50 protein-coding genes are annotated in these 51611 nt (G+C 44.9%); 8 read left to right on the top strand and 42 right to left on the bottom strand.

Translation table 11 applies throughout. The features are described from left to right. Positions 1–66 precede the first annotated feature (66 nt). From DWZ61_RS15955 to DWZ61_RS16045, 20 genes are all read right to left on the bottom strand, one after another. On the bottom strand, positions 67–1437 hold the full coding sequence (locus DWZ61_RS15955; protein WP_118539627.1) for a GHKL domain-containing protein: 1371 nt from the start codon (positions 1435–1437) through the stop codon (positions 67–69). After that, positions 1434–2147 carry a LytTR family DNA-binding domain-containing protein gene (locus DWZ61_RS15960; RefSeq protein WP_055193281.1) on the bottom strand — a complete coding sequence of 238 codons (714 nt, stop codon included), beginning with the start codon at positions 2145–2147 and terminating at the stop codon, positions 1434–1436. The genes DWZ61_RS15955 and DWZ61_RS15960 overlap by 4 nt, the downstream gene beginning before the upstream one ends. Before the next feature lie 346 nt (positions 2148–2493). Beyond that, entirely contained in the window at positions 2494–3135 is a 642-nt protein-coding gene (locus DWZ61_RS15965) for a hypothetical protein (RefSeq protein ID WP_227061398.1), read from the bottom strand. A gap of 47 nt (positions 3136–3182) precedes the next feature. Beyond that, positions 3183–3929 (bottom strand): DUF6033 family protein, encoded by a 747-nt coding sequence (locus DWZ61_RS15970; protein WP_172594765.1) that lies wholly within the window; start codon positions 3927–3929, stop codon positions 3183–3185. A gap of 180 nt (positions 3930–4109) precedes the next feature. After that, entirely contained in the window at positions 4110–4259 is a 150-nt protein-coding gene (locus tag DWZ61_RS20295) for a hypothetical protein (RefSeq protein WP_172594766.1), read from the bottom strand. A 3-nt stretch (positions 4260–4262) separates the two neighbouring features. Beyond that, positions 4263–4775, bottom strand: coding sequence for a hypothetical protein (locus DWZ61_RS15975; protein ID WP_118539629.1), 513 nt, complete (start codon positions 4773–4775; stop codon positions 4263–4265). Beyond that, entirely contained in the window at positions 4775–5851 is a 1077-nt protein-coding gene (locus DWZ61_RS15980) for a hypothetical protein (RefSeq protein WP_117466569.1), read from the bottom strand. The genes DWZ61_RS15975 and DWZ61_RS15980 overlap by 1 nt, the downstream gene beginning before the upstream one ends. Positions 5852–5870: 19 nt before the next feature. Next, the gene (locus DWZ61_RS15985) at positions 5871–6383 is read right to left on the bottom strand and encodes a hypothetical protein (protein WP_118539631.1); all 513 of its coding nucleotides are present in this window, start codon (positions 6381–6383) and stop codon (positions 5871–5873) included. 147 nt (positions 6384–6530) lie between these two features. Beyond that, positions 6531–7118: a hypothetical protein gene (locus DWZ61_RS15990; protein ID WP_117466571.1), complete on the bottom strand. Its 588-nt coding sequence runs from the start codon at positions 7116–7118 to the stop codon at positions 6531–6533. 9 nt (positions 7119–7127) lie between these two features. Further along, the gene (locus tag DWZ61_RS15995) at positions 7128–7409 is read right to left on the bottom strand and encodes a hypothetical protein (RefSeq protein ID WP_227061400.1); all 282 of its coding nucleotides are present in this window, start codon (positions 7407–7409) and stop codon (positions 7128–7130) included. Between the two features lie 239 nt (positions 7410–7648). Continuing rightward, the gene (locus tag DWZ61_RS16000; protein ID WP_242993691.1) at positions 7649–8881 is read right to left on the bottom strand and encodes a DUF4885 family protein; all 1233 of its coding nucleotides are present in this window, start codon (positions 8879–8881) and stop codon (positions 7649–7651) included. 114 nt (positions 8882–8995) lie between these two features. After that, positions 8996–10153 (bottom strand): sensor histidine kinase, encoded by a 1158-nt coding sequence (locus DWZ61_RS16005; RefSeq protein ID WP_243026438.1) that lies wholly within the window; start codon positions 10151–10153, stop codon positions 8996–8998. A 138-nt stretch (positions 10154–10291) separates the two neighbouring features. After that, positions 10292–11032, bottom strand: coding sequence for a LytTR family DNA-binding domain-containing protein (locus DWZ61_RS16010; protein WP_118539635.1), 741 nt, complete (start codon positions 11030–11032; stop codon positions 10292–10294). A 94-nt stretch (positions 11033–11126) separates the two neighbouring features. Then, on the bottom strand, positions 11127–12566 hold the full coding sequence (locus DWZ61_RS16015) for a relaxase/mobilization nuclease domain-containing protein (protein ID WP_118539637.1): 1440 nt from the start codon (positions 12564–12566) through the stop codon (positions 11127–11129). Positions 12567–12629: 63 nt separating this feature from the next. Then, on the bottom strand, positions 12630–12836 hold the full coding sequence (locus DWZ61_RS16020; protein ID WP_117466575.1) for a hypothetical protein: 207 nt from the start codon (positions 12834–12836) through the stop codon (positions 12630–12632). Positions 12837–13677: 841 nt separating this feature from the next. Then, a complete protein-coding gene (locus DWZ61_RS20300) occupies positions 13678–13917 on the bottom strand; it encodes a hypothetical protein (protein ID WP_242993692.1) in 240 nt (79 codons plus the stop codon). Positions 13918–13932: 15 nt separating this feature from the next. After that, entirely contained in the window at positions 13933–14166 is a 234-nt protein-coding gene (locus tag DWZ61_RS20305) for a hypothetical protein (RefSeq protein ID WP_242993693.1), read from the bottom strand. Continuing rightward, a complete protein-coding gene (locus DWZ61_RS16035) occupies positions 14167–15129 on the bottom strand; it encodes a ParM/StbA family protein (protein ID WP_118539639.1) in 963 nt (320 codons plus the stop codon). A gap of 18 nt (positions 15130–15147) precedes the next feature. Further along, a complete protein-coding gene (locus tag DWZ61_RS16040; protein WP_118539641.1) occupies positions 15148–17136 on the bottom strand; it encodes a recombinase family protein in 1989 nt (662 codons plus the stop codon). After that, positions 17133–17375, bottom strand: a complete 243-nt coding sequence (locus DWZ61_RS16045) for a transposon-encoded TnpW family protein (protein ID WP_117466579.1) — start codon at positions 17373–17375, stop codon at positions 17133–17135. Before DWZ61_RS16045 ends, DWZ61_RS16040 begins: the two co-directional genes overlap by 4 nt. 225 nt (positions 17376–17600) lie before the next feature. On the opposite strand from DWZ61_RS16045, the gene DWZ61_RS16050 reads away from it, so the two are divergent. The 3 genes from DWZ61_RS16050 to DWZ61_RS16060 all read left to right on the top strand — a co-directional run bounded on the left by DWZ61_RS16050 (position 17601) and on the right by DWZ61_RS16060 (position 20518). After that, complete coding sequence (locus DWZ61_RS16050; RefSeq protein ID WP_117466580.1) at positions 17601–18266, top strand: sigma-70 family RNA polymerase sigma factor; 666 nt, start codon at positions 17601–17603, stop codon at positions 18264–18266. A 212-nt stretch (positions 18267–18478) separates the two neighbouring features. Next, positions 18479–19387, top strand: a complete 909-nt coding sequence (locus DWZ61_RS16055) for a hypothetical protein (RefSeq protein ID WP_117466581.1) — start codon at positions 18479–18481, stop codon at positions 19385–19387. 30 nt (positions 19388–19417) lie between these two features. Beyond that, complete coding sequence (locus DWZ61_RS16060; RefSeq protein ID WP_118539643.1) at positions 19418–20518, top strand: PDDEXK nuclease domain-containing protein; 1101 nt, start codon at positions 19418–19420, stop codon at positions 20516–20518. Between the two features lie 59 nt (positions 20519–20577). Here the strand turns inward: DWZ61_RS16060 and DWZ61_RS16065 are convergent, their stop codons facing one another. From DWZ61_RS16065 to DWZ61_RS16085, 5 genes are all read right to left on the bottom strand, one after another. Then, entirely contained in the window at positions 20578–20928 is a 351-nt protein-coding gene (locus DWZ61_RS16065) for a TnpV protein (RefSeq protein ID WP_022517245.1), read from the bottom strand. 223 nt (positions 20929–21151) lie between these two features. Continuing rightward, complete coding sequence (locus DWZ61_RS16070; RefSeq protein ID WP_172594767.1) at positions 21152–22117, bottom strand: SHOCT domain-containing protein; 966 nt, start codon at positions 22115–22117, stop codon at positions 21152–21154. A 30-nt stretch (positions 22118–22147) separates the two neighbouring features. Beyond that, the gene (locus DWZ61_RS16075) at positions 22148–22669 is read right to left on the bottom strand and encodes a LemA family protein (RefSeq protein WP_118539645.1); all 522 of its coding nucleotides are present in this window, start codon (positions 22667–22669) and stop codon (positions 22148–22150) included. Positions 22670–22719: 50 nt separating this feature from the next. Beyond that, positions 22720–23298, bottom strand: coding sequence for a hypothetical protein (locus tag DWZ61_RS16080; RefSeq protein ID WP_118539647.1), 579 nt, complete (start codon positions 23296–23298; stop codon positions 22720–22722). 137 nt (positions 23299–23435) lie between these two features. Further along, positions 23436–24173, bottom strand: a complete 738-nt coding sequence (locus DWZ61_RS16085) for a LytTR family DNA-binding domain-containing protein (RefSeq protein ID WP_022312819.1) — start codon at positions 24171–24173, stop codon at positions 23436–23438. Between the two features lie 143 nt (positions 24174–24316). On the opposite strand from DWZ61_RS16085, the gene DWZ61_RS16090 reads away from it, so the two are divergent. Continuing rightward, complete coding sequence (locus tag DWZ61_RS16090) at positions 24317–25108, top strand: MerR family transcriptional regulator (RefSeq protein WP_118539649.1); 792 nt, start codon at positions 24317–24319, stop codon at positions 25106–25108. A gap of 1 nt (position 25109) precedes the next feature. On the opposite strand, the gene DWZ61_RS16095 is transcribed toward DWZ61_RS16090, so the two are convergent. The 12 genes from DWZ61_RS16095 to DWZ61_RS16150 all read right to left on the bottom strand — a co-directional run bounded on the left by DWZ61_RS16095 (position 25110) and on the right by DWZ61_RS16150 (position 42373). Next, on the bottom strand, positions 25110–25811 hold the full coding sequence (locus DWZ61_RS16095) for a polysaccharide deacetylase family protein (protein ID WP_172594768.1): 702 nt from the start codon (positions 25809–25811) through the stop codon (positions 25110–25112). A 150-nt stretch (positions 25812–25961) separates the two neighbouring features. Continuing rightward, the gene (locus tag DWZ61_RS16100; protein ID WP_118539651.1) at positions 25962–28172 is read right to left on the bottom strand and encodes a methyl-accepting chemotaxis protein; all 2211 of its coding nucleotides are present in this window, start codon (positions 28170–28172) and stop codon (positions 25962–25964) included. 102 nt (positions 28173–28274) lie between these two features. Beyond that, entirely contained in the window at positions 28275–29534 is a 1260-nt protein-coding gene (locus DWZ61_RS16105) for an ASKHA domain-containing protein (RefSeq protein ID WP_172594769.1), read from the bottom strand. Then, on the bottom strand, positions 29527–29700 hold the full coding sequence (locus tag DWZ61_RS16110) for a DUF4250 domain-containing protein (protein ID WP_022312824.1): 174 nt from the start codon (positions 29698–29700) through the stop codon (positions 29527–29529). The genes DWZ61_RS16105 and DWZ61_RS16110 overlap by 8 nt, the downstream gene beginning before the upstream one ends. Positions 29701–29802: 102 nt before the next feature. Next, entirely contained in the window at positions 29803–32403 is a 2601-nt protein-coding gene (clpB, locus tag DWZ61_RS16115; RefSeq protein ID WP_118539655.1) for an ATP-dependent chaperone ClpB, read from the bottom strand. Positions 32404–32990: 587 nt separating this feature from the next. Beyond that, entirely contained in the window at positions 32991–35864 is a 2874-nt protein-coding gene (locus DWZ61_RS16120) for a heavy metal translocating P-type ATPase (protein ID WP_118539657.1), read from the bottom strand. Between the two features lie 96 nt (positions 35865–35960). After that, positions 35961–36296 carry a metal-sensing transcriptional repressor gene (locus DWZ61_RS16125; RefSeq protein WP_242993694.1) on the bottom strand — a complete coding sequence of 112 codons (336 nt, stop codon included), beginning with the start codon at positions 36294–36296 and terminating at the stop codon, positions 35961–35963. Positions 36297–36520: 224 nt separating this feature from the next. Continuing rightward, on the bottom strand, positions 36521–37360 hold the full coding sequence (locus tag DWZ61_RS16130; protein WP_118539675.1) for a class I SAM-dependent methyltransferase: 840 nt from the start codon (positions 37358–37360) through the stop codon (positions 36521–36523). A gap of 169 nt (positions 37361–37529) precedes the next feature. Continuing rightward, on the bottom strand, positions 37530–37766 hold the full coding sequence (locus DWZ61_RS16135; protein ID WP_118539659.1) for a hypothetical protein: 237 nt from the start codon (positions 37764–37766) through the stop codon (positions 37530–37532). Positions 37767–37800: 34 nt separating this feature from the next. Continuing rightward, entirely contained in the window at positions 37801–39105 is a 1305-nt protein-coding gene (locus DWZ61_RS16140) for an O-acetylhomoserine aminocarboxypropyltransferase/cysteine synthase family protein (RefSeq protein ID WP_118539661.1), read from the bottom strand. A gap of 184 nt (positions 39106–39289) precedes the next feature. Continuing rightward, positions 39290–40618: an MATE family efflux transporter gene (locus tag DWZ61_RS16145; protein WP_243026439.1), complete on the bottom strand. Its 1329-nt coding sequence runs from the start codon at positions 40616–40618 to the stop codon at positions 39290–39292. Between the two features lie 213 nt (positions 40619–40831). Further along, positions 40832–42373 carry a glycoside hydrolase 43 family protein gene (locus DWZ61_RS16150; RefSeq protein ID WP_243026440.1) on the bottom strand — a complete coding sequence of 514 codons (1542 nt, stop codon included), beginning with the start codon at positions 42371–42373 and terminating at the stop codon, positions 40832–40834. A 210-nt stretch (positions 42374–42583) separates the two neighbouring features. Between DWZ61_RS16150 and DWZ61_RS16155 the strand changes: the two genes are divergently transcribed. Further along, positions 42584–43399 (top strand): AraC family transcriptional regulator, encoded by an 816-nt coding sequence (locus DWZ61_RS16155; RefSeq protein ID WP_172594770.1) that lies wholly within the window; start codon positions 42584–42586, stop codon positions 43397–43399. On the opposite strand, the gene DWZ61_RS16160 is transcribed toward DWZ61_RS16155, so the two are convergent. After that, positions 43372–44013 carry a PTS glucose transporter subunit IIA gene (locus DWZ61_RS16160; RefSeq protein WP_117466593.1) on the bottom strand — a complete coding sequence of 214 codons (642 nt, stop codon included), beginning with the start codon at positions 44011–44013 and terminating at the stop codon, positions 43372–43374. The genes DWZ61_RS16155 and DWZ61_RS16160 overlap by 28 nt on opposite strands. A gap of 39 nt (positions 44014–44052) precedes the next feature. Beyond that, entirely contained in the window at positions 44053–44892 is an 840-nt protein-coding gene (locus DWZ61_RS16165; protein ID WP_243026441.1) for a DUF368 domain-containing protein, read from the bottom strand. A gap of 271 nt (positions 44893–45163) precedes the next feature. Between DWZ61_RS16165 and DWZ61_RS16170 the strand changes: the two genes are divergently transcribed. Then, positions 45164–45379 (top strand): cold shock domain-containing protein, encoded by a 216-nt coding sequence (locus tag DWZ61_RS16170; protein WP_022154211.1) that lies wholly within the window; start codon positions 45164–45166, stop codon positions 45377–45379. Positions 45380–45425: 46 nt separating this feature from the next. Here the strand turns inward: DWZ61_RS16170 and DWZ61_RS16175 are convergent, their stop codons facing one another. The 3 genes from DWZ61_RS16175 to DWZ61_RS16185 all read right to left on the bottom strand — a co-directional run bounded on the left by DWZ61_RS16175 (position 45426) and on the right by DWZ61_RS16185 (position 48705). Then, complete coding sequence (locus DWZ61_RS16175; protein WP_118504248.1) at positions 45426–46220, bottom strand: AAC(3) family N-acetyltransferase; 795 nt, start codon at positions 46218–46220, stop codon at positions 45426–45428. Positions 46221–46299: 79 nt separating this feature from the next. After that, on the bottom strand, positions 46300–47130 hold the full coding sequence (locus tag DWZ61_RS16180) for a glycerophosphodiester phosphodiesterase family protein (protein ID WP_117466595.1): 831 nt from the start codon (positions 47128–47130) through the stop codon (positions 46300–46302). Between the two features lie 159 nt (positions 47131–47289). Next, entirely contained in the window at positions 47290–48705 is a 1416-nt protein-coding gene (locus DWZ61_RS16185; protein WP_118504246.1) for an MFS transporter, read from the bottom strand. 293 nt (positions 48706–48998) lie between these two features. Here DWZ61_RS16185 and DWZ61_RS16190 point away from each other — a divergent pair, with 293 nt between their 5' ends. Together DWZ61_RS16190 and DWZ61_RS16195 are read left to right on the top strand one after the other, a co-directional pair. Next, a complete protein-coding gene (locus tag DWZ61_RS16190) occupies positions 48999–50636 on the top strand; it encodes an ATP-binding cassette domain-containing protein (protein ID WP_118539665.1) in 1638 nt (545 codons plus the stop codon). Positions 50637–50696: 60 nt separating this feature from the next. Next, positions 50697–51557 (top strand): PHP domain-containing protein, encoded by an 861-nt coding sequence (locus DWZ61_RS16195; protein ID WP_118539667.1) that lies wholly within the window; start codon positions 50697–50699, stop codon positions 51555–51557. The last annotated feature ends 54 nt before the right edge of the window (positions 51558–51611 follow it).

Raw genomic sequence — 51611 nt, forward strand, 5'->3', positions numbered from 1 at the left:
GTTTGTAATCAACTTTCCCCCTCACACGGGAATTTCAAAAAACTATTGAGGAGGTGCTTTTTGTCCTTATTCTACCTGTAACATAATACTTAGAACCACTTCCTGATTCTCCTGTTCTAAAGATATATCTCCCATATACATCCTTGCAACCCTCCGGATATTATGCAGTCCAATTCCATGCTCCTTCCCGAATTTCGTTGTTTCCGGCAGATCACTGTCCTTATAATTTAACTCTCCCTCATATCTGTTCTTTATGGTTATCATAAAAATACTGTTTTTCCGAAAAGAAGAGATACTGATATAAGGATTTTCTCCACTTACATTTTCCATGCAATTATCCAGTGCATTGTTTAAGATCACGCTTAAATCAAATGCATTTAATTTCGTATCCCCCGGATAATGAAAATCTGATATAAAACGAATCTGCTTTTCCTTTGCTTCTCTTAACTTTTCCATCAGAATCACATCAATGACAGGACTCCCCGTTTTTATCTCAGGAGATATTTCATTCCACTCCTTTTTCAAATGCTCCATATATTCTGCTGCATCATCCATATGATTCTCTGCCACAAGATGTTCCAGCATCTGTATATGATTCCCCATGTCATGACGCAGGCTGCGGATATCCTGATACAGCTTTTCCACTTCCCCGATATGCTTTTTCATATCACTGACCTGATTTAATACCAGCTCCTGACCTGTCTGTTCTTCCTGTGCCACCTTCCAGTTTTGAAACATCGTAGTCATAACAAGAATTGCTATGATAGAGATAAAATAATGCACAAAGCTTAAAGCTCCATAAAATCCATAGGTATCTGTCAGGCTCTTTCCTGTATCTTTTTCATAAATATTCAGATAATATTGCAGAATGCCATATCCTGTAACTCCCACAAGAGAAGGTATGATGAGCATTACCAGCTCTTTAACGTTCATTTCATCATTTTTGTATACATATGCTTTATTGATCAGACCGATTGCAACTGCAAGGAAAACGATACAAAGCACAATATCCAGAATTCTCGTTCCAACATAAAGTCCATATTGCAGCCATTGTCTTCCTGCAATCGTATTCCCAAAAACCAGAGCTTTTGTGATAAAATCATCCAGTCTGTCTGCCATTGCAACCGCAAGCCAACGGATAGAAAAAAATGTCACTGCAAGAAATATTTTCTGATAGATGTTTCTTCTGTCCTGTACATACATCACAAGAAATGCAGCCACAACCCCCAGCATATATGCAGAAAAATTGCCAATCTGCTGCGGTATCAGATACAGCACAGACATAATTCCAATATAAACAATACTGACCAGAGCAGCTTCCCTTTTCTTTTTCATATATGGATATACAAAAACACCAAAACAGATTCCTGTAATAATCAAAATTGCAATAACAGAAAACTTCGATGTGATCATCCAACATCTTTCCACTAAACTCATCTGACTTCATTTCCTTTCCTCTGGTTATACTTCAGATACCTCCTCACAAACTCCGGATAATTCTTTTTTGCAATCAATGCAGTTCCATTTTTCATAGTTACACAAGTTGCATCATATTTTTCTACATATTTAAAATGTACAAGATAGGCTCTGTGTGTTCGGAAAAAATCTGTTCCTGCCATATCACTTAATTCCTGTAATTTACCATAGTATTCAATATCCGTACTTCGTGTATGGATAATAACTTTCCGGTTATACACCTCGGCATACACAATATCACGCAGAAAAATCTTTATATGACTTCCGGCGGTCTGTACCATAATATACTTTTCGTCTTTTTCAAGTCTGGAACTCCTTTTTATGTTATGGACTGCCTTTGTCACAACCTCTTTCAATTTCTCATCGGAAAATGGCTTAACCAGATAATGAAATGCTCCGACATCAAATGCCTGAAAAACATACTCCTCTGCTGCTGTCACAAAAATGAGTATCATATTCTCATTGTCCTGACGAAGCATCTTTGCCGTTTCCATCCCATCCATTCCCGGCATCTGAATATCCAGAAAAAGAATATCCGGCTTACTGCCACTTGCGATCAGTTCATCACCCGATAAATATTTATCTATAACCGCATCCGGCAATAACTTTTTTATCTTTTCTTCCAGTATCTGAACCATAGATACTTCATCATCACAGATAGCTATTTGCATTTTGCCACTTCCTTTTTGTCTGATAAATATATTTATTATATCGGACGAACAGATTATATCTGCCACAGTTGTTGTGAAATGACCTTTTTTTGTTGTGAAAAGAGCAGTAAACCATTATTGGTTCACTGCCCTGTCTTTTAGTCATGTCTGCACTATTAAAGAAATGAAATAAACTCCTTCATTGGTATACGCTGGGATTCGTGTCTATTTGCATCTGCTTTATCTTTTAACTTATCGGAATACTACTTTTATCTAGAGTAGTAGTAATTTATGAACTCAATGCCGCTACCAGCGATGAATATCTTTCCGTTTTTTATCTACTATTTACTAAAACGCAATCAACAATCTAAATCTGCAAATCAATAGTATTTCCTTCATTATTGTTCTTTTCCTTTGATTCCTCTGCGGATATATCTGCCTTTATTTTGCTATAAGAAACATTTCCTTTCGCTTTTTCGCCATACTCTTCCTTCAAACGGGCTAACTCATCATTATAAATTGATGTAAACACTCTTGCTCTTGCAAATTCTTCATCTGTACTTATAGCTTTCCAGTTTCTTGACTCTGGATTATAAGAAAGCGTTTTATTACCTTTTGAATCCCAAAACATACATGCAGCATTCATTTTGCCACCAGTTTTTTTCATGCTTGATTCATATATAGCCTTTCTATCAGGAGATACTGTTTCTCCATGCTGCATACACAATTTTCGATAAGCATCATCATCCCTTTTTCCAGTAGCAAACTCTTTTCTTGCAAGTTCTTTTATTGCTTCGTCAAATTCTTCCTCTGACATCGCTGGTTTATCTCGTTTTGTCATGATAGTATCCCAGTTTGGTTTGGTAAAATTAATGTCCACAGGCTTAAATCTTAATGAGAAATTACCATAATCACATTGTGCTAACGGATCATTTGAACTTGCTTTTTTCCCGAACATCTGCTGAACCATTTGAGCATATTGCGAATAATTATCTCTTGTTATCTGCATAATATTATTCCTCCATATTGGCATATATTTCATCTGTTCCAAATTCACTAAATCAAAAAATCAACCCTTCCGCCGATTTTATTCTCCTCCGGTTTGATAGAATCCCTGTCAATATTTTTGATCTTATCCAAAAGTTCTTCTTTTGAATTTTCCTGAACTGTAGTTTTTCGTACTTCGATTTGCTTGGACTGTTCCTTTTTCTTTGCCTCTTTTTTCTCCTCAGCTTTCTTTTCCTGAATCTTTTCAAGATATTCTTTCTGACTGGCTGATGATTTTTCCAATTGTGCAAAGAAGGTTGTAGTTCCGTCACTATTAAAAGAGATGCCAAATTTTGTTATTTTTGTATCAGCATCTGCATTGCCGTTAGTCTTACCGAATGTTCTTTCAAATCCGAACTGGGCATTGATTTCATCTGACATGCGCAAAGCTCCCTCAATGCTATGCATTTTTTCTGCATAATATTTCGGATCAGACGCCATCTTCTCCATTTCTTCCTTTGAGAAAATAACCGTATACTCCTTATCACTTTGGGCTAAAATATCTTTGGCATTATCACCATTTTCAAAATCGGCAACCATAAAATCCATGTCGTTTCTTGATCCACGCAAATTCTCCAGCATTTTTTGTGCCGCTTTACTGAGATTTTTTTCAGCGATGCTTTCAGTCGTATTTTTCTTTAATTTCGTATTTTCTGTTTGTTTGTGCTGTTTCTTTTTCTTATTTGCCGTACCAGTCTTGTAGTTGTTCTGGTAACTTGCATAAGCAGCCGTGGTTGTGCTTACATTCATTGACATATCCGGTGTCCTCCTTGTACATATCACATCGTAAATCCGTTTACCTGTTCTTTTCTATATATCGGCATAATTGTTTCGATTATGAATCTTATCATAAAGTTCTGGACTTCACGTGAAAAATCAAAAGTGCCACCTGGCACTGCTCCTATGCTCATTTTTTCCTTGCGCACAATATTTATTTTATGCTCTGGCTTCAAAAGAAGGTCTATCCTGATCCAAATAATCCGGCATCTCTCTCAATTCTGAACTTCCATTCTCTTTTACGAAATTATATTCGCTCCAATAAATAGAATAAAATTCATCTTTTTTTGCAAGTTCCGCTGGTGTCATCTCTTAGCCCCAGCCATTTCCAAGATTAGATAATACCGTTACTCCCTGATACTGAATTTCAGCACCATAACCACCAGTAGTTAGAATTGGGCAATTCAATGTTCCTCCTCCTGCCAGTGCAAACTGTTTTTCAGCAAAATTACTGCTTTTTCCTTCTGCCTTCTCCAAAAAATCCAATAGTGATAATTCTCCACATCCTTTACATTTCGGATTGCCAGTTTGTTTTTTTATAGTATTTTTAGCCTGTTCATATAATTGCTTTCTATCAGGTGCAACATCTGATAGATATTCTGCCCGTAAACCAAGAACCTGTCTGGAAATATATTCTGACTCTGTCTTATTTGTTGTCGTAGCTGCTCGTCGTGCCAGTTCTCTAATTTCACTAACAAATTCCGTCTGCGTTTTTGAGCTTTTCCCTTTTGTTGGAATAAAAGACCAATTCGGTTCTCCGTTACTGCATGAGGAAATTAATTGTTCTTTTCTAATAGCTCCTATACCTGACAACAATACACTCATTAACTCAACTCCTTATTTGACACTTCATAATCACCAAATATGTCGTTAATTCTTGTTTCATATGCGTACCATCGTGTAAATACAGACATATTCCCCAGGAAATTTTTAACTTTAAAAGTGTCTTCTGACTTCGGATAATAATCTTCCATTAAATCCCAGACATTGCGAATTTCCCCTTCCGATTCGGTGCGTAACGTCTGAAACGGAACCTTTAAATCGTAATTATTCTCTCCGATTGTTATTTTCAGATTTCCACTAAATTTATTGTCCTCTGTAAAAGACGTTACCTGTTCCTTGAAAAACATCTTAAAATTCTCAGGCGGTATCGCTGATTCCTTTGCCAGACTGCTCCTGCCAGCCTGATTTCTAAATTCAAAATTCCATGTGCTGTTAAAATCAAAACCACCGTCTAATGTAAGGCTGGAATTTGCTTCGATTTTATCACAGTCAATTTCACCTAATTTCCATTTATCAGTCATCTGTTGGACAGATTCCCTCAATGCCGCATTGGTTTCATTGCATTGATAGTAATAATCTGAATTATAATAAGTCCAGTCACTGTGGCTATCAGAATAGTATTTCTCATTCAATGATTTTCCTTCCTGATAGTTCGCCAGACTTGCTGCCCTTGCATTTTCTTTTGCAAATATCTCATACATCTCACTTACGATCTGTGTATTATCTGCTTCATTGGTTCCAGATGTCTGGTGCTGACTTGTCCAATAGGTACGCATGGAAGTACAACATTCCTCAAAATAGGAATTAAGTTCCTCTCTGCTCACCTTTCCGGCATAAAAATCGGTCATATGACTGGATATATCTTTCTGCATATCATAACCAAAGGAATCTCCGAAGGTACTCTTGGGCATCCCTGTCACTACATTAAATTTTTGATAACAGTCACATACATATACCAGTGGTTCTGCCATTTTCTCAAAAGTGTCTTTTCTGGTTTGGATTTCTTTTGTCAAATCCTTTACCTTTTCTTTGTATTCATCATATTTGCCTGCATCATTTACAATATTATTTACGTTGTTTGAAGCAAGCGCTCCGATGTAAAGTGTACTGTCTCTCATACATTATCCTCTCTAACTGCTACCAACTTACTTTTAGTTTTTCTAATTTTTCCAGAAAAGCAACATAAAACTCTCTTTCTTTCATACAAGCTCGCTGAACTTCGATACTTTTCGGAACATATTCCCGTGGGTGATCTAAATCGTAAAGAGCCTGACTCGTTGCCTGAATTGCAGACTCTGTTGTATTTCCCAAAATGTCGATGTTATCCGCATCTCCATCTCCTTTAAGCTGTTTATTCAGCCTTTGTACCATCATCTGCGATATATGGCTCAACATTCCATTTTTCTTTATTCCCATGCCGTTTGCATTTACATCCTTAGCAGCTTCCATCCATGCATCTTTTACATCCCGTGGAGTATTCGGTCCAATCATATCAAATGCTTTTTCATCAAAGTCTGCTTCTGCCATATATGGATTTATATTTTCATTTTTCTGAACCGCACATTCCGTACTAAATTGAGGGATATTATTCTGCTTATGTCTAGTTTCATACGACACGCCATTCATAGAATAATTAGAATTAATCTGCATAGTGCAAGTCCTCCTTATTAATCACATGACACTTTATAATTAACATAATCACCGTCACTTTCATAATGGCTCATTAGATTTTTTGTTTCCTGAACATTGCCATACATTGCTCATTCCCATATAAGACACATTATTAAATCACACATTTTACGCTTTCATATCGAAGTTGCCTTGTGATATTATGTCTTCGTTTATACTGCCAGCCTTTTCTTCACTATTTAATGCTTTTCTCGCCTCGCTAAATGCCTCATAATATGTCATTTTCAATGCTGAATGCACCTGTGACTCTGCTTTTGTTTCTTTTTCCTGCCAGCCTACTCCCCCTGTATAAGTTAAAACTTCTTCACCATCTTCATTGTATACATGAATTGCCGAGCCTGTCCCTGTTCCCTGATATTTTGCCCCATAAGGTATTCCAAACAGCATACAGAGCCATTTTTTGTCTGCTTCCTCAACTTCTTTCATTGCTGACATATTACCGGAATTCATTGATTGACTAAACTTTCCAATTAAGGCAGCTCTATCCGGGGCTACTTTGCTTACTTCCGCCTTCCGCAAATTCATAAATGCATTTCCCATATATACATTATCCTGTGCATCTTTTTTTGCCAGATCAACAATCTTCTCTTTTAAAGAATCCGTTAATTTCCATTTGTTTTTTTCAGAAGATTTAGAAACATTTTTATTCGATGTGTTCCACACTTTTGCTGTGCTATAATTATTTGATATTTCCATTTAATTGAATCACCTCTCTGTTGCACTGTCTATATCCGCTGTAATCTCAACTTCCTCATCATCGGCAAAAGGATTCTGTCCTGTCATCCCGGTTCCATATGCATACAGCATTCTTGTAAACTGATATCTTGTATGTTCATCAAAATGATTCAGTGTCTCTGTATCTTCTCCCTTTACATCTCCATTGCAAAAATCAACAAACTCATTTTTGCTGCCATCTTTTGTAGATAATTTACCTGTCTTTGTGTTATAAATGAAATTATAGGTGCTTCCTACTCCAGTTACATTCATAAAACATCCTCCATCTTTCCGCCTCATAAATACTATTTATCTTTTTATTCGTCATTTCTCGTCTAATTCTGTATATCCATTGTCTGACTATTTTCTTTCTGAATTTTATTAGCGTTTGTTTTCATTATCAGATTTGCATTATCCATATAATTAGATATAATTAGATATTTTCATGTTTTTACCTTTCTGCCAATGCATCAAATGTTTAAACTCTGCTTTTCGTTAAGTAACTATTGTTTCTAAGTCACAGAATACCATGCCCTTTTCCTATTATCAGCATCACATTGATAGGATATTAACTGTTTCATATCCTTTAACCCACCTTTACCATATAGGATGCTCAAAGTCATATCTGACACATTATTCCAGCCTTTTACTGACATAGTCGAAACTAAATCATGTATCCAATTTTTCATCTGCTGCTTATACTCTTTTGGAACCTTTCCAGTATCTTCAACAGCATGATTAACTAAATCCAATATGTCCTCTCCTGACTCTGTGTAATATGTACCATTTTTCTCCTCAAGCTTATCTAATTCATATCCCGTATAACTATACACCTGATGATATGCTTCGTATTTCATTTTTGATTCTTTTGTTATCTGAGTGCTTTCGCAGCCATCTTGTGTCGAACAATAGTAAATATGCTTATAGAGATTTTTTCCGTTATCTCCCACATTTAATGCATTTTGCATCCGCATCTTTGTTTCTTCATCTACACCGTCTACCGTTATTTCATAACTATATGGATCAACAGTAAAAGTACAATCTTTCGTAATAGAAGATGTATCTACACCAGCCTGCTTTAAAATATTTGAAATTTGCGAATTTACCAATGCTCTTTCAAATTGAATTTTATCCGAATCTACACTGTCACCATCTACTTCAATTCCCCTAAACAAAGAATCCTGATAATTTACACCATTTATCTTTCCTGTTCGCCACATCTGCATTTCATAATTATATGCAATCCTTCGTTCTGTATCGGTCAAATTAGTCTCATAATAATCTGAACTCTTATCAAAATACTTGGCATGAATATAATTTTCAGGATTGGAATGTGTTTTTGCTTCTGCGCCAAGCTTTGAATATTTTTCCGTTAATGCTCCCCTAAAAGCCTTACCTGTACTCATATATTCACTTGTTTTCGCATTAATCTGTGTCCCTGCATTATCAATTATTTTTTGATTTGTTTTTTGGGCTGAAGCTATATAGGATTTTAAGTCAATGCTTTTGTCAACATTTGTATTATGTGTTCTTCCGTTTGTATTTTTTACAAGCTTTTCCTTTCCTGATGCGCTTATCGTTAAAGTATCTCTTGTACCGCTGCAACCTGCATCTTGACTTCTTGTAGTTTTTCGTTGTTGCCCATACAGCGTATTAATGAATGACTGATTGGTATAAATTCGACTATTAAAAAAAATATTCATAATATCACCTATATCCTTAATATGACTTATATCATGTTCCATTCTTTTATAATTTCATCGGCACTATTCTTCTCATATTTTATACGTTCTGCACCAACTACGATTTTTTTGCACCAACTACGATTTGAGCACAAAAAAAGGACGAAACCGCCCTTTTTACGAATTCAGAAACAAATCTGCTACAAATTTGTTTCCATCCTGTTTTAATTGTAAATTCCCATCATACTTATCTATGCTCTGTTTCACATTTAAGAGTCCTATCCCCCTGCCTTTTCCCTTATCTGATACCGGCATACGTTTTTTCCATTTTACATTTCCACAACTGTTTTCTATATGAACTACCGTCATCTTATGATAGGCACTGATTTTAATAAAAATGTATTTTTCTCCGTCAACATTTGCAGCAGCTTCAATCGCATTGTCCAGCAGATTTCCGAAAATAGTTGTTATGTCTATCGGCTCTATGTAAGATAATTCTACATTGTCTATCTTAATGTCCGAATGTATCCCTTTCTCCTGCATGACAGCATTTTTATCTGTCAGCAGAATGTTCAATATCGGATTCTCTGTGTAAGACATAGGAATCAGTGGTGCCAGTGTACTTCTGATTGCCTCTGCATATTCGCCAGCCGTATGCTCCCTCTCTGTTCCATACAAATTCTCGATAGCCCTGATATGCTTATCCACATCATGTAATATCCGTATTGTCTGATTATATTTTTCAGTCTGTGCCAGATAATACTCATACTGCATTTTTGCCTGTTGCTCCAATGCCTTTACGCGGTTTTCATAGTGTTTCTTTTCGTCTGCCATTTTGACATAATACAAAAGATACAGGTCAGCTAAAACGATGCACCCCATATTTACCGCTGACAGATAGCTTTTCTGCCCATCCCTAAAATTCTGCACAATCACAAGCATATTGACCAGACTGTAAAAAAACAGGATTCCATATATGATATATTGTTCTCTGGAACAGGCTGCCTCTGTCCTTTTTATCAATCTGTTTATCAAAACATAGTATAGGAAAATCAGCACTATCTTTGAAAATGCCACTTCCAGACAATATTGCATGACAACATCAATATTTAAAATTCCACCAATCTGCAAAAAACAGTGTAACAGAAGCACTCCCAGCGTTTCACATACAGACATACATAAAACCAGTACTTCACTCTCAGTAATTCTGCGGATTGGTCTGTCTGCATCTTCGTAATACAGAAAATATACCGTTACACCAACTCCAACAAACCATATCAGCAGATTCAATATTGCAAAGTTCAGCATATTTATGTAAAATGCAGTAATTCCCATCGCTATCTCTGCCGCTATATACAAAGTTCTATTGCTGTAACTTTTCTTATATCTTTCATTCATAAATTGAAAAAGAATTGTACAGATAATAAAACAGGAAAGTCCATTACATATCACAAATAAAATCTTATCCATCTTCTATTCTCTCCTCTGGGTTTTCTGCAAAAATTTATTCATTTCTTCCCGAAAATCAGAGCTTCTTTTTTGTGCAAGGGACAGTTCTTTCCCATTGTCCAGATAAATATGAAATCCCTGTATCTTCTCAATATGTCTCACATTTATAAGACAGCCTCTGTGATTTACCGCAAAATCATATGGATGTAATTCTTCCACAAGATTTTCAAATGTACATTCACATTCATATCTGCAATCTTCCATAATAATTGCTGCTTTTCTGGATCTTTTTATGTACTCAAAATATAATATCTCGTTTAATTTCAAACAAACACAACCTGCTTTTGTTCCTGATTCATCTAGTATTTCAAATTCCTTTTCTATTTCCGGATATTTCTCCTGCCCCAGAATTTCCATAATCTGCGTTTTCATTTCTTCTTCATTGATCGGTTTACACAGAAAAGAAAACGCATGTACCTTATTAATCGCCTGTGCCATGTATTCTTCATAACTGGTGATGTATATAATTTTTATATCATGATTTTTTTCTTTCAGCTTTCTTCCGAGCATAATTCCGCCCAGTTCTTCCATGGAAATATCCAGTATTCCGATATCAATCTTGTCATTACTGTTCAGCAGCTCATTCGCCGACAGAAACGACCGTATCTGATACTGAACCTGATATTCTGAAAGAATCTTATCCAACATCAGCGTCGCTTTGTCAAGATCTTCCTTATCATCATCACATATCACTACTTCTAACAATCCAATCTCCTCCCTGTAATAACTTTTGTTTTTCTATTATACCATATCGGCACTTTTTATAATTGCCGATATGGTATGATCATCAAAATTATTTTTACCTTTCCCCTCTGTCACGCTTCCTCGTGCTCTGTCTGCCATACGCTTTCGTTCCATGGTATTTCTTTCTGGCTTCCAGTTCCTCTAAGAATTCATCATATACACTCATCTTATAACGGATACTCTTCATCTTAGCCGCATCATATCCCATCCTGTTCTTATATGCTTCAAACTCCTGTGACGTGTCCTCTGTTGGCGGCGGAAGCTGTCTGACACGCTCCTGTATGGACATCTTCGTATAATCTGGTGGTATCTCCTGCTCTTCTTTATGGGAAGTCGGTTCTGTCTGTTCTTCTAATGCTATTCCCTGCCACTCCCGGTTAAATTCATCAAACGCAGCACCATAGAACACTTCCTCCTCGTCATCACGAATGTTCTCTTTCTCACAGAACCGGTCAAAGCCCTCATATACACTGATATCCCCTTCTGGCTTTTCATATTCCTTTTGAACACTCCCTGCTGTATCTATACCGACACTTTCCTTAACATCAGATATATCCCATTCCGCATAATCATCATATCTTCCGGATTCCTGCTCGATATCAGCCTTTATGCGTTCATACTCCAGTCTGCTTTTTTCCTTCTTTTTCAGATATTCAGTTATCCCTGCGACAGTAAATCTTGCACCAAGCCTGCTCCCTCTGACCGCCATCGGCTTTCCTTTTTTATCCGTCCTGTATTTCAGGGCATAGGATATGGTATTGCCCCGGAGCCGAACATCCATCAGATAATACACCTTCGCATAATCAATCACATCCTGCAAAGTCTTATTCTCCGGTCTGTTCATGGCATTTCGCAGAAGCACCTTTATTTCTTCCCGAAACGACAGCTTATCACGCTTTTTCATCTGATATTCTGCGAAGCTCTGGCGCTCCCTGTCTTTATCCTTTACATAATAGCTGTCACGATACGAATGAACCAGTCCACGCTTCCTGCACTGTTCCCCGAAATATCTGCACATTTCCTTCAGCTCTGCCGGTCCCCGTCTGAAGGACTTTCCATCTTTCACATTGCAGTTGCTCACCAGAAAATGCACATGTGTATGTGCTGTATCTGTATGCACTGCAAACAATACCTCATATCCTTTTGAACAGAAGAACTCCCTCGCAAAATCCTCTGCTATTTTATATGCCTGCTCATAGGTCAGTCTGTCATTATCCTCCGGGTGAAAGGATATCGAAAGCTTCTGTGCCAGTATCTCCTTCTGCTTATACCTGCTGTACCTTTTGTCATGCATCTTTCTTGTTATAAGCAGGCTGTTTGCAAAGTTATCTCGGTTACAGCCGAAAGCTTTATACAGGTGTGGTTCTGTCTTTACCACACCATCTTCCACCTGCTCTTTTCTTCTGCCTAAAATATAATCGGCAGCACTTTTCAGCTGTGCCACCGATTTGCAATAGCTGTAATTCACATTTACATTGCCATATACATCGCCCATTACAATGTACCTCTCTTTCCTCTTTATTCTTGTTTATATACTTGTTTCTGCTGTCGTTTTATCTCATAACAACTTCTCTGTAATCTTCAACAGCAGGTCTTCTATCTTCTTTAAAAATACATTGGTTGCCTGAAACTGAATATCCGAGAACACTCCCGGATATATATTGATGGTATAAGCAATCTGGTTGATATTGACTCCCTGTTTCTTCATTTCATGCACTGCCTGTGCCAGCAGCTCCCGGATATCCTTTAGTGTCACACCATCCACACGCTTTCCGTCATATACATCAAGAAGATAGTTAAGGAAATCTGCATTTCCCTTATATCCGCTTGCTTCCTTTATCCTGTCAAATCTCTTTTTTTAATGCTTCATCCACTCGAATGTAGATAATCTCGTCTCTTGCTCTGTTTGCCATATAAGTCCTCCTATCTGTCTAAAAAGTGTAATAGTCACTTCCTGTCACATGAAAAAAGCAGACACATGACATACATCACATATCTGCTCATTGCATCCTGTTATTCTGTTTTTATATCCATCTGGCTACATATCTTCCTGATGATATAACCCTTTACTGCGGGTGTGCCCTCTTTCTTTGACTGTGGCTCCACTTTTTTGTATGGATATAGCTATATCTGTAATTCCGGCTACATTCCGCCACATTATTATTGCCATATGCTGCCGCTTTTAAGCTGTACCGCAGCCATTGTTTAGAAATTCTCCGCAGGCAGGGCACATCATCCCATCTGTCAGCCTGCTGTAAAAAACACAGCAGACTTCCGAAAGCCATTCTGCGCTTACCGCTCCGACTGGCTTTCCCACATCTCTTTTTTTGCCAGAAGAAATCTCTCTCCTGTGTTTCGATGTGGTTTGGATGATATAGGCAGGTAGTACCGCTGGCTTGCCAACTCGTCAAAAAAAGGAAGCGAAAATGCCTTACGGCATCCCCGCTTCCTTTTTCTTCCTCATTGTCTTCACCATCGGTGCTACCTGCTTAAGGGGCACAGCCCCCTAAGAACCCCCACCGGATAAATATTGCCACCTGCAAAGGTGGTATCAATATTTTCCGGCTTTATAGCCTTCGTCCCATAGAATCTTCTGCACTTTTGCTTTACACACCAAAGCTGTAATCAAGAAATTCATTATCCTCCGGTTCTTCCTCTGCTGATTCCCCCAGAACCGCTTCGGCAGTATGCCCCTGCTTAATTCTGCCATTTCCATTGCCATTTGCAGGGCTTGGCATTACCGGCATACCTGCATTTGCACCTGCCACAGTGCTCTGAAATCCTGCCGTAAGCACTGCCTGTTGCTGAATCAGATACATTCCCGCCAGTGTCGGAAGATTTGCCAATGTTTTTTCAGCCACCTACGCTACGATGCGTTCCACAAAAGCATCTTCTTTTTCCCTTGTTTCAAGATACGGATCACGCTTTTTTCGCAGATGCCTTTCGTAATAGTCATTGATGGCACAGATAACAAATTCATTCTGTGACTTAAACTCTTTTTCCACCTCATCAGAGTGAAGCAGGCTCCATGCCTGCATTGCACTCTCACTGTTCCGGTTAAATCGGACATTCTTATTCCATGATTTTTCTGCCATTTACATCGCCTTCTTTCTCTGCTGATGCTTTAAGATCATATAGCAGTAATACTCATACCCCTTTGCATTAGCTCTGATATCATGGTCAAATGTCACTCTGTCCATATCATACTCGCCAAATGCCTCTACAATCCTTGCACCACCGCCCATAACATACAGCCTCATCTTCTGCTCATTGTACTCATAATCACGCAGCTTCTGGAAAATCTGCACTGCATACTCTTTTGCAGCTTCCACCATCAAACCTGCATATGGTTGTGCAATATCTGTCTCCCCAGTGCGGAGGAAATTCTCAATTACCTCGTGCATCAGTTCCGTTCCGGTATTATCACGAACCTTATTTAAGATAGCTTTCTCACACTGATACACTCCCAGCTTTTCTGTCCAGGACTTGCTTTCCATAGGTCTGCCATTGTTCAGATACATCAGGTTCATTGTTCCGTTTCCGATATCCACAAGAAGGTTCATTCCCTTGAAGTCTTTCAGGTTCTCCGCTACCGCAGAGTAGCACTGCGGCATTACCGTACAGCCTGTGAACTCCATTTCATAGGTTCTGTCCTTGTAGCCGACTTTTACAATTCTCTCTTTCATCATATAATCCCGGAAGGTATCTCTCTGTGCCTGCACCCATTTCAGCGGAAGTCCTACCGCAAGGTGGATACGGACAGCATTTCTTCTGTCCGTATAGCCTCTTGCTTCCAGCTCTTTCACAACTGCCGCCATTGTAAGCACATAGTTATCATCATCTGTCACTTTGTCTGTAACAAATCCTTTGTGTCCTTCCCCGATGATATAGTATCTGCCATTCCATTCAATAAAGTCTCTGGCAAATACCGGAGCCTTATCACTCACACTTACCGCAGTCGGAAATACCCTTCTTGCGGTCTTAAAATTACCATAGCCTGCATCTACTCCAATAATCAGACTCCCGTTCATCTTATATTCTCTGATTTTCTCTGTCATAATAAAATCCTCTCTTTCTTAAATTGCATATTTTTCTTTTACCTCTTCTGCTGTTGGGAAAATCCCGGTATCAACATATACTTTGTTTTCCCCGGCAACTACCTCTGCGATATGCGTATCATTATCTGCCATAAGCAGTTTTTCCGCTTTTGCACTCGCATTCTCCAAAGCTTCTTTTATCTCAGCCTCCTGCACCTTTGCACGGATTGCTTTTGTTTTTGGCATGAACTTTGCCCTGCGCCGCCTCTGATACATGGCATTACGCTCACGGAGTCTTTGTTTTTCCTTTATTTCAGCCAGTTCTTCTTCCGTCAGTTCCTGTGCCGGAAGTTCCACTTTACCGATGAAGTTAAGGTAAATCTCTATCTCCATCACACGCTCGCCATCAATCTTTTCCGCTTTGTGGACAAGTATCTTATCCACAAATTCATTGATGATGACAGGTGTTAATTCCGTGATATCCGTGTATTTATGGACTAGTGCCAGAAATTCCTCCGTCCGGTCTGTATCCTCGTCATACTGCGTAAGCTGCTCCCTGCATGTCTTAATGGACTGCTCCAGTTCTGCCTGTTCCTTTTCATACCCTGCCGATAGCATTTCATATCTTTTGTCAGGCAGTCTGCCAAGGGCATTGTCCTCATACACTTTTTTAAGAAGGATATCAAGCTCTGCATACCGCTTCTCCTGATGCTTTAACGCAGCCTTCAGCTTCTTCGCCTCACTCTGTTCCCGGATTTCTGATGCACTGCGGATGCTTTCGACAAATGCTCTCTCATCCATCCTTACACTTTTACACGCATACTGAATGGTTTCAAGCACAAGCTGGTCAATCACCTTTGCCTGTATATTGTGCGAACAGCAGACCTTTCCTGACTGGTCATGGCTGTTATTATAATTGCCGCAGTTATAACAGGCTGGAGTTGTTCTGACACTGCCATCCGGCAGTCCTCTCCAGTTTCTTCCGGCACGCTTTCCCTCATTACGATAATGCATCTTTCCACCGCAGTCCGCACAGAAAATCTTACCCACAAACGGATTTGTCTCGCCCTCTGTGTTTATCCTGCGTTTGGTCTTTCTAAGCTCCTGCACCATATACCATGTTTTTCTGTCAATGATCGCCTCATGGGTATCCGTAAAGACCACTATCTCGTCACTGTCATTTCTTACAGCAGTCTTATCCTTATAGGAAAGCTTCTTTGTACGGAAATTCACAGTATCTCCCATATATTCCGGTTTTTCAAGCATTCTTACGACACTTACTCCTGCCCATTCATATGGCTTTGACATATCACACCGGTTCTTGTAACATCCATATCCCCGCTTTGCCTGATAATATGAAGGTTTTTCCACCTTTTCCTCAGTCAGTATCCTTGCAATCTGATATGGTCCGATTCCCTCAACTGCCATCCGGAATATCCTGCGGACAACTGCCGCAGCTTCCTCGTCAATGAGCCAGTGATTCTTATCTTCCGGATCTTTGATATATCCGTATGGTGGATTGTTGGTAATTGGTTTCCCGTCCCTGCCCTTTGCCTGCAATACTGCCTTTATCTTGCGGCTGCAGTCACGCAGATACCATTCGTTCATGATATTTAAAAAAGGGGCGAATTCGCTGCTGGTGTTGATATCACTGTCAACACCATTAGAGATAGCAACGAAATGGACACCTTTTTCCCGAAAGAATACCTCCGTGTAAAATCCTACCTGTAGGTAATCCCTGCCGACTCGGCTCATATCCTTTACAATGACTGTGCCAATGCTTCCGTCCTCAATCTGCCGGAGCATTTCTTTCCATCCCGGTCTGTCAAAATTTCCACCGGAATATCCGTCATCTGTAAAATGCACCAAATCGGTATATCCATTACTCTTTGCATAGTCCTCCAGCATTTTCTTCTGGTTCACTATACTGTTGCTGTCTCCCGCAAGCTCATCGTCCCTTGAGAGTCGCTCATAAAGAGCAGTTATTCTGTTTTTCGATTTGTCAGTTGTCTGTCTGGTTCTGTTCATGCCGAACTCCCTTCCGGCAACTGACTCATTTGTGGTAGCTCTATCTTATCATAATCCGCTTTCTCTGTCAGCACCTCTCTTGAAATAATATGGGAAATCTTGTCCGAAAAGGTATCTGTACTGTTTTCACTCGTTAATACCCTGATTTTGTAAACTGTACCACCAATCCTGCGATAAAAAAATCCAGCTTCACATGAGCCGGACTTTCTATTGCCATTATTTAGTTTTTCTGCCTCCATAATCAATCCTTGCCTTTCTCTCTGATAAAAATTATAATTGTTTCATGCTTCCGTTTCGTGTAACCGAAGCTTTTATTTATCCATACTTCATAGCCTTTTTGCTCCTTTCTGTAATTGCTTTAGTGATAAAAAGAATTACTCTCTTCACTAATAGGAGAAATACGGCTACAAAATCGGAAGTGTTTTGAAATTATTTTTGAAAAAAATTTTTAAGGACTGATTAAATTGCCAAAATATGAGGAACTAAAAGCTTTCCGCAAACAAAACTTAATACCGGAATACAACGATTCTTCCAGTGAGAAAACTATGCTGCACAGGGAAGCTCGTGCATTGGCAATCAGCCGTCTTGAAGAAAGTGCACGAACCGAGGAAGAATTCGCAAATGTTATATCGTGGTGGGATAAACTTGATGACAACAGGGAACGCAGAGAGCGATACCATGAAATCGGACGCTCTGAAGTACCGCTTGAATGGCACGCCTCTGATTATGTCCTGCCCGGTAATGCCAACTATGACATGGTACTGTGGCAACAGATACTTGCCGGCGATTTTATTGATTATATCTTTGATGAGCCGGATTACATCCATGAGCTTGTACGCAGTCAGGATTTATGCCTGATATTAAAGAATATGAAAGAACACCAGAAACAGCTTTTGTACTATGTGATTGTCCGGTCATACTCCACTCTCCAATACGCTGAGCTGAATGGAAAAACAGACCGCAATGTGCGTGGTGTAAGGGAAACTGCCATAAAGCAGATAAGAAAGAAATATAAGACTGCTCTCGAAACAAGGCTGCTTCATCTGCCTTGGACACTTACATTGGACGAAAAATATTTTTTTGAAAACGGGGTAAGAACTAAAGACGAAAAGAATTCTGAAAAACAGTGACTATGCTGCCTGAAATATATAACAGGGTAATATGATACTTTTAATGTTTTGTCAAAAAAAATTGCGTTGAAATTTCAGAATGATAACCCTTGACCTATAATGTGTAATCGAATAGAATTGTTAATAGATTACAGTTTCTTTATATAGAAGTTATACGAATTGAATTTCAGACGATTGCTCTGATTCCAGTGAAATCAGATTGGAGGCTTTTCATGAAAAATCTATTTGAACATACCAGTTCCCCATGGATACGGTACAGCAGTTATGAATACCGCACTGCCGAAGATGGAACTTTGTATATTGTAGTATCTGCGGATGCCAAACCAGAAATGTATAACCCTATGAAAGATGCAGAATCACTTGTACTGGCTGCTGTCAATATCGGTTTGCAGGTCATGCATAAAGCACCAGAAGATGAACTGAAAAGTATGGTTCTTCGTTTCATCAATTCCTACGGATTTTTAGGCTTTATGACTGCACTTCCGACAACTGCGGAATTTATCACCTATGAATCTGTATATCTTCCAAAAAACCATTTTATTAAAGAAGAATCTCTATCAACAGAAAGTTATCTCGATTATTTTTATCCGTTTGATAAGATGGATTTTCACAAAAAAGGGGTAGAATCAAGTTGGTCGGTATCCGACAAGGATGGCATTGCAATCGCACTTGCAACGGGAAAGAATCCACAGGCTGTTACGATGAGTTTTCAGAAAGAATATGCAGAACGCTATGACTGGCTGGTGAAAGAATTTTCCGACTGGGCATTTACCTTTACCACAAGTTTCTTATATTATATGGACTACGACAGTCTTGATGAACAGACAAAAAAACTGTATCGTCAGGGTATGTCTGCATTTGGCGGAATATCCCCGACTTACCATATCTCATTAGCGGAAAATGCCCCGGTTATCGTATGGAACTTCCATTCCCTGCTCGTCATGATCCAGATGTGCTTTTCTTTTATGCTTACGGATTCTGACTGCGATATGAAGCTGTGTAAGCACTGTGGCAGGGCATTTATCGCAAGCCGTAAGGGAAATGAGTTCTGCTCTCCGAAATGCAAGAATCAGTATAATGTCTATAAGACAAGGGCTAAGAAAAATAAAACAGATGAATAATGAATAAATGACATATCTGGAGGAAATACTATGGACAATATGATTAGAATTGATAAAGATTATATCGAATGGCTGAAACATGTTAAAAAAAGATTTAAAAATACACAAATAAAAGCATCTATCAAGGTTAATGACGAGTTGCTTAGGTTTTACTGGTCAATCGGCAAGGATATCGTTAACATGCAGGCTGAAAGCAAATGGGGCGGTGCTTTTTTTGAAACTTTAAGTGAAGATTTAAAAAAGATGTTCCCAGGTGCAAAAGGATTTTCAACCACTAATTTGAGATACATGAAAAGATACTACAATTTATTTGGTGAAATTCTGCCCCAACTTGGGGCAGAATTACCGGAGGCTACAAATCTGCCTCAAGTTGGGGCAGAAATATATGCCATTCCATGGGGACATATAAAATTAATTGTTGATAAATGCAAAGATGAACCCGAAAAAGCAATGTTCTTCGTTGATGAAGTAATAAAGAATAACTGGTCAAGAGCTGTTCTTCTAAACTTCCTTGACACTAATCTATATGAACGCCAAGGCAAGGCAATAAGTAATTTTCAAACAACACTACCGGCTTACACCGGTGATTTAGCTCAGGAAATAACAAAAGATCCTTACAATTTTGATTTTATTGCTTTAAATCGTGACTATAACGAAAAAGAATTAAAAGATGCCCTGACCGAAAAGGTTATGAATCTTTTAATTGAAATGGGAAAAGGGTTCGCCTTTGTCGGTCGAGAATACCCTTTACCTATAGAAGGCACAGAGGAATATATTGATTTGTTATTCTACCACCTAAACCTACATTGTTATGTCGTAGTAGAGGTCAAAATAAAAGAATTCAAATCTCGTGATATTGGTCAGATAGGTACTTATATAAACATTGTTGACGATATTGTCAAAATGGATTCCGATGGAAAAACTATTGGCTTGATCATCTGCAAAGAAAAAAATAATGTATTAGCCAAATATGCTGTTAACAGTTCCAACAAACCAATAGCAATTTCAGCATACGAATTATCGAATTTCTTACCAGAAAATCTTGCAACATTACTGCCTTCAACGGATGAGCTGGAATCTCGATTACTGCTAGATGAAGCAGTCAATGAGAATGATAATAACAACCAATAGCTCCATTCTCGTATATATGGTAAGACAAAGCAGGAACCATGACGATTCCTGCTTTATTCTTATCTATAAATCAGATCATGCAACACTACTTCCTCTGCTCTGCTCCGGATGTTATTCATCTTCCGCACCCATCCGAGCTGATCTACTGACTTCAAGTGCTCCGTCACACTTTCACGCTCAGCCATTCTTACCGTAAGCATATCCATCATGTCATTGCATTCCATATCTACTTCTTCCAGATGTTTCCACAATTTTTCCGTAAGAACCAGATGTGTATACATGGCATGATGATTTTCAAACAAATACCTCTGTCGCATTCTGCCATATTTGCCAATCTGATAATTGCTTCCATCTTCCAATTCCAAATCTGGAATCAATACATCGCCTTCCCAATGATATGTTAACTCCATACGCTGCTCCTTCCTTTGTGCTAAATGTTTACAGTTTCAATTAAAAGAGTATCACCTTCTTAATACAACATCTGCAATCTATCATTCACCACAAATGAGCCAGCCGCCTATGTTGTGTTATATTAGCAGATGGAGGTTTCCGCTAAACAACACTGTTTTGGGAAATCTGACATCTACACTTCACAACATATCACTTCCAATCCGTATTCTTGTAAAATCAGGTTTACAGTCCCAGCAGCTGTTTCTTCTTCGCTTCGAATTCCTCTGCCGTAATGACACCTGCATCCAGCAGTGCCTTATACTTAGGCAGTGCCACGGTGGGATCCTCTGCCTGTACCGGTGCGGCCTGCGGTGCACTCTGCGTACTCCGGGTTGAGGCGTGGGGATCGATTACCTGTTCCTGTGCCTGCGGATCGATGATCTGCATCAGGTTCTGTGCCAGTGCATGCAATCCTTCTGTCTTCTGGGTATAATCATCCAGATAGTCGATGGTGCTGGGCTGATTGGAATCGAACTTCGGTGCTCCTGTCTCTTTGTAGAAACTCTTCCAGTAAGGATGATCCAGTGTGATCTCCACAGCGAATTTCTCCACCGGATTCGGAATATTAAAGTCCGGCTCGGTCATACGGTCTCTGTAATCCGGATCATCTCTTCTGAAGTTATCGTCTCTTCTGCTGTCCTCCATACTGCGACGCATTTCCTCCATCATCTCATACTGATGACGCAGCATTCTGTATTCGTCGATCCTGGGCTTTAACTCATTTAAACGTTCCTTGATATCACTCTTGCAGCTCCGGAAGTTCCCCTTTTCTCCTTCGTACAATACCTCGCCGTCCTCCAGAATACGGAAGGACTTAATGTCGGAGGGCTCCAATGCAAATGCCGTGTCAACAACTCCCAGCCGCAGCAGCTGATGATCCATATCCAGCAGCAGACTGCCCTTGAAAAAGCCGAAGTCATAACGGTAAGTCTCCGTGAAACTGTCACGCAGAGGCTTATTGGCATCATAACAGTTGATATATTCCCGGAATTCATCCAGCGTCATGGAATTCAGTACGCCGTCCGGCAGATCGATCTTGGCTGCACACTCCTTACAGAGATTCTGCCCTTCCACTGCGGATGCCAGCAGTCTCGGTGTCGGATTTCCGCAGATTGGACATAACTTTTTGTTGTTTGTAAATAATCCCATCGTTTTACCCTCCTTAAGAATGTATGTGGATTACATGATCTCAATTAACTTTTTCCGGTGAAACCCGCAGATTCCCGCTGCTATACGATCCGGTATTCTGTGAAGCATACTATTGTAGTTTTCCACGGAATCGTTATAAATCAGTCCACTGGTCTCCACCATATGTTCATAGCTTTTTGCTGCTTTCCAGTACTTCTGATAAGTCTCCTGTGCCTGCAAAAGCGGCATGCCTTCCAAGATCTCTGCAATTTTTTTCTGTACTCTCAATAATTCTCTCTGTTGTTCTGCCACCCATTCCGGCAGTCCGGCCTCTCCGGCAGTCTGTGCACTCTCCAGCGAATGTTTCATTCTCCGGAAAGTCTCCGCATCCATGGTCTGTCCGAGAAACTCCGCCAATCCTTCCAGTGCCTCCCGCTCTGCGGAGAGCTGTACCAGAGTCTGGTACATGGCATTCCGGATATTTTCTTCCTGTGTCTCCAGCTTACGCCGCACCGACAATAGCCAGACACCAAAAAGGGAGGCAAGCAGCAACACGATAATCACAATTTCCATCGTTAACTCTCCCTCCCCTTTTCGTCTTTTTAAGATCTTTTCAAACTATCTTACTGTACAAAATAAAGTCCGTCATAACCATTCATATCAGACATAGCGATCAGTGTTACAGTATCTCCCACCTCAGACAAAAATCCGGCATAGGTAACCTCTGTTCCACCAAAATCAAGTGTCATCTTGATAGCTGTGTTGTCATCGGAATACTCATAAGTACCTTCTGCATTTCCGCCGCCCTGTACCATGGTAACTGCACCGTCTTCACCAAATACAAGCTGTAAGGTACCGCCATAAGTCTCCAGTGTTGCGTTCAGATCCTCTTCTTCCATCTCAACACCATCGATCATACCGCCGGCAAAGTTCCATTCCGTACCACTCAGATCCGGGATTTCCATAACTGCCACCTGTAACAGGGGACCGCCCTCTGCTTCTGTACCTGTCTCTGCTACAGTCTCTGTGGGAGCTTCTGCCACTTCCTGGGTCTGTACTTCCTGGGTCTGTACTTCCTGGGTCTGTACTTCCTGGGTCACTTCTTCGTTGGTGTTCTCCACAATTACCTCTTCCTCACCGCAGGCTGTCAAAGACAATGCCAGTACCAGTCCCATTGCGCATGCAAAATATTTTTTCTTCATAATTGTTTCCTCCTTCTTACAACAGTTCTCTGTTGTCTGAAGATAGTGTACCTTATTTTTTCCATTTATGACCGTTTTTGACACCAATCGACCCAAATATGACATGAAACGACCGGAGAAAAAATTCTCCGGTCGTTTTATGCTAAAAATGTCTGGTTTTTACGAAAAAAATAGGAAAAAAATTTGTCTTTCAGTTCCGAATATTTTCCATGCGGAATCGGGATCTGGGTACCGTCCGACAGGATCACAGCTTTGTTAGATATGCTCTTTACATAATCCATATTGATCATATATGACCTGTGGCAACGGACAAAGCATTCATAATCCTTCAACTGTTCGCACAAATCGTCCAGTTTACCAACGCTGTCCAGTACTTCTCCGTCTTCTTTGTGAAGCAGCAGATTCCTCCCCGTTACCTCGCAGTACTTCAGTTTGTCCAGTTCCAGCCTTGTGATTCCCGTCTTACATCGCAGGATCAGACTGTTCTTTTCATTCTTGAGGCACTCCCTGAGTACCGAATCCATCAATCGGTAGAAGCTCTCCTGCCAGATAGGCTTCAACTGATAAAAATAGGCCCCCACTTCATAGGAATCCACAGCGTATTCCGAAGAGGATGTCAGATAAATGATCTTCACCGAAGTATCATACTTACGGATCTCTCTGGCGGCACTGATTCCATCCTGTCCTGGCATCAGAACATCCAGAAATATAATATCCAGCCGGGTCCCCCGCTCTACTTCCGACAGCAATTCCAGCGGACTGTGAAATGCTGCATAAGTAATATCCTGATTCCGTTCTACCCGATATCTGTCCATCAGAACGCTTAATTCTTTAAGTACTGACAGATCGTCATCACAAAAAGCTACTTTTATCATGATTCTTCCTTTGCCGCACAAACCGATGCAGCTCATTCGTTTTATCGTATGTGTCTTGACATGTTTTTCTACGCTTATTACAATAATTATATCCGTACATCGATGTACGATGCAAGGATAATTTTGAGAAAGGCATATTTTTGATGTCATCAAACGAAGAAAACGGAAAAAGTGAAAAAAGACTGATGTCCATCGGAGAAGTCTCCAAAGCGATCGGCATCACCAGAAGAATCATATTGAACTACGAAGCCAAAGGTCTCCTGCTTCCGGATAAAAAAGAAGGAACTGCCGGGAATCGCTATTATACCCCGGATTCCATCTCCCTGATCCGCTCCATCCGGGTACTGCAGAATTTAGGGCTGTCCCTGGATGAGATCTCCTCCTATTATAATGGATCCACGGATCTGGAACCATTGATCGAACGTCTGGAAGCCTTACGAGACGGCCTGACGCAGAGTATCGAGAAGTTAAAGCAACGTACTGCGTCCCCGGCTGCTTCCGTGATACAGTTTCTTACCCTCCCCGCCCAGACGGTGTACTGCCGCAAGGGGGCTTTTAACGGAGTGGAAGAACGCAAAGAATTCCTGCGGGAGGTCTTTATGGAAGCCATTCATCTGTACGGCTCCGACAGCAGTAAGCGGATGTTTTTCATTGAGTACAATCTGGAACATCCGGAAGAATTCACCTGTTGTATCTCCGTACCTCCTGCCAGCAAGGGAGAACATGTGGTGCATCTGCCGGAGCAGAAAGCTCTCGGCATCTTCTATCACGGCTGTTACGAATCACTCCCGGATGCCCGTAGAAAACTGTCTGCCTACGCAGCTGCGCAGAATCTGTCTCTGTCAGGCACGGTACGGCATACTTATCTGGAAGGTCCTCCCCAGCATAAGGATCCGGCGAATTTTATCACTCAGGTGGCTCTTGTTTTACAATGATTCAGTCAAACAGGATTTCCTCCACCGTTACGAACTGAAAGCCTCTTTTCTGTAGAATATCCACTACTTCCAGTGCTGCGGTGACAGAAGTCTCATAATAATCATGCATCAGAATAATATCGCCGTCCCCCGCCTTCTCCACCACTTTGGACGCAATACAGTCTGCATTGTTGGAACACCAGTCCAGAGGATCGATATTCCACAGAACCGGGAACATATTCAGTTCTTTCTCAAAGCTTTTGTCCCAACTGCCGTAAGGCGGCCGGACAAAGCTTATTTTCTCCCCTGTGATTTCTTCGAGAATTTCATTGGTCTGCACCAGCTCCTCCCGAAAGGTCTCCCGGTTGCGGGAAGTGAGCTGTATGTGACTATAGGTATGGTTCCCGATCAGATGTCCTTCGTCCTGTTCTCTCCGGATAATGTCCGGGTAATTCTCCGCATTCTCTCCCGTCACGAAAAAAGTAGCTGCCACTCCCCGCTCCTTCAATCCATCCAGAAGCTGTTCCGTATACTTCGGATGCGGCCCGTCGTCAAAGGTCAGCGCGATCTTTTTCGGTTCTCCTGATGTCCCGCACACGCCGGTGTCTGTTTCTATATAGGTTCCATATGATTTCTGCTCTGCGTATCGTTCCGTTCCCACTGCCAGACACAAGATTCCCAGAAGCATGTCAAAGATCAGAATTCCCGCCAGTACTTTTTTCATTTCAAGCCGTCCGTTTCACGCTTTCACAGAAAATATATGCATTCTCAAAAGTGACCATTCCTGCTGCCGCAATAAAACATGCTTGCAAAAAAGGAGACCCGAGACTCTCATCTCCCGGATCTCCTCTGTATGTTACTTTTTTATTTATACTCAGATCTTGAATACGGAAATCTCGTTCTTAAGTCCTTCCATATTCTCATCCAGTACACTTGCAGTAGTGCTCAGCTTCTCCACATGGTTCAGAAGCTTATTGGCCACATCGTTGACGGTCTCGGCACTGCCTGCGGTCTCTTCAATGATATCGGAGATATTCTTCACGGCTGCCACAGCAGCGCTACGCTCACCGTCTGCCTTCTCCGTGCTTACCACGATATCTTTCAGTCCCTCGATCAGCTGGCCCATACGCTCCTGCATCTCGCGGAATACTGCGATCACTTCTTCCACAGCTTTGGTCTGGAGTTCTACCATTGCTTTCGCCTGGCTTGCACTCTCCACGCTGTTCTGGGTCTGGGCTGTAATGTTGGCCACATTGTTGCGGATCTCGCCGGCTGCCTTTGCAGAATCATCTGCCAGCTTACGGATCTCTTCTGCTACTACAGCGAAGCCTCGTCCAGCCTCTCCCGCTCTGGCTGCCTCGATAGAAGCATTCAATGACAGCAGGTTGGTCTGCTCTGTGATCTCTGTGATCGTAGCTACGAAACTGTTGATGATCTCAGATTCCTTGCGAAGAGATTCGATACTCTCACTCACTTTCACAGTCATCTGTGTTGTCTCGCCAGCACGATCACCCAGTACCTGTACGATCTCCATTCCCTTGTTGATCATGCCTTCCGTCTCGCCTACCAGCTTCTCCACACGTTCTACCACATGGCTGACTTCCTGGATCTCATTGGAGAGGATATCGGTCTTCTCCACGCACTCCTGTGCATGTCTGGACTGTTCTTCCATACCTTCGTTGATCTCACCGATGGCACGGGTAATATCCTGTGAATACTCATGAATCAGTTCAGAAGCCTGTCCCACGTTCTGTGCAGACACTTCCAACTCTCCGGTAGCATTGCTTACCTGATTGACCAGCTTCTTCGTATTCGTGATCATGTTGGTAGCCGAGCCTGCCAGATCCTGGAACTCATCATGTCCCTTGGCAGATACGGTAACCGTCAGATCACCCTTCGCCACATCACCGAACTTTCTGGAAATGCGTCTCATGTTATTCTCAATACCTGCAGTGATAAAGATACCTACGATCACTACGATCACACATGCCAGGATCACCAGACCGATGGTCATGTTGCGGATCTCGGTAGCCTGACTGGTCACTACTCTCATAGGTACCAGTGCACAGGTGGTAAAGCCGATATCTGCACTGTGGCTGTAAATGAAAAGATACTTCTCACCCTGGAAATCTACCTCCGCAGTACCTGCATCCGCTACTGCCTCACCCATGACAGCTGTATAATACTCCTGTCCGGAGAATACATTTCCCTCTTCCGGAAGGACACTTTCTTTTCCTTCTTCTACATTCTCAACAACCAGTTCTCTGCCTCCGGGAGTTACAAATCCGATGATACTGCCGTCTCCGATATCGATCTCTTCCATGAAATCCGTAATAGCAGAAGGCTTGATATCGATAACAACGCAGGCATTGTTCGACTGGCTCATCATTTCGAAGGCCATAATATAATCTTTTTCGGTCTCCGTTACCTTTTCATCCAGTACAGGATGACTGTCGATCCACTGCGGGATACTTCTTCTGCCTTCCCCGCTTGCCACGTCTTCCTTGTACTCATCCAGGAAACCGTCCACACCGGATGAAAGCTTAGTGGACAGAAGGTTTACTCCCTTCTTGGGAATAATGTGCATGTGGCTGATGAACGGGTTGGAGGTCTGCACCGACAGAAGGTTGGACTTCGTAGATGTCAGGAAATTCAACTTATCCACGGGATTATCTTCGAACATTCCCAGGAAATATTTCCGCAGATCATCATCGTAAGCATATTTCAGACCCTCTGAGCGGATAAAATCACAGCTCATATTCAGATTTTCCGTGGCCATACGCATCGTCTGTAATGTGGAATCGGTGAATTTCTCGCTTAATCCTTCTGCGGATTTCTGGTATGCTGACACACCGATGATCACCATAAACACAATAGGCACCAGGAAACATACAACGATCTTGTTGCGGATGCTGAGCAGTTTCGAGCTCTTTCCACTCTTTTTCTGCTTCGGAGCCTTTTGCTTCTTCTCCGCAGATGCCTTCTTTCCCTTCACTGCTTTTTCAGGCTTCGGCTTCTTTTCGGAAGTCGTCTCTTTTTTCACCGTAAAAAGAGATTTCTTTGGTTTTTCAACATTCGTACTCATTTAATACCCTCCGGTACTTGTTATACATATTTAGAATTATAGCATAATAATTACCAGAATGGAACAACATTTTCTGTCATTTGTTACGCTTTTTGTATATTTTTAGTTAAAATTTATCTTCGTCAGAAAGGTCTCAGGGAACTTCTCTTCCTCCGCCAGATTTAGGATACGTATCTGCAATTCCTGCCGTTTTCGAAGGTCATCCCCACCATCTGGCAATGTTCCTTCCGCCGTTTGCTTTCCACCTGCTGTAAGGATCCGACTGCCCACCATGGCTGCACCGCTCAGTGCCGTATTGCCGCCGGTCACCGTGCAATCTGCCAGTTCTTCCGGAAGCAGCCCGATAGCCACAGCCGCCTTCGGATCCAGATAATAACCGAATCCTCCCGCCAGCACCACTTTCGAAATGTCCGAAAATCTTATGCCATAGCTGTCCGCCAGAATCTCAATGCCTGCGGCAATGGCTCCTTTTGCCAGCTGCACTGCACGCACGGACTCCTTCGTCACCAGCACATCGCCGATACGGACTCCTTTCGTAAAATAAGGTTCCTTCAAAAGACCCTGTCCGTCCATCAGCCCCTCTTCCAGAAGTTTTTGTAACAGTCTCACCATATCCGCGCCCCAGATGCCCCGGTTGGCTCCGCCTTCGAAAGCAGGGCCAGCCGCCGTGGCACAGGCATGTAATCTGTGCCGGTTTCCCAGTGCCATCTCCCCGTTGGTTCCAAGATCGATGAGCAGGGTGGAGGCCTCCTGTTCCAGCATTCCACTGGCCAATATTCCGGCAGTGATATCGCCGCCTACAAAGGCTGACAATCCCGGTATGATATGACAGGCCACTCCTGCAATTTCTGTCTCCACTGCGCCGCTATGACTGACTGTAAAAGGTGCTTTGCCCAGTTCCTCCGGATTCCAGCCCATGAGCAGATAGGTCATGGTGGTATTTGCCGCAACGACCATCTGCAGAGTCTCCTGCGGCTGCAGCTTTTTGGAAAAACGCTGCACTCCTTTTTCCATGAGGTCACGGACTTTTTTCTGCATATCTGCCGCTTTTCCCGGATCCTTTGCTGCCTCTATCCGTGAGAGCACATCGGCACCATAGCTGACCTGGGGATTCACACTGGGAAAGCTGTCCACCACTTTACCGGTCATGTCATACAACTGCATGGCAATGGTAGTGGTACCAATATCCACAGTCATCAGCCGTTTACCGTCCGGATTTTGTAATGTTAACGGAGGAAGTTCCAGCTTTTCCGTCACCACCTGCATCCCCCGGATCACTCCTGGACATCTGCCACAACCGGTACAGATCAGGCATCTGGTTCCCTTTTTTCCTGTGGGATTGGTACTGCTCGTATTATACAAACTGATTCCTCTCTTCATCGTAATGATAGTCAATGGCTGCCAGTTTATCTGTGATCTCCTGTTCCTTCACATCCAGATCATCGCAGAGTTGTTTCAGGCTTCCGTAGAAATCACGGAGTTTTAAATTTATAAAGCTTAATAACATTACGGGATCCTGTGGTATCATAACGTTTTCCTCTCTTTTCCTGTTTTTGACAGAGTTATATTGTAAACGAAAGGAGCAAAAATGACAAGTATCATCATCTTTGCTCCTGTTTTATTTTACAGATTATTGATTTTTCAATCCCTTTTCGCACTTGGCAGCCAATTGATCATTCTCCACGGTAATGACAATGGTATCGCCTTCTTCTACCTGATCTGCCAGGATCATCTTGGCTGCCAGGGTCTCCACGTACTTCTGGATATAACGCTTCAAAGGCCGTGCACCGTAGACCGGATCATAAGCATTGTCCACGATATACTGCATAGCTTCCTCCGACAGACGGATGGTCAGCTGCTTATCCTCCAGACGTCTGTTCAGATCGGCAATGATCAGATGAATGATGCCGCCGATATTGTCCTTGGTCAGAGGCTTGAACAGGATTGTCTCATCCAGACGGTTCAAAAACTCCGGACGGAAATGTGCCCGCAGATCATTCATGACTGCCGCCTCTGCTTCCGGCTTGATGGTACCGTCTTCATTGATACCGTCCAACAGATAACTTGCGCCGATGTTGGAGGTCATGATCAGAATGGTATTCTTGAAGTCCACCGTACGTCCCTGAGAATCCGTGATACGGCCGTCATCCAGTACCTGTAACAGTACATTGAATACATCGGGATGTGCCTTCTCGATCTCATCGAACAGTACCACGCTGTAAGGTTTTCTCCGGACAGCTTCGGTCAGCTGACCACCTTCCTCATATCCTACATATCCGGGAGGCGCTCCGATCAGACGAGAGACAGAATACTTCTCCATGTACTCACTCATATCGATACGTACCATATTATTCTCATCGTCGAACAGTGCTGCCGCCAGACTCTTGGCCAGTTCCGTCTTACCGACACCGGTAGGTCCCAGGAACAGGAAGGAGCCGATGGGCTTGCTGGGATCCTTGATCCCGGCTTTGGAACGGATGATGGCTTCGGTGACTTTGGTCACACCCTCGTCCTGACCCACCACACGTTTGTGCAGTTCTTCGTCCAGATGGAGGGTCTTGTTACGCTCACTCTCGGTCAGTTTGGCTACCGGAATGCCGGTCCAGCGGGAAATGATCCTTGCGATCTCTTCCTCCGATACTTTTTCATGTACCAGAGACAGATCGGATTCTCCTACCTTATCCTCTTCCTGTGCCAGCTGCTTCTCCAGTGCGGGCAGTTCGCTGTATTTTAATCTGCCGGCCTTTTCATAGTCTCCTTCCCGCTCTGCGATCTGGATCTCATTATTCATGCGGTCTCTCTCTTCCCGCAGTTTGGAAAGTTTATCCACGGATGCCTTCTCGTTATCCCACTGTGCCTTTTTAGTGTTGAACTGATCCTTTAACTCTGCCAGTTCCTTCTGCAGATCTGCCAGACGTTCCTTACTGATCCGGTCATCCTCTTTTTTCAGAGCGGTCTCCTCGATCTCCAGCTGTGTCACCTTACGCTGCAGTTCATCCAGCTCCGTAGGCATACTGTCCATCTCGGTCTTGATCAGGGCGCAGGCCTCATCCACCAGGTCAATGGCCTTATCCGGCAGAAATCTGTCGGTGATATAACGGTTGGAAAGCACGGCTGCACTTACCAGTGCGTTATCCATGATCTTGACACCGTGATATACTTCGTAACGATCCTTCAGTCCACGCAGGATAGAGATTGTATCCTCCACGGTGGGTTCTTCTACCATAACCGGCTGGAAACGACGTTCCAGAGCGGCATCTTTTTCAATATACTGTCTGTATTCATCCAGTGTGGTGGCACCGATACAGTGCAGTTCACCACGGGCCAGCATGGGCTTCAACATATTGCCTGCATCCAATGCGCCGTCGGTCTTGCCGGCACCGACAATGGTATGCAGTTCATCGATGAACAGAATGATCTGTCCGTCACTGTTCTTCACATCATCCAGTACGGCCTTCAGACGTTCCTCGAATTCACCTCTGTATTTGGCACCGGCTACCAGTGCGCCCATATCCAGTGCGAAGATCTTCTTATCCTTCAATCCCTGAGGGACATCGCCCTTGACGATACGCTGTGCCAGACCCTCCACCACGGCGGTCTTACCGACACCGGGTTCACCGATCAGCACGGGGTTATTCTTTGTCTTACGGGACAGGATACGTACCACATTACGGATCTCGCTGTCACGTCCGATGACGGGATCCAGCTTCTGGTTCCTTGCTTTCTCCACCAGATCCTGCCCGTATTTTTCCAATGTATCATAGGTTGCTTCCGGGTTGTCACTGGTGACTCTCTGGTTGCCTCTTACGGTAGACAATGCCTGCAGGAAACGTTCTCTGGTGATGCCGTATTCCTTCCAGATCTCGGCGATCTCCTTGTTGGGATTCTTGATCATGGCAAGGAACAGATGCTCTACGGAGACATATTCGTCACCCATCTGTTTTGCTTCGTCCGATGCGCTGACCAGTACCTTGTTCAGATACTGACCGACATAAGGCTGACCACCCTGCACCTTTACTCTCTTCTCCAAAGCCTGTTTTGCACGGTTTACAAAATGATCCTTCTGGATCTCCATCTTTTCCACAAGCTTTAAGATCAGACTGTCATCCAGCGTCAGCAGACTGTACAGCAGATGTTCCTGTTCGATCTCCTGATTGCCATATTCCATGGCGAGCTTTTCACAGCCATTGACTGCTTCTATGGATTTCTGTGTAAATTTATCAATATTCATAATCGTTCGCCTCCTCACATAAGGTTATGCAATTTGCAACTATTCAGAGCCATTAAATATTGCCTGAGCTTTGTTGATTGCTTGCATTCATAAAAAGCTTTGGCAATATTTATTTGGCGAGGTAGCCTCAATGAGCAAAAAGGAAGCTGTGTAACAGCGTTTTGCGAATGAGGCTCTGAATAGTTGCTTTATTTATTTTCTTACTCGCGAACAGATTCACAGGCTTTCTGTATCATCTGTTCTATAGTTAATATAACACATAGTCAGAGAAAATCAATTAAGAAATTATAAACTTTATATGGAATCTTTCGAAAATTATTTTCCATTCACGCGGAAGATTAATGCCGTTAGGAGAAAAATCACTCTCCAGATACTCATTTTTCACAATTTAAGTATCTATGCCTGAAATTTTTCTGTATAGACCCATACGCCACATATATTCCTGAAATATTGCATTGAAAAGTACCTGCGGATCACTTTTTTCTCTATAGACCCAAAATAGCGCCGTCCGGTGTCGTGTTTGCAAAAACACGGCATCTTGGCAGCGCCATTTCTCTTTTTCCGTTATTGTAACCTACAGTAACACTTTATTTTTCTGTAACGCCCTTTACTTCATATCCTGCGTCAACTACAGCCTTGGTCAGTACTTCGTCTGCCACATCAGAAGCCAGTTCCACGGTAGCATTCTTCTGCTCCAGGCTCATGGTTACGGCCTTTACGCCCTCTACGGCCTCCAGTGCCTTCTGTACGGTCCCGGTGCAGTGGCTGCACATCATTCCTTCGATACTGATTACTTTTGTCATTGTGTTTGTCCTCTCTTTCTCTTCTTTGCTATTTTGCTCTGCGGGGGCTTCCAGTATGCACTGTTCTCCCTCCACAGCTGCCTGCGTTGTCTCCTGTTCCGTCCGGGCTGCTTCCGGCGTTCCTGTTTTCAGCGGAGTAAATCCGCTCTTAAAGCCTCTCAGCCGCAGGGCATTTCCCACGACAAAGATACTGCTTAAACTCATGGCTGCCGCGCCGAACATGGGATTCAGACGGATTCCAAAAGACGGGTACAGCACACCGGCTGCCAGAGGGATGCCGATGCAGTTGTAGAAGAAAGCCCAGAACAGATTCTCCTTGATGTTGCAGATCACGGAACGGCTCAGTTTCATGGCCGTCACGGCATCCCGCAGATCATTTTTCATCAGAATAATATCTGCGCTCTCCATGGCTACATCCGTGCCTGCACCAATAGCCATGCCTACATCTGCGGCTGCCAGTGCGGGGGCATCGTTGATGCCGTCACCGATCATGGCTACCTTATGGCCCTGACGTTTCAGCTCGCTGACCTTTTTCTCCTTATCCTGCGGCAGTACTTCTGCCACGACCTCAGAGATACCCAGCTTCTGTCGTACAGCTTCTGCAGTACGGCGGTTGTCTCCGGTCAGCATGATGACTTTGACACCCATTTTCTCCCAGACACGAATAGCTTCATAAGAAGTGGCCTTAACAGTATCCGCCACGCCGATAACTCCTAAGAATCTTCCTTCCTGTGCCACAAGGAGCGGTGTCATGCCTTCGTCCGCCATCCGGTTCAGACCTTCTGTGGCTTCCTCCGGCAGAGTGATATGATTCTCCTGCAGAAAGGCAAGGTTACCTACATAGAATTTTGTACCGGCAGGAATTATCACGCTACTGGCACCCGATACTGTATTTCTCGCCATCTGGTTCTGTTCCGTTGTCTTGCCGGAGCCATCTGTGGTGTCGTTCTGTTTTCCGGCATAAAATACCGCCGTAGGGCCGTCATTTTTTACTGATTCTACCGCACGGAATTCTGCTGCCAGTGTACCTTCCACGCCACGGCCGAAGGTTGCCTTGAAATCCACGATCTCGGGAATTGCCAGACCGAACTGCTCTGCCCATTCCACTACAGCTTCCGCCAGCGGATGCTCACTTTTTTTCTCAAGAGCTGCTGCGATCTGCATCATGGCATCCATCGGGAAGTCGCTCTGATAACCGCCTGCTTCTTCTACCTTTAACTTACCGCTGGTGATGGTTCCGGTCTTGTCCAGTACCACAGTGTCAATCTCTTTGGCCTGCTGCAGGGCCTCACCCGTCTTGATCAGGATACCATTGCTGGCACCTACGCCGGTTCCCACCATGATAGCCACGGGTGTTGCCAGTCCCAACGCACAGGGGCAGGAAATTACCAATACGGCAATGGCTGTGGAAATGGCAAACTCCGCGGTAGCACCGCTTATCAGCCACACGATCAGGGTGATCAGGGAAATGGTCATGACCGTCGGCACGAATACACCAGCCACCTTATCTGCCAGCTGTGCAATGGGAGCCTTGCTGGCACTGGCCTCTTCCACCAGACGGATGATCTGTGCCAGTGTTGTGTCATCGCCAACACGATCCGCACGACATTTTAAGAAGCCCGCCTTGTTCACGGTAGCGGAGACCACATGGTCACCTGCCTGTTTCTCCACCGGAACACTTTCACCAGTGATGGCCGCTTCATCCACACTGGAGTTGCCTTCTAACACGATACCGTCCACCGGTACCAGACTTCCGGGCTTTACCAGAAAAATATCGCCTTTCTGCAGGCTCTCCGTGGGCACTTCCTTTTCCTGTCCGTCCTCGGTAACAAGAATTGCCACCTTGGGAGCCAGATTCATCAGCTTGGTGATGGCTTCACTGGTCTTTCCCTTGGAACGGCTCTCCAGATATTTTCCAACGGTGATCAGAGTCAGGATCGTACCGGAGGATTCAAAATACAGATCGTGGGCATAATGCTCTACCACTGCCATGTCACCATAACCCAGGCCGCAGCTGATCCGGTACATGGCGAAAATGCCGTACACCAGTGCCGCGCCAGATCCCAGAGCGATCAGGCTGTCCATGTTCGGACTGCGGTGCGCCAATGTTTTGAAACCTACAGAGAAAAACTTCCGGTTCACATACAGAATCGGCAATAACAGTAAAAACTGCGTCAATGCAAAATTCATGGCATTGGCATTGCCGTGCATCGTGTTTACGATAAATGCCGGAACCGGAATTCCGAACCATTCTTTCAGCATATGGTGCATAGACACATACATTAACGGGATCAGGAATCCAATGGAGATTCCCAGACGCCATTTCATGGCTCTTGCGTCTGCATCCAGCTTCTGCTGTAGCTCCTGTTTGCCATCGACTGTGGACTTTCCTGTACTTCCCGCATTCCCGGAAGTGCTCTGTCCGCCTGCACCTGCCACACTGCCTTCGGTCATTACCGAAGCACCGTAGCCTGCTTTCACCACAGCATCGATAATTTCCGCCGAAGTGATCTTCGTCTCGTCATAGGTCACATCCATAGTCTCCGTCAGCAGATTTACGGATGCTTTTTCCACATTTTCCAGCTTGTTTACTGCCTTTTCCACATGGGAAGAACATGCGGAACAGGACATTCCTGTAACATGATATCTTTCCTTCATAATACCCTTGCCTTTCCATGACCTGCAAAGTCTCCGGTGCTTTCAATGCACCGCAGCAGCACAAATTTACAGGTTTATCTGCGACCATTCCGCCGCTTATTTCAATTTCTTCACAAGTTCCACTGCCTCATCTACTATAGCAGTATTCCCCTTCCGGATCTCTTCCACCACACAGGTCTCCATATGTTCCTTCAGGATTGCATAGCCAAAGGCCTGTAAAGCACTCTCCACGGCAGCTACCTGTGTGAGAATATCACCGCAGTAACGGTTCTCTTCCAGCATCCGGCTGATACCGTTTAACTGTCCGCTCATACGGCTTAAACGGTTCTGTAATTGTTTTCTTTCTTTTTCGGAGCGGGGCGTTGCCTTCTGGTGACAATGACAACATTCCATGCCTTTTTCTCCCATTTTTTCTTCCTTTTGTTCTGCCATAATTTTCCCCTTCCTGAGCCTCCGGCACCGGAATCCGAATTTTCCAGAATCTTCCCGGTTCTACACATATGCTGTTTCCGGCCTGCATATCAGTGCACGCAACATGCTGCCGGATCTTTCGTTGCAGCCATACGCAAAATACCCTACAGGGGTATCTTGTTTTCTTCTACAAGATATACCCCCATAGGGTATTTGTCAAGAGGTACTTTCTAATTCCTGCCAGTTCACCTCTGACCAAAACAGATCCTTACGATCTGCATCTTCATGATTCTGTCGCCGGTTCTGGCGAGGAAGCGGAATAATCCGCTGACGGAAGGGTCTCGAAGATCATTATATCCCAGCATATAGCCACGGCTTGTGACCTGCAATCTGCTGTTCCACGGGGAAATCTCACTTTTCGCATCCGAAACCGCAAAATATGCACCCACATCCTGAATTTTAGCGCTCCTGAGCCATGTCTTTGCTATCATCTTAACCGCTGTCCGGTTCGCCGCGTCAAATACCAGCACACCACCGGGAAAACTGTCAGCCATTGCCTGTACCAGCGTCCTGACTTGCTCCGTCAGAAAATAATAGAATACTCCGGAGGCAAAAAATATTGCCCCTTCGGACGCGTCGATTTTGGTAAACCATTCCGTATCATTCAAATTGCAGGGAATATTTTCCTCACGGTCTCCGGCGGGCAGTAATTGATTGCGTACGGCGATAACATCCGGAAAATCCAGATTGTAAATTTTACAGCTGCCATTGTCACAGGCTCTGCCGGTACCGTCAAGTCCACAGCCCAAATTGACCACCGCCGCATCAGGATGATCTGCCAGATAATTTTGTACCTCCCACGCAAGGTCATTCTGCCGCATGGCAACCTCCAGCGAACCGAAACGCTGCATCAGGCCGTGGGATTTTTTCTCCACCTGTGAAAAATCATAGTCGATCTGGTCGATCAGGTGTACCGCCATCTCGTCCCGATATAGGTTCGGATACAACTCCGAGCATAGCTTCCGGGAATAAAGCGGGATGATCAGTGTCTCCTGTACGGTGTTCTTCTCAATCTTGTATTTCATGGACATCTCTCACTTTCTTGCATTTTTGCCATTTCTTTTTTGTTAGTTTTGTCTAACCGCTGTATAGAGTTATGTAGTTAGCTTGTGCTAACTTAAATGCCTTAGAAAAGCCGCATTACTGCGGCCTTTCAGCTGACTGTTTTTGGTTTTCGTTTCTATTATACTGAACTTATTTCTGTTTTGCAAGGTAGATTTCCACCAATAGATATTTCTTGTCTTCTTCCCAGTTATAGTAGAACTGAATCAGTCCGATGCGGCTCCTGGTGCCGGTCTTCTCATTCAACGCAGAAAACATGCCGCTAGAGCAGCGCACGGGAGACAAATAAGGCTGTCGGCGATCACCGGCACTGGCAAGAAGAATCCCGCTGCCTTGAACGCAGTGGGATTCCCGGTTTTGCTTTTCCATAATAGAAAACAGCTAATGAAAGCATGGTCTCTCCTTATACAGACTGGAAACCGCCTTCCAGGTCTTCAATAATATCATCGATATTCTCTGTACCGATGGACAGACGAATGGTATTGCTGTAAATACCCTGTTCGTTCAGTTCTTCCTCAGACAACTGTGCATGCGTGGTGGAAGCCGGATGGATGACCAGAGACTTCACATCTGCCACGTTTGCCAGCAGTGAGAACAGCTCCAGATTGTCGCAGAACTTCTTGGCTGTCTCCTTGCCACCTTTGATTTCGAAAGTGAAAATGGAGCCGCCGCCGTTGGGAAAATATTTCTTATACAATGCCTGCTGCTCCGGATCCGTGGATACGGAAGGATGATGCACGCGCTCTACCTGCGGATGGTTGTTCAGATACTGTACCACCTTCAGTGCATTCTCTACATGACGTTCTACACGCAGAGACAACGTCTCCAGTCCCTGTAAAAAAATAAATGCATGCACGGGAGAAATGCATCCGCCCATATCACGCAGAAGCATTGCACGGATTGCTGTCACGAAAGCTGCACCCGGTACTGCCTTGGTGAAGGTAACGCCATGATAGCTGGGGTTCGGAGTGCACAGGTGAGGGAACTTGCCGCTGCCCTCCCAGTCAAACCTGCCGTTCTCTACGATCACGCCGCCTAAGCTGGTGCCGTGTCCGCCGATGAACTTCGTAGCAGAATGTACCACGATATCTGCACCGTACTCAAAAGGACGTACCAGATAAGGGGTTGCAAAAGTATTGTCTACTACCAGAGGCACCCTGTGTGCATGGGCGATCTGTGCCAGACGCTCGATGTCTACCACATCAGAGTTGGGGTTGCCCAGAGTCTCGATGTAGAGAGCCTTGGTGTTCTCCTGAAAGCTTGCTTCGATCTTATCATAATCGGAAGGAGCCACGAAAGTGGTGGTCACACCGTAGTCTACCAGAGTATGTGCCAGCAGATTGTAGGTGCCGCCGTAAATATTATTTGCAGAAATGATATGATCTCCCTGTTTTGCCAGGTTCTGGATCGTGTAGCAGATAGCTGCTGCGCCACTGGCTACCGCCAGAGCTGCGGTACCACCTTCCAGTGCTGCAATACGCTGCTCGAAGACGCCCTGTGTCGGGTTGCCCAGACGACCGTAGATTTCACCGGGATCTTCCAGTCCGAAACGGGCTGCTGCGTGATCGCAGTTGCGGAATACATAAGAAGATGTCTGATAAATGGGAACGGCTCTGGCACCGGTCACGGGATCGGGCTGCTCCTGTCCCACATGTAACTGTAACGTCTCGAATTTCAGATTACGCTCTGCATAGGGCTTTTTGCTCATGTTCTGCCTCATTTCCGCACTTTGATGTGCTATGTATTATTGCGTAACGATCCTGGCGGAACCGTTACAATTTCTATAAAAACATGCTAAAACACATTGCAAAATCTGTCAATGTAAAACTTTAGCGCAGCAGATATTTTTGTCCACTGCGCCTCTATTCCTCTCCAGATTGCATTATATTACTTTACTTCACCAGCCGGTCCTTATACTTCAGCCATTTTCCCGTACGTACCCTGTTAGTGAACAAAAATGCCCGTACGACCCAGTCCATGGTCATAGCGATCCAGACGCCAATGACGCCAAGTCCCAGACCCTGTCCCAGGATATATGCCATGCCCACACGGCAGAGCCACATGGAAGCGATCGCCACGATCATGGTAAATCTCACATCTCCCGCAGCGCGAAGTGCATTGGACTGTGCAAAGGACAACGGATGCACCAGCATACAACATACACAGCTGTAACATAACAGAAAAACAGTTATTTTCATTGTCTCCGAACTCAGATGATAGATTCCGCAGATCGGCCTTGCAAAAATAATCATGGGAATTCCCAACAGGACCATGCAGGCATACGCCGCCTTCATCATTTTTTTCAGATAATATAATGCCTGCTCTGTCTCTCCTGCACCGATGCACTGTCCGATCACAGTGATCATTGCTACACCGATGGCGTTGGCAGGGATCTGCTGAAAGCTGGCAATGCTGCCTGTTACGGCATTTGCCGTCGTAGCAGCCATTCCAAAACCGGCGATCAGACTGGTGGTCAGAAGCTTACCGATCTGGAAGATACTGTTTTCCAGTCCGTTGGGAACACCGATATACAGAATCTTTCCCAAGATTTTCGTGTCGATCCTCCAGTGATTGCTCACTATGATCTTGTCACTTTTTCCAAGCAGCACTATGATCATCACAGCCGACAATATTCTGGAAAAAAGTGTGGACAAGGCAGCACCGGCAGCACCGATCCCTGCACCATAGATCAGGATCGCATTTCCGGCAATATTTACCAGATTTGCCACCAATGACACTTTCATGGACACCTTGGAATCTCCCACCGCACGGAACAGAGCCGCACCACCGTTATAAATTCCCAGAAAAGGAAAGGACACCGCCACAATATAAAAATAAATTCTTGCGGCATTCATGACATCCGCTTCCACATTGCCGTAAAGCAGTGCCAGCAATCCCTTGTTCCAGATCAGTGCTATCGTCATAAACAGAAGGGCCACACCCCCTACCGCTATAAACAGCTGATTGGAGGCCCGGCCTACCATTTCCTTATCTCCGTGTCCCATATATTGCGCCGCCACGACCGCACCGCCGCTGGCCATGGCCGTGAACAGACCGATCAGCAATACGCAGATACTATCCACCAGAGAGATTCCGGATACCACAGCTTCTCCACAACTGGCCGCCATCACCGTGTCCGCCATTCCCATTGCGATTGCCAAAAACTGCTCTATGATCAGCGGCCACAATAATTTTTTCAGTGCATCCTGTGAAAATAACATTTTTTTCTCTTCCGTCATACCTTACATCGTTCCTTTATCATCACATTAACAACTGCCAAAATATCACATTGTCATTGCATTGTAAATAGAAATGTAATTTTATGATTCAGTAACTATTCAGCACCCCATTCGCAAAACCGCCTCTACGAGGCTTTCCTGAATAACATGCTTGCATGTTATTTGCTCATAGTGGTTACTTCGCCCTATAAATAGTTACAGCTCCTGATATACGAAATAGTCCGCAGCGACCAGGCCGCCTTCCATACCTTGCTCATTGATGGCAAACAGTCCGTCCTTGACACCGACCCAGCGGCCCGGAGTTGCTTCCACCATCTGTCCCACAGGCTGTAAATTTTCTTCTGCGGTTCCTACATAAAATGTACGGTAAATCTCCTTCTCCACCTTCATCTGGATATAAATGACATCACTGTTCCATTCGCCCAGACCGGTGCGCACTTCATCGTCCTTCGTCCAGTTGCCGGTGCGCTGCTGCAGGCTCATTTTACCGTGTATTTTCTGAACTGCAAGTGCTGTATAACATCCGCCCAGCGATACCAGTCCTGCCACATCCCCGTCTTTCATCTCTTCCAGATGCAGACAGGTGGTAATAGAAAATTCCGGTGCCGGCCACTTCTGTAATAACAGATTGCTGATATCGCACAGCTGCGTCTTCGGGTCTGCGGCCTGGGCATGAAGAATGAGCTGGCCGTTTTCCAGATCATACCATTCCTTTTTATAATTGGCATTCCACTGCCACTGTAATCCCAAATTTTCCCCTTCGAAGAAATCACTGTCCTCCGGTGCATCGATTGGGTACGTCGCTCCTACTTCCGGCTTTTTATAGCGCAGTACCGGTTCGCCGCAGCCGTCCACCTCATTCACACCGATCACCGGCCAGTCATTCTCCCAGTGCATGGGCTGCAGATGAACGATACGTCCTGCATTGCCCACATCCTGGAAATGCAGGAACCAGTCCTGTCCGTCCGGGGTATCCACCCAGGCACCCTGGTGAGGTCCGTTGACAGGAGAATTCCCCTGATGCAGGACGATTTTCTCTTCCCAGGGACCGTAAATATTTTTCGACCGCAGTACGGTCTGCCAGCCGGGCTTCACGCCCCCTGCCGGAGCGAAGATATAGTAATAGCCGTTTCTCTTGTACAGCTTCGGTCCCTCGATGGTGGGCTGGGTCGCATGGCCATCATAGATGAACTGACCGTCATCCAGCACTCCGGAGCAGTCCGGCTCGATGGGAGACATATACAGCATGCTCTTGAAGCCGATACGGCTTCTGGCGAAAGCCGTTACCATGTAAGCCTTGCCGTCTTCATCCCAGAAAGGACAAGGATCGATCCATCCCACTACCTTACGCACATAAGCCGGCTCGCTCCACTTGCCGAAAGGATCCGTGGTCTTGCACATCATGATGCCCTCGTCCGGCATAGGGATAAATACGTAATAAGTTCCCTCATGATAACGGATGGCCGGTGCCCAGGTACCACAGCCGTGTACCGGCTTGTCATAATAGTCAAAGGGAAGCTTGTCAATGATGTAATTGATGACCTTCCAGTTCACCAGATCCTTCGAATGCAGCAGAGGCACTGCAGGGGTGTTACAGAAGCTGGAAGCGATCATAAAATAATCCTCTCCCACACGAATGGCATCCGGGTCCGAATAATCGGTATACAGGATCGGGTTGGTATAGGTGCCGTCGCCCTGATCAGCGATCCACATTTTATGTATCTTGGTCTTGTCCATAATTTCTCCATTCCGCAGCCTTTGCCGCCTTTTATTTACAAATGCAGGTGTTCAACACTCATTTGATAATAGTTACCTGTTTCTGAACAATTTCAGTATAACAGATGTTCCCTTGTATCGCGTGCCATTTTCCCATTAGTTTGTGTCAAATCTTGCATTTAGCAACTATAAATGTCATAATAGTGACAAAAGTTGCAGGAGGGAATCCCATTGAGTTTCTTTTACCAGAACCGTCAGGAACAGCTTTATTTATATTTATCCAAAAACAACCCCTATGCCGTCCATCTTCACAGACAGTTGGAGTTGATCTATGTATTGAGCGGTTCCACCACCGTCACCGTGGAACAGCAAGATTTTTTACTTACCCCCGGTCAGGGTGTTCTGGTTTTTCCGAACCAGATGCATGGCCTGAAGCATGTGGAACCCGGTCAGAATCTGCTCTGTATCTTCGAGCCGGATTTCTGCCACTCTTTCCGCCAGTTTTTCCAGAACAAAAAGCCTGCCCGCAATGACTTTACCGTCTCCTCCCTGTCAGAGCACAGCCGTATTGCCCTGCAGGGACTTAAAACACTGGCCGCTGCCATGGAAAAGGATCGTCCCACACCTTCCGATGTACAAGTCTATGCGGAAGGGTATCTCACACTCCTGCTGGCAGACCTGCTGCCATCGTTGCCTCTGCAAGTGCGTAAAAACACAGATGACCTGGAATTGGAGCAAAGACTGCTTCTCTATCTGGATGCCCACTATACCGAAGAATTGTCCCTGGAAAGTCTCTCGAAAGAATTCGGTGTCAGCCGCTTTGTCCTGTCCCGGATCTTCACTGAGAAACTCCACACCACTTTTCCTGATTACGTGAACTCCCGAAGGCTGGACTATGCCAGAGATCTTCTATTGTCCACGGAGCTCTCCGTGACGCAGATTGCGCTGGATGTGGGATTCGGAAGCTCCCGCACCTTTTTCCGGGCCTTTCATTCCGCTTATCACACCACTCCCGGAGCTTACCGCAGGCAGAAAGAGTCTTCCTGATTCCTTCCCTTACGCTGTATCCACAGAAGTTCCTCTCCCGCCCGGATATAATCTTTCCAGGTACCGACGATCTGTCCCCGCTCCGGGATCTGGCACATTTCCACCGTCACCGCCGTATCCACGCCTTCCCTTGCCAGGCCCTCCTGATCAAATTCCATCAGCAGTTTTCCTTTGCGCACGATCTCGTTTTGCAGGACATTGCAATGATAATAGGCGCTGTGCAGTTCTTCCCTGTCTCTGCAGATATTCAACAGCAGTTCCAGTCCGCTGTCCGTGCGGAATCGGATCCGGTTTCCCATGGGATAAAGTTTCAATACCTTTCCTGCCGTGGGCGCATAGACCTTTCCATCCTCTGGCACGATGCTGATACAGCCAGTTCCGGCATCAGCGGTCTCTTCAGCGGTCTCTTCCATGCGCTTACGGATCTCTCCGTTCACCGGGCTGCCTATAGTGACACCTTCCCTCACCAGTTGCCTGGCTGCTGTATTTTTTCTCTCTTCCCTGTCTTCCCCTGTCTCTTCTGTTTCTTCCATTTTCCACCGGATACTCCTGCCAGACCAGAAGCCGACCAACAGTCCCAGCACTCCCGTTGCCACGATGTCATACATCTGCATGTTTCTACCTTCCTTTTTCCATGATAAGGTTCCCGCTCCTTATTCTGTCTCATTTTCGGGAAAACATGCCATTTTTTCATTCATAACTTCCAAAAGAAGTGCCGCCACGATTCCTGCCGCCATGCAGAACAGATTCCGGGATGCGGTCTCCGGAGATGTGGCAAAACTGTTCCATGGAACCGTCATCACTGTAGCTGCACTGATGATCCCGAAGATCCCGTGGGACATCCCCGCATACTGTTTTTCAAGCAGGCGGTTTACCAGCCTGGCCAGGCACACAAAAGTCACCACGCAGCCGGTCATTCCGGGAATCAACACCTCTGGCCGAAGATGACCGATCCCCTCTACGAACGGTGTATACAGCCCTAAGGGCATCAGTAGTGTAGAAAAACTCATCCCCGGAGCGATCACCGACAGAGCAAGGGCAAATCCACAGAACAGATACGCTCCGAGTCCCGGCTCCACTGCAGTCTTGGAAGTCTGCAACGAAAACAGCAAAAAAATCATTGCCGCAAACGTCACTCCGGAGACAATCCTGTCTCCTCCGGTCCTGCCCTGCTCTCCCGCTTCCCGCCACAGGGACGGCAGCATTCCGCCGATCAGCCCCACAAATACACAGACCGATTGCTCCGGATAGGTCTCCAACACATAAGAAAGCAGATTCGCCACACCTAAAAATCCCGCCGCAGAACCGATCATATACGGGAGCAATCGCGGCAGATGCGTCTGCCACTTACGCAGAGGATCCGCCAGCAGCTCCATGATCGGTCGATAGACTCCGAACACTACACTTAAAACGCCGCCGGATATCCCCGGGAGTACCGCTCCCAGACCGATCAGCGCCCCTTGTAATACTTTTCCCAAAAATCTAAGATCCATCGTCATTCTCCGCATCCTGTTGCTCTTAAAATCATATGCTTTTTCCATAAGAAAATAGGTCTAAAAATCAAAGATAATTATTGACATTTCGATCAGGGCAATGGTATACTCTAACCGTATTCTAAATGAAAGTCATTGATCTCACATATTTTTGTAAGACATTGCTACTTTTTCACGGATGCTTTACAAAAATATGTGATTTTTTTGTCCTACGTTTTAGAATCATCAAAAGGATCAGGCAAAGCCTGAATTATTAAAGGAGGTACCAATAATGAATAACGGTACAGTTAAGTGGTTCAATGCTCAGAAGGGTTATGGTTTCATCACCAACGATGCTAACGGCGAAGAAGTATTCGTACACTTTTCCGCAATCAACGCTGATGGTTTCAAGTCTCTGGAAGAGGGCCAGAAGGTAACTTTCGATACCGAGTGCGATCCTCAGAACAGCAGCAAGATCCGTGCTACCAACGTTACTGTTGTAGCTTAATAGCAAGACAGACCAAAAGGATCAGTCCCACGGGACTGATCCTTTTTCATGCCCGGAATCCTCTCCACCGCTCCGCAGAAATCTCCGGTTTCGTCACAAGACATTCCGGATCCGGTGCCAGCACATGCCGTACCACCCGGAACACTTTCTGCGCATCACACAGCAGACACTTCGCATCTCCGAACATCACCACTTCCACTGCTCCACAATCCAGAAACGCCTGGTTCAATTTCACAAAATCTTCCGAGATATGGGGCTGGTCGGGATTATAGTGTTTTCTCATATATACTTTCTTTTCTCTTCCGTCCGGCAGGATCGTTGTCAATAACATGGGCTCCGCCGCCAGACGATTCGGAACATTCAGCACCTCTTCCACACTGTGGATGTAAGTATTGCGTTCATGTCCAACGCCAACCAGCAGAATCTTACCACCGCAGTCTTTCAGCCGGTCGTAGGCTCCTCCCGGGGTACATGGAGTGTTACGTTCTTCCTCTCCTGCCAGATATTCGGCAGCATTTTTTCCGTACCCCGCTAAAGAATGGGTGGGATGCAGGGAGCGCACCACACCCTCTCTCTGCCGGAACAGATTGGTCAGCAGTCCCACGCAGGATTGGGTATTACGATAGTCATACACCGGGTGCTGTGCATTCACATTGGCCCAGGTATGGGTCGGCAATAGCAGAAGGCCTTCCGTAAAATATTCCATCCAGGCATCCAGCACGATATCCGCACCGCCCTCCACTTCTCCGATGGCCTTCATGGAAGAATGGATCAGGATCGTCTCTTTTCCCGTAAGTCCCACATTCCGTAACTGCTGTTTCAATTCTTCTTTGGTATACATATTTTTTCCTCGCATATCGCATATAGTAAAAGGCCGGTTTCCTGGGGAGCATGGAACCGACCTTTTTATGCTGTTTTCTCTACTTTCCCGCTTCCGGTACAAAACTGTCGAAGATGAAAATATCGAAATGTTTTCTCGCTTCGTCCAGTTCCTTCTGGCTCTTGATGGTCCATGCGGCTGCAGTATTATGGTACAAACCTCTGCAAAGCTTCCGGGACAGGATTTCAGGATAATGATGATTGTATGCCACAAAATCCGGCTTGGTCACGAAGTTCAGCAGCAGATTCTGCAATACAAAATATAATATCCCGACATACTCTCCTTCTTTCAGAAAAGCATCGGACAACTGGCCTCGCACCAGATCCGGATGTTTCTTCCGATACCACCACACACCCAGAGGGTTGAAGGACTCCATGCAGTACATTCCCTTGTAGGCCCGCAGCATTTTATCTGCAAGGGGACACAAAGACAGGTCGGTGCGCTCGATCTTGAACTCCACGATCAAAGGCACTTTTCCATCTACCATCTTCAATACATCCTCAAACTTCGGAATCTTCTCCACAGAATCGCACAGGTGAAACTGCTGCAATTCCTCGTAGGTATAATCACTGATCTTGCCTTCGCCGCCGCAGACTCTTTTTAATGTAAAATCATGGAACACCACGGGGATCTTGTCCTTCGTCAGCTGAATGTCCAGTTCAATACCGAAGCCCGCATCCGCAGCCTTACGGAATGCCGCCATGGAGTTCTCCGGTGCTTCCGTTGCATTATCGTGCAGGCCTCTGTGGGCGTAGAGCCATTCTGTAAAAGGGGCCGTATCGGGCTTATGGATCATCCGGGGCATGATCATAAGGAAGTAAAGAATCGCCAGCACTACAATGACGATCAGTATGATTGCTAAAACTTTCATTCTCAATTCAACCTTCTATCTTATGTTTTGATTCACATACATCTTTTCTGCGCCCTCTTAGTCTCCGCGAAAAGCTGCTGCATCTTACTTTAATCCACTGCCCCGCAATTTTCAAGTAGCTATTTCTAAAGATTTTCTAACGATTTATTGTCTATTTTATTAATCGTCCACGTCAAAGTTCTCCAGAATGCTCTCCTTCTTCTGGGGCTTCACATCGCCGTGGCGTACCTGGGTCATGGTCAGGAATGCCATCAGGGAGAAGAACAGCGCATAGGGGAACAGAGTGTTATAGGACACCTTCTCCAGCAAAAATCCGGACAATACCGGGGTCAGGATCTGCGCCGCCATGGAAAAGGTGTAATAGGTTCCGGTGAATTTACCCACATCGCTGCCACTGCTCATGGCCACGATCATGGGATAGGAATTCACGTTGATCGCTGCCCATGCCACACCGATCAGGGCAAAGGCCACATTGACGATGGGGTGATATTCTCTGGCGAAAATAGCCGCTCCGTAGCAGGCTGCCATCAGCAGGACACCGTCCATGATGGTCTTTTTACGGCCGATCTTCGCTGAAATACTTCCGATAGGGATATAACTGAAAATGGCTGCCACGGTAGCCACCATCAGACAGTTGGCGAAGCTTCCGCCCTCCATCTTCCATACTACTTTCGTATAACGGGAAAATGCTGTGGTCACGGCATTATAAGCGGTGAACCATAAGAAGATGGACGCCAGCATGAAGTACATACTGCGCTTCACATCCTTCGGCATGTCCTTGGCGCTTTCGGTCTTTGCCGTCTGCTGTTTTTCCTCGAAAGCTTTTGTCTCTCCGGTGTCTCCCACTGCCTCGATCTCTCCGGCAGCTTCCACGCCTTCGGCCATCGCTTTTTCTTCTATGGTGTCTGCGTTTGCGGCTTCTGCCTTTTCCACTTCTTCCCGCAGCTTATTTTCCCGGATGGTGATCACGAGGATTCCCACTGCAATAGCCATGACTGCAGCAATGCTGGCAAACAGCGGCAGGTAATCCGGTGTTTCCCCTTTGCCCACCAGTACCTTGATCATGATCAGGGCATAGACACCGCCTACGGCTCCCATAAGGTTGATCACCGCATTGGCGCGGCTGCGCAGATGGTTCGGCGTCACATCCGGCATCAGTGCTACCGCCGGAGAACGGTACAGTCCCATGGACACCAGCGTGAGGAACAGCACCCCTAAAAAGAACACCTGGTTACTGAAGGACCCTCCGGTGGCCCATCTTGCCTTCTCCGCATTATCGATCATCGGCAACATCATCATGAAGATCACTGCCAGGATCGTACCTGCCACGATAAATGGCATTCTTCTGCCAAGCTTCGTATGTACCTTGTCTGACAGCATACCGCACACCGGCAGCAGGAAGATGGCCAGCACATTGTCCAGTGCCATGACCGCTCCCGTCATAGTCTCTCCCAGGTGATAGGTGTTCTGCAGGATCAGCGGGATAATGTTGTCATACATCTGCCAGAAAGAACAGATGCTAAGAAAAGCCAGTCCGATCAGAAACGTTCTTTTGTAATTTAATTTTGTCTCCATAAGAAAACCTCCCAAGTTGATAGTTCTATTCTATCAAAGGGGAATGCTTCTCGCAATCTTCTGGGAGTAAAATCGAGGTAAATTTTCTTTCCGGAACTGCTTTTGCATTGGGCGCCTGTTTCGAAGCATCAGCCACCACGAAGTGACGGAAGTCGTTCCAGCGTGGCACACTGGCTGGTCCACCGCCCGAGAAAACGCTGAAATATCACACTTTCTCCTTGAAATATGTGGGCTTTTATGTATAATGGAAGAAGTGACTTTGTAACGCATATAAATAAGAAGAGGTTTTTAGAATGATCAGTGCAAACAACGTAACTTACCGTGTGGGTAAGAAAGCATTATTCGAAGATGTCAACATCAAGTTTACCGAGGGCAACTGCTACGGACTCATCGGAGCCAACGGTGCCGGTAAATCCACCTTTTTAAAGATTCTGTCCGGTCAGCTGGACACTACCAAAGGTGATATCGTCATCACCCCCGGTCAGCGTCTCTCCGTGTTGGAACAGGATCATTTCAAATACGATGACAACGTGGTTATGGATACCGTTATCATGGGTAACGAACGTCTCTTCCAGATCATGAAGGAAAAGGATGCCATCTATGCCAAGGAAGATTTCAGTGACGAGGACGGTATCCGTGCCAGCGAACTGGAAGCGGAATTCGCCGAGATGGACGGTTGGGAAGCAGAGTCCAATGCTGCCATGCTGTTAAACGGTCTTGGCATCGGCACCGAGTTCCACTACTCTCTCATGAAGGATCTGGACGGCAGCCTGAAGGTGAAGGTCCTGTTGGCCAAGGCACTGTTCGGTAATCCCGACATTCTGCTGCTGGATGAGCCGACCAACCATCTGGATCTGGATGCGATCGCATGGTTGGAAGATTTCCTGATTGATTTCGAGAATACCGTTATCGTAGTATCCCATGACCGTTACTTCCTGAACAAGGTATGTACCCAGATCGCCGACATCGACTACGGCAAGATTCAGCTGTATGCCGGTAACTACGACTTCTGGTACGAGTCCAGCCAGCTGCTGATCAAGCAGATGAAGGAAGCCAACAAGAAAAAGGAAGAAAAGATCAAGGAACTGCAGGAGTTTATCTCCCGTTTCTCCGCAAATGCTTCCAAGTCCAAGCAGGCTACTTCCAGAAAACGTGCACTGGAAAAAATTGAGCTGGATGATATTAAGCCTTCCAGCAGAAAATATCCCTATATCGACTTCCGCCCCGAGCGTGAGATCGGTAACGAAGTACTGGCTGTGGAGCATCTGTCCAAGACCATCAACGGAGAAAAGGTGCTGGATGACATCTCCTTTACTCTGGGTCGTGAAGACAAGGTGGCTTTCGTAGGAAGCTGTGAGCTAGCGAAGACCACTCTGTTCCAGATCCTTGCCGGAGAGATCGAGCCGGACGAGGGGACCTACAAGTGGGGTGTTACCACTTCCCAGTCCTACTTCCCGAAGGACAATACCGCAGAGTTCGACAATGATATGACCATCGCCGACTGGCTGACCGGCTACTCTCCCGTAAAGGATGCCACTTATGTCCGTGGTTTCCTGGGACGTATGCTGTTCGCCGGCGAAGACGGTGTGAAAAAGGTCCGCATCCTCTCCGGTGGTGAGAAGGTTCGCTGTCTGCTGTCCAAGATGATGATCAGCGGTGCCAACTGCCTGATCCTGGATGAGCCCACGAACCATCTGGACATGGAGTCCATCACCGCACTGAACAACGGTCTGATCAAGTTCCCCGGTGTGGCACTGTTCTCCTGCCATGACCACCAGTTCGTACAGACCACTGCCAACCGTATCATCGAGATCCTGCCAAACGGCAGCCTGGTAGACAAGATCACTACCTACGATGAGTATCTGGCAAGCGATGAAATGGCAAGAAAGCGTACTGTATTCACTGCACAGACCGAGGACGACGAGAACTAAGACAAATAAAATGGATGCCGGTAATGCCGACATCCATTTTTTGAAAGGAGCTTTACTATTATGGTAGATTTACACGTACACTCCACCTGCTCCGATGGCACTTTCACACCGGAGGAATTAGTCGATTACGCGATGGAAAAGGGACTGCGTGCCTTCGCCCTCACAGATCATGATACCGTAAACGGATTGGACCGGGCGATCCGGTATGCGGAAGGATCCCCGGCTGACGCTCCCGCGCCTCAGGTGCCGGAAGTCATCCCCGGTATAGAGCTTTCCACAGAATACCAGGGAAAAGATATCCACATGGTGGGACTTTTCATTGATTACCACCAGCCGGATTTTGCTCATTACCTGGAGGATTTCATCCATTCCCGAGAGAACCGCAACGAGAAAATGTGCGCACTCCTTCGAGAACATGACATTGATATCACCTATGAAGCGCTTCTGGCAGAATTCCCCGGTGCAGTTATCACCAGGGCGCATTTTGCAAGGTATCTGCTCTCCCACGGCTATATCCAGAGCATGAAGGAAGCATTTGACCGCTATGTGGGCGACCACTGTCCCTGTTTCGTTCCGAGAGAAAAGGTGACCCCTGCTCAGGCGGTGGAGTTGATCCTCGGTGCCGGCGGCGTTCCCGTGCTGGCGCACCCGATCCTCTACCATATGAGCGACGAGCGATTGGATAACCTCGTGGCAGAATTAAAGAGCATCGGCCTCGTAGGTATCGAAGCCATCTACAGCACCTACAACACTGCTGAAGAACGACAGATCCGGGGTCTTGCCTCCAAATACGACTTGAAGATCAGCGGCGGCTCCGACTTCCACGGTGCCAATAAGCCCAAGATCGACCTCGGCACCGGCTGGGGCAAGCTGTATGTGCCGGATGAAGTGCTGGAAAATCTGCGCCCGGGCCGGAAATAACTGGAAAGTTAGTAAAGAAATGCTATCAAATCCCCGTAGCCCTTGGCAAGGTAT

The organism is Clostridium sp. AF34-10BH, assembly GCF_003478095.1.
GTDB lineage: Bacteria > Bacillota > Clostridia > Lachnospirales > Lachnospiraceae > Acetatifactor > Acetatifactor acetigignens.

What these genes read in the sequence shown, in the direction of transcription:
- DWZ61_RS15955 (WP_118539627.1), bottom strand. Translation starts at nt 1,437, where the DNA reads ATGAGTTTAGTGGAAAGATGTTGGATGATCACATCGAAGTTTTCTGTT.
- DWZ61_RS15960 (WP_055193281.1), bottom strand. Translation starts at nt 2,147, where the DNA reads ATGCAAATAGCTATCTGTGATGATGAAGTATCTATGGTTCAGATACTG.
- DWZ61_RS15965 (WP_227061398.1), bottom strand. Translation starts at nt 3,135, where the DNA reads ATGCAGATAACAAGAGATAATTATTCGCAATATGCTCAAATGGTTCAG.
- DWZ61_RS15970 (WP_172594765.1), bottom strand. Translation starts at nt 3,929, where the DNA reads ATGTCAATGAATGTAAGCACAACCACGGCTGCTTATGCAAGTTACCAG.
- DWZ61_RS20295 (WP_172594766.1), bottom strand. Translation starts at nt 4,259, where the DNA reads ATGACACCAGCGGAACTTGCAAAAAAAGATGAATTTTATTCTATTTAT.
- DWZ61_RS15975 (WP_118539629.1), bottom strand. Translation starts at nt 4,775, where the DNA reads ATGAGTGTATTGTTGTCAGGTATAGGAGCTATTAGAAAAGAACAATTA.
- DWZ61_RS15980 (WP_117466569.1), bottom strand. Translation starts at nt 5,851, where the DNA reads ATGAGAGACAGTACACTTTACATCGGAGCGCTTGCTTCAAACAACGTA.
- DWZ61_RS15985 (WP_118539631.1), bottom strand. Translation starts at nt 6,383, where the DNA reads ATGCAGATTAATTCTAATTATTCTATGAATGGCGTGTCGTATGAAACT.
- DWZ61_RS15990 (WP_117466571.1), bottom strand. Translation starts at nt 7,118, where the DNA reads ATGGAAATATCAAATAATTATAGCACAGCAAAAGTGTGGAACACATCG.
- DWZ61_RS15995 (WP_227061400.1), bottom strand. Translation starts at nt 7,409, where the DNA reads ATGAATGTAACTGGAGTAGGAAGCACCTATAATTTCATTTATAACACA.
- DWZ61_RS16000 (WP_242993691.1), bottom strand. Translation starts at nt 8,881, where the DNA reads ATGGAACATGATATAAGTCATATTAAGGATATAGGTGATATTATGAAT.
- DWZ61_RS16005 (WP_243026438.1), bottom strand. Translation starts at nt 10,153, where the DNA reads ATGGGAATTACTGCATTTTACATAAATATGCTGAACTTTGCAATATTG.
- DWZ61_RS16015 (WP_118539637.1), bottom strand. Translation starts at nt 12,566, where the DNA reads ATGGGCGATGTATATGGCAATGTAAATGTGAATTACAGCTATTGCAAA.
- DWZ61_RS20305 (WP_242993693.1), bottom strand. Translation starts at nt 14,166, where the DNA reads ATGGCAGAAAAATCATGGAATAAGAATGTCCGATTTAACCGGAACAGT.
- DWZ61_RS16035 (WP_118539639.1), bottom strand. Translation starts at nt 15,129, where the DNA reads ATGACAGAGAAAATCAGAGAATATAAGATGAACGGGAGTCTGATTATT.
- DWZ61_RS16040 (WP_118539641.1), bottom strand. Translation starts at nt 17,136, where the DNA reads ATGAACAGAACCAGACAGACAACTGACAAATCGAAAAACAGAATAACT.
- DWZ61_RS16045 (WP_117466579.1), bottom strand. Translation starts at nt 17,375, where the DNA reads ATGGAGGCAGAAAAACTAAATAATGGCAATAGAAAGTCCGGCTCATGT.
- DWZ61_RS16055 (WP_117466581.1), top strand. Translation starts at nt 18,479, where the DNA reads ATGAAAAATCTATTTGAACATACCAGTTCCCCATGGATACGGTACAGC.
- DWZ61_RS16060 (WP_118539643.1), top strand. Translation starts at nt 19,418, where the DNA reads ATGGACAATATGATTAGAATTGATAAAGATTATATCGAATGGCTGAAA.
- DWZ61_RS16065 (WP_022517245.1), bottom strand. Translation starts at nt 20,928, where the DNA reads ATGGAGTTAACATATCATTGGGAAGGCGATGTATTGATTCCAGATTTG.
- DWZ61_RS16070 (WP_172594767.1), bottom strand. Translation starts at nt 22,117, where the DNA reads ATGGGATTATTTACAAACAACAAAAAGTTATGTCCAATCTGCGGAAAT.
- DWZ61_RS16075 (WP_118539645.1), bottom strand. Translation starts at nt 22,669, where the DNA reads ATGGAAATTGTGATTATCGTGTTGCTGCTTGCCTCCCTTTTTGGTGTC.
- DWZ61_RS16080 (WP_118539647.1), bottom strand. Translation starts at nt 23,298, where the DNA reads ATGAAGAAAAAATATTTTGCATGCGCAATGGGACTGGTACTGGCATTG.
- DWZ61_RS16085 (WP_022312819.1), bottom strand. Translation starts at nt 24,173, where the DNA reads ATGATAAAAGTAGCTTTTTGTGATGACGATCTGTCAGTACTTAAAGAA.
- DWZ61_RS16090 (WP_118539649.1), top strand. Translation starts at nt 24,317, where the DNA reads ATGTCATCAAACGAAGAAAACGGAAAAAGTGAAAAAAGACTGATGTCC.
- DWZ61_RS16095 (WP_172594768.1), bottom strand. Translation starts at nt 25,811, where the DNA reads ATGAAAAAAGTACTGGCGGGAATTCTGATCTTTGACATGCTTCTGGGA.
- DWZ61_RS16100 (WP_118539651.1), bottom strand. Translation starts at nt 28,172, where the DNA reads ATGAGTACGAATGTTGAAAAACCAAAGAAATCTCTTTTTACGGTGAAA.
- DWZ61_RS16110 (WP_022312824.1), bottom strand. Translation starts at nt 29,700, where the DNA reads ATGATACCACAGGATCCCGTAATGTTATTAAGCTTTATAAATTTAAAA.
- clpB (WP_118539655.1), bottom strand. Translation starts at nt 32,403, where the DNA reads ATGAATATTGATAAATTTACACAGAAATCCATAGAAGCAGTCAATGGC.
- DWZ61_RS16120 (WP_118539657.1), bottom strand. Translation starts at nt 35,864, where the DNA reads ATGAAGGAAAGATATCATGTTACAGGAATGTCCTGTTCCGCATGTTCT.
- DWZ61_RS16125 (WP_242993694.1), bottom strand. Translation starts at nt 36,296, where the DNA reads ATGGCAGAACAAAAGGAAGAAAAAATGGGAGAAAAAGGCATGGAATGT.
- DWZ61_RS16130 (WP_118539675.1), bottom strand. Translation starts at nt 37,360, where the DNA reads ATGAAATACAAGATTGAGAAGAACACCGTACAGGAGACACTGATCATC.
- DWZ61_RS16135 (WP_118539659.1), bottom strand. Translation starts at nt 37,766, where the DNA reads ATGGAAAAGCAAAACCGGGAATCCCACTGCGTTCAAGGCAGCGGGATT.
- DWZ61_RS16140 (WP_118539661.1), bottom strand. Translation starts at nt 39,105, where the DNA reads ATGAGCAAAAAGCCCTATGCAGAGCGTAATCTGAAATTCGAGACGTTA.
- DWZ61_RS16145 (WP_243026439.1), bottom strand. Translation starts at nt 40,618, where the DNA reads ATGTTATTTTCACAGGATGCACTGAAAAAATTATTGTGGCCGCTGATC.
- DWZ61_RS16150 (WP_243026440.1), bottom strand. Translation starts at nt 42,373, where the DNA reads ATGGACAAGACCAAGATACATAAAATGTGGATCGCTGATCAGGGCGAC.
- DWZ61_RS16160 (WP_117466593.1), bottom strand. Translation starts at nt 44,013, where the DNA reads ATGCAGATGTATGACATCGTGGCAACGGGAGTGCTGGGACTGTTGGTC.
- DWZ61_RS16165 (WP_243026441.1), bottom strand. Translation starts at nt 44,892, where the DNA reads ATGGATCTTAGATTTTTGGGAAAAGTATTACAAGGGGCGCTGATCGGT.
- DWZ61_RS16170 (WP_022154211.1), top strand. Translation starts at nt 45,164, where the DNA reads ATGAATAACGGTACAGTTAAGTGGTTCAATGCTCAGAAGGGTTATGGT.
- DWZ61_RS16175 (WP_118504248.1), bottom strand. Translation starts at nt 46,220, where the DNA reads ATGTATACCAAAGAAGAATTGAAACAGCAGTTACGGAATGTGGGACTT.
- DWZ61_RS16180 (WP_117466595.1), bottom strand. Translation starts at nt 47,130, where the DNA reads ATGAAAGTTTTAGCAATCATACTGATCGTCATTGTAGTGCTGGCGATT.
- DWZ61_RS16185 (WP_118504246.1), bottom strand. Translation starts at nt 48,705, where the DNA reads ATGGAGACAAAATTAAATTACAAAAGAACGTTTCTGATCGGACTGGCT.
- DWZ61_RS16190 (WP_118539665.1), top strand. Translation starts at nt 48,999, where the DNA reads ATGATCAGTGCAAACAACGTAACTTACCGTGTGGGTAAGAAAGCATTA.
- DWZ61_RS16195 (WP_118539667.1), top strand. Translation starts at nt 50,697, where the DNA reads ATGGTAGATTTACACGTACACTCCACCTGCTCCGATGGCACTTTCACA.